The organism is Bacillus gaemokensis (assembly GCF_001590835.1).
GTDB classification, from domain to species: domain Bacteria; phylum Bacillota; class Bacilli; order Bacillales; family Bacillaceae_G; genus Bacillus_A; species Bacillus_A gaemokensis.
Genome location: NZ_LTAQ01000005.1, coordinates 57,672 through 115,342, shown reverse-complemented (window position 1 = coordinate 115,342; position 57,671 = coordinate 57,672). Strand labels below are relative to the sequence as shown.

The following is a 57,671-nucleotide window of genomic DNA, read 5'->3' as shown; positions in this document are numbered from 1 at the left end:
TCTAAATGGATTCAACGGATGTGCCGGACTTGAAAAATCAGCAGCAGAATTTAAAATCGGTGATGTTAATCCCGCTGTATAAATTAACGCCGCTGCCTCACCAAATATACGACCTGCCGCTAAAATAATTCCCGTGATAATTTGTGGCAATGATGTTGGAATAATAATCCGTACAATCGTTTGCCATTTTGTTGCGCCCAGTCCAAGACTCGCTTCTTTTACGTTGGCAGGAACTTCTATAATTGCATTTTCACAAACACGTGTTAGACCTGGTAAATTCAAAATCGTTAAAGCAAGTGCACCACCCATTACCGTATAGCCCCATCCTGTCATTGTAACAAATACTAACAAACCAAATAACCCAACAACGATAGAAGGCAATGATGCCATCGTTTCAATACACAAACGAACGAAACCTAGAAACCGCCCTTGTTTCGCATACTCCGCTAGATAGATTCCAGCCCCTAATCCAAGTGGAATTGAAATAATAAGTGTGATAACAAGCATATAGAAAGAATTAAATAATTGCGGACCAATTCCTCCCCCAGCTCTTGTATTACTTGGTTCCCCAAATAAGAAACTCGGATCCCAAAATCCCCAGCCCTTTTGCAAGATTTCATACATTAAGAAAACAAGCAATGCCACTACAAGCGCTGCAACTCCATATAAAATACCTGTCCAAATTTTATTTACCGTTCTTGCATTCATCGTCATCGTTCACCTCTTTGTCCAATCGCTCGAATTACTAAAATAAATAGGAATGAAATAACAAGTAATATCATTGCCAATGTCCATAAAGCATTGTTCCAAGCTGTTCCATTTAATGTATTTGTCATATCCATCGTTAAAATACCTGTCAATGTCGCCGTTGGACTATATATTCCTTCAGGCAATTTAACCGTATTCCCAATTACCATTTGAACAGCTAACGCTTCCCCAAAAGCACGCGCTAATCCTAAAACAATTCCCGTTAAAATACCTTTTTTAGCAGCAGGAACAATGACACGGCTAATCGCTTGCCATTTCGTCGAACCTAAACCATATGAGGCTTCCAAATAATCGAACGGAACAGAACGTATTGCGTCAGAAGCAATACTAGCAATAGTAGGTAAAATCATAATACTTAATACAACAATACCTGCAATTAAACTAAAACCAACTCCACCGAATGAATCACGTAACAGAGGAACTAAAATAGTAACCCCTAACAATCCATATACTACCGAAGGAATTCCAACCAACAATTCCAAAACAGGCTTTAATACTTTATTTCCAAACTTTGGTGAAATTAAATTCATAAATATCGCAAGAGCTAGCGCGATTGGCGCACTAATAACAACTGCACCTAACGACACAAGCGTCGAACCTACAATAAAGATTAGGGCACCAAACGACCCTTTATCAGCATTCGGATTCCATTTCGTTGATGTCAGTACTTCAGAAAATGAAATGCCACTTTGCGTAAAAGATTGAATTCCTTTCCCACAAATAAATGCAATGATTGCCAATGTAACAAGAACAATAAATATACCGCAAAACGTAACAAGCGATCTTCCTATATATTCACTTTTTACGTAGTTAATTTGTTTTTTCCCCTTCATCACAGGACATAACCCCACTTTATAGATTGAAATGAACAAGACTGGCCTCGCAGCCAGCCCTGTTGAATGTTTTATTTATTCAGTTTAGACATTGGGATATATCCCATGTCTTCAACTTGTTTTTCAAAGTCTTTGCCTTTTACATAATCGATATAAGCTTTTGTAGCTTCTTTCGCTTCCCCTTTAGTTACCATGTATTCGTAAGACCAGAATGGATATTTACCAGAAGAAATATTTTCAACTTTTGGCTCTGCACCATCAATTTTCACAGTTTGTAACGAGCCTTTTTTGTCTCCTACCATATAAGACATTGCAAGATAACTGATTGAACCTGGAGTAGAGTTAATCGCTTGTTCTACCGCACCGTTAGAATCTTGCGTTGTACCTGTTCCATCATTAATCTTCGCATCTTTCATAATTGTTTTTTCAAATGTAGCACGTGTACCAGAAGATGCCGGACGGTTTACTACATTAATTTTCTCATCTTTGCCGCCTACTTCTTTCCAGTTTGTAACTTTTCCAGTGAAGATATCTTGTACTTGTTTAACAGTTAAGTTATCAACTTTCACATCTTTATTTATAACAAGTGCAAATGCAATACCTGCAACTTTGTTATCTACTAATTCTTTCGCTTTTTCTGGATCTTTTATTTTATCTGCAGCTGGAACATCAGAGTTACCAATTTGAACCGCACCAGAAGCTACTTGGTTAATCCCTGTTCCACTACCGCCACCTTGAACTTGAATAGAAACTTTAGAATTCTTTTCCATAAATTTCTTACCAGCTTCTTCAGCAAGAGGTTGAAGAGCTGTAGAACCAGCAGCTGCAATGGTACCCGATAATTCTTGCTTTGTATCATTACTACCTTTAGCAGTTTCTTTACTATTCGTGCTTTCTGATTTACCGCACCCAACTAAAGCACCAGCAACTACTAATGCCGCTAACGAAAACTTCAAACCTTTTTTCATGACCATGTCTTGTACCCCCATTTGGATTATCACTTTTTCAAATTCATCTACTTCTTTCGAATACAAATTCATTGTAGGACAGTAATATTGTGTTAGTGTTAAGCAATTTTTAATTTTAAGTAAATAGGGGTAATATACCTCAAAACCCATGCATTCCAACTCTTTTTATTAGAAAAACCAAAAGAATCCACACAAAATAGATCATATTGTAAATTTACTTTTAATAATGTAAATTTATCGTAAATAAAATTCTACGTTTCACACCTTATATTACAGATATATTTACAAACCCCTTTCATTTTTAAAGTTTTATAATCCTACTTCCACATTTATCCCACATAATTTCAGTAATATTTTTCGGTACAACTAAATAAATTGGAACAATTCTAAAAATAATTGAATATTTTTAAAGTACCAATTGACAACATCGTCCAATGTAGTCTACTATATTAATAGCAAAAAGTTTCCCTAGGTAAACTTTTTAAACTAAAACTAAAAATATAGAGAAGAGGTAACTTTTATGGTATCGGCTAATACCAAACCCCTTTCCGCATTCCGAACAGGCGAGTTTGTACAAATCGAGAAGATACAATTAGAAGGAACTATGAAACGTCGTTTATTAGATTTAGGCTTTATCCCTGGGGCTACCATTAAAGTATTGCAAAGAAGTCCGCTTGGAGATCCAACTGCATATCAAGTGAGCAATACTACTATAGCACTGCGTAGTGAAGAAAGTTCCCTTATTTTCGGGATATTAATAGGAGATGATTTAGAATGAAAAACCATCGCATTGCACTAGCAGGAAACCCTAACACTGGGAAAAGTACATTATTTAATACATTAACAGGATTAAAACAACATACAGGGAACTGGACCGGCAAAACTGTATTAAAAGCAGAAGGCGAATATGAACATAATGGAAGTACGTATACCATAATTGATTTACCTGGAACATACTCCCTATACTCAAACTCTACAGATGAAGAAGTAGCACGAGATTATATTATTTTCGAAAAACCTGAGGTAACTGTAGTAGTTATAGATGCAACTGCAATGGAAAGAAATTTAAACTTGGCACTGCAAGTTATGGAAATGACAAAAGACGTTGTCGTGTGCATTAACTTAATAGATGAAGCAGAAAAAAAAGGTATTGTCATTGATGAGAAGAAATTAGCAAAGTCACTCGGCGTGCCTGTAGTTAAAATTTCAGCTCGAAATCGGGTTGGAATCAGTCATTTATTAAATGTTATTGCTAAAGTAGCTAATAAAAAATTAATTCCTACACCAGTTCAAGTTACTTATAATGAACAAATTGAAAATATGATTCAAGAATTAGAACCACAAATTTATAAAGTATTCGGCGATACATACCCTGCACGCTGGGTTGCACTACGAATACTAGATGGGGATAAAAATTTTCTAGCCACACTTCAAAAACATCATAAAGAACCACTTGTAAGGGAGGTCGTAATAAATGGAATCTCACTCAGCCAGTAAGGCTCTGCCGTTAGATTATATCGTTCAGCACGCTCAAACACTTACAAAAGAGGATATACGAGATGATATCGTGGGTGATATTTATCGAACTTCCGCAAGTATATGTAAAGAAGCAGTTCAATACACGAATACCGATAAATTATATCGTTCAGAGAAACTAGATAAAATTTTCACTTCTCCCATTTTTGGATTTCCAATTATGCTCGGAATTTTATCTGTTATTTTTTATCTTACAATCGCCGGAGCTAACGTTCCATCTGATATGATTGCTGAATTTTTCGGATGGGCGGAAGGTTATTTAACCTCTTGGTTCCAAGCGATGCACGCACCAGAATGGGTACATGGCATCTTAATTCTTGGCTTATTCCGCGGTACTGGAGCTGTTATTAGTGTTATGTTACCGCCTATGGCGATTTTCTTCCCAATGTTTGCATTATTAGAAAACTACGGATACTTACCACGTGTTGCATTTAACATGGATCGTTTATTCAAACGCAGTGGTGCACACGGAAAACAATCCTTAACAATGGCAATGGGATTCGGCTGTAACGCTGCAGCTATTATGTCAACACGTATTATCGAATCACCACGCGAGCGTATGCTAGCAATTTTAACAAACAACTTTGTTCCATGTAACGGACGCTGGCCTACATTAATCTTAATGGCATCATTATTTATGGCCGCTGGATATACAGGTAGTATGCAAACCCTTGTCACAGCAGGTGTTGTAGTTGGAATGGTTGTAATTGGAGTTATTGTAACGTTAAGCGTATCTTGGATATTATCAAAAACTGCTCTAAAGGGCGTTCCAACCCACTATACGTTAGAATTGCCACCATACCGTAAGCCTAAAATTTTGAACACAATTGTACGTTCAACACTTGATAAGTCATTATATGTTTTAAAACGCGCAGTGATTGTAGCTGCACCTGCCGCTATATTAACTTGGGTGTTAGCAAATATTTTTGTTGGCGACACAAGCCTACTGATGTATTTTGTGAATTTCTTGGATCCATTCGCTAAACTACTAGGTCTTGACGGTTTTATTCTAGCCGCATTTATTCTCGGACTACCCGCCAATGAAATTGTTATACCAATTTTATTAATGTCTTATTTATCAACTGGTTCCTTGACTGAAATAGATGATTTAAATCAAATTAAAAATCTTTTCTTGGAGAATGGTTGGACTTGGTTAACTGCGTTAAACACAATGTTATTCTCACTTCTTCATTTCCCATGTGGAACAACATTGGTTAACATATATAAAGAAACAAAAAGCACAAAATGGACATTTCTATCGTTTGCAATCCCTACCGTTATCGCCATTGTTGTTACATTCCTCACCGCGCAATTGGTACATTGGTTAGGGCTTGTATAAAGTGAAACTTCCATCAGCAGGAGCTCTTATTCTCTCCTACTGATGGTTGCCTTTCACCAACTAAACTCTTACGGAATATTATTCACTCGATTCCGCTAAAATTTATAATGATATATAAAAGGAAACCTGAGCTACAGGTTTCCTTTTTCATCTTCATTTGGATTTTCCCACGGTTGTGCACCATATTTTTTAATTTTCTTATTCAAAAAATAAGCAGCGTATGGGATAGTACCCATCAAAATGGTATTTATAACCGTAAGAGTAGATGGCATTTTCATATTATCCCTCCTCTTAACATTAAAAAAGATGAACTTACCCTCTACATCACTGACCACCTTTGGGCACCAAAGACCCTGAATGTTCTACTATCGGATGAACCCGAACAACGATGTCACTCTTAGAAAAATAGTTCTCTCCCCTATCCCAATTTTTTTCTACCTTCTTCCACTCTTTATAATTATGCCGCTTATAATACTCTCCTAACTCCAAAACATCTGTTTTAAAACCTTTTTGCACCTTTTTTATCGTTCTCATTGCTATACTTTTCATCTCTTTAGAGATGTATGTATTCATTTGCTTTTCACTCCATACCTTCCCTTCCCCACCTAAATATACCTCTGCTAGTACACCTTCAGGATAAATATCAACTGTAAACTTCGGATGACGTGGTTCTGCGAAAGAAGCATGTATTTTTCGTCTTAATTTGTGGATTTCATACGTGATTGTTTCTTTCTCTTTTCGAATGGTTACAAAACCACTCGCTTTCTTTCCAATTATATAATTTAATCCTTGCGTATCTTTTCCGGTTAAAAGACCAATCAGTTTATTATCCCTCCCTTTAAATACAGCGGCACCTTCCATTTTCACAACTTGTTTTGTTAATTGTAAAACTGGAAGCACAAAACTTTTTTTAGCATTCATCATTTCTTGTACATCACCAATACGAACTGCTTCTAACATATACGCATTAACTTCTGCATGATCTGCTAACAAATCAATATATTTCGCTGGTAAATTTTCTGGTTTCGATCTTTGCTGTAAAATCTTTTCAGCTCGACCTTTAGAGACAAAAATCCTAATATTCCTCCTCATTTCATGATCACGAAAAAAAACATCTAACGTTTGTTCTAAAAGGTTTTGTTGCTTTAATAAGTCTTTTGAAAAAACAACAACTTGAATATGTGGAAAAAACAAAGAACGACTAATTTTTTTTGATATCTCGCGAATTTGTGCAAAAACACTATCAGCAGTTGCATTAATATTGATATAACTATCTCCACCTTCACTTTTTCCTCCCTGTTGTGCTAACGAACTCGGCAAAACAAGTTGGTATGTTCCTTTCATACGAGGTGGTTTCTTTGAATCACTTTCTCCTTCATCCTCTTTCGCAACATCAAAAGCTGCTCCTACAACAAAGCCCCTCTCTTCAATTTCTTTTCGTTCTGAGCAACCACTTATACATAAAAACAGAATAATACAACAAATACATTTATGAAGACGATTCATTATTCTTGCCCCCTCTTATTTTATAAATAATGAAGACAAGCACAGGGACACTGATAATGCATGCCATATCAACCCAAGCTAAGTAGACACCATATTGAGTTAACTTCGTAACATTTTCAGGAAGCATATTAAATAGATAAATAATTGGTGCACTTACAAAAATAAATGTTTTCTTTTTAATAGAAGGAAACATCGAACAAAAGCCCATCACAGCGATATCATAATACATAGCAGTCGTATTAAAAATTGTAATAATCCAAGTCGTAAAGAAAATGGCATCAAAACGTTCTAGAAACCCTCCAGCAATTTCAATCTCCTTTCCTAACTCAATAACAGGATATGTTAAACTTTTCGTTGTAGAATACGAAAAGACAGTAATACAAGTGAGGTAAATGAGGATATATAATAAATTGGTAATCATCACTCCCTTTGCAGCAGCTAAAGGGGCTTTGTCTTTTTGCTTCACAATTGAAGAATAAAATAAAACTACCTCAAATCCAATAAATGTAAATATCGATTCCTTCATCCCGAGAGCATATTGGCTCCATTTCGTTTTGAAAAGCGGGAGCAAATTATCAGTATCCATTAAATTTATATTTAATAACGATAAAGCAAAAATAGCACTCGCTACAATTGGCAAAAATAACAGGTTAAGACGGAGTAATGCTGCTCTAGAACCGCTTATACCATAAATAACAACAAGTAAGTAAAAAAATGATAACAATTCAATAGGTGTTTTACTAAATAAATATGTTTGTGAAATAATTGAAATTGCTCGCGCTTGATACGCAGTAATCCCAGAAAATGTTAACACCAAAACAATTGTGACACTAAAGGCTACCGGCTTCGATAAGTATACGCTTGTATATTGAAAAAACGTTTGTTTTGGGAATAAATTTGCTATTTTAGTAATAGCCCAAGCAAAAAACGCACAAATTAACCCACCCAGAAATAGTATTATCCAGCCGTCTGTAAAAAGCGTCTTTTCTGCAATTACACGAGGCATCGAAAGTGCTCCTGTACCTATAATGACCGAAATCACTGCAAATGTTAGCTCGCGAGATCCAATTTCTTCATCTCCGTATTCAAACGGTTTCAATTTATTTTCTCTCCTTTGAACGTAATGTTTCATCTTTTGTTTGCAAATATTCAGGTCTCTTCTTTAACATTGACTTCGGCAACAATGCCACTTCATCTTTCCAATCTTTATAAAAAGCCGGAGCTAATGGAGTAAAATACGGGACTCCAACACTTTTTAAATTGACAAGATGGATCGCTAATGCAATTAGCGCCAGAATAATCCCATATAGTCCAAACATAGTAGCTGCTAAAATAAACCCAAATAACAAAAAACGAAATGTAATTGTTATGCTATACACAGGTAAGGAAAAGGTAGCGATAGCTGTAACAGCAATAACAATAACCATAAAAGGATTGACAATCCCAGCACTTACCGCAGCTTCCCCAATAACAAGCCCCCCTACAATCCCAACGGTTTGTCCGATTTGTTTAGGTAACCGAAGTCCCGCCTCTCGAATTAACTCCATCGTTAACGTCATAATAATCGTTTCAATATAAGCAGGAAAAGGAACGCCTTCCCTCGCTCCAGCAATCGAATACGCGAGATTAGATGGGATGAGGCCTTGATGATAAGAAACAAGTGCAACATATACTGCGGGGAGTAAGATTGCCATAAGTCCAGCTACCATACGAAGCCCTCTTAGCAAGGTGCCAATAATCCACCTTTCATAATGATCTTCTGGCGATTGAAAAATATCAACAATAACCATAGGTGCAATAACCGCAAACGGCGATCCATCTACTAAAATAACTGCTTTTCCTTTCGCTAAAGAGGCTACCGCTCTATCTGGCCTTTCTGTATTTAAAAATTGTGGAAAAGGAGACAGATTATTATCCTCAAGTAGCTGCTCAATCTTTCCAGAGTCTAATATCATATCTGTTTTAATTGACTGTAATCGCCGCTTTAATTCTGCTACAATATACGGATTAATAATATCTTCAATATAAATTAATGTAACTTCTTTTTGAGAACGCTTCCCCATAATATAAGATTGAAATCGGAGTTTCGGATCACGTAAATCACGCCTGATTAACATTTTATTCGTTGCAATATCCTCAGTGAATCCTACTTTAGGACCTCGAATAATATTTTCCGTTATCGGCGGCTCCAAACTTCTTCTTTCCCACGCTCGACTATTGATCACTAATGCATGAGGTATTCCATCGATTAAGATAATGGTATCCCCTACTAAAACGGAATTAATAACATCTGACAACATCTTTACTGTATTTACTTCACCTATAGAAATAAACCTGTCTAATAAAGTCTGGATGATTGGGGCTTTATTCGGAATCTCTTCTTGTTGTAAAGTCCGGATAACAAATCGATAAACTAAATCTTTGTCTGTAAGCCCACATAGAAAAATAACCGCACATCGAGTAGATGAACAAGAAAGTGCAAACTCTCGTACTGTTAAATCATTAGGAGACTGTAGTGTCTCTCGAATAGATTTTGTAATTGCAGATAAGTTTGCCTCTAAATTCGTCATCTTCCTCACCTAACTTTCCTCTCAAGATGTTACCGTTATATTTCTCCATCTCGGGAAAATGTATGCAACGAAAAAAGCTATCTCACTAAAGTAAGATAGCTTTTTTCGTTGCATGCCACTCCTATTTCTCTAACACAGTAGAATTGCGCTTCACTTCAATATCTCTAGTCACAATACTCACTACTAACATAACGATAATATTTACGCCTAACGCAACAATCCCCACATTTAAATCCTTAATATATTGCGGAAAGGATGGAAACATGTTCGCTATCGTGGAGCCAGATAACGTAATATAAGCAACAATTAAAAGCCCCATACCCATCCCAGCAATAGCTCCTTGTTTTGTGACAACCTGACGACGAAATAAACTACATACAAGTGCAGGAAAAAGCTGTGTTACAATGCTATACCCCATTAAAAGAAGTGCACCAATTGTTTCCCCGCCTTTAAATGTAAAAAAGACAGCTACAAGTGTCACAACAGGAACAAATAGCTTAGCAGCTCTTGTTACCTGCTTATCTGAAACAGATGGCGCAAGAACCTGATAAATATTCTTTGCAAGCAATGTCGAAGCTGCCATAACGAGCATAGATCCTGGTACAAGGGCAGTTAATAATCCAGCGCTACCGATAATACCAATAAACCACGGGTCAAATGTTTGAATAGCAAGGCGAAATAGAGATAAATCTGCGTCAGCTCCCTGTAATCCTGGCACTTGTAAAATGGCTGCGAACCCAGCAAAAAAGACAAAAAGTAAAACAAGTGAATAAAGTGGCATAATTGCCGCATTTTTCCGAAAAACCTTTTCACTTTTCGCCGAAAAAGCTGAAGCAAACGTATGTGGCCACATATAAAATCCGAGTGCTGTTAATATAATAGTAGAAACAAACCAAGAAATACTCATTCCCTGTTCAGGTAAAGTTAAAAATCCTGGCTTCGCTGCTTCTACCGCTTCAAACATTGGCTGAAATCCTCCGTAATAATGATACGGTAAATATATTCCTAAAAACAGAACGATAACTAAAATCATAATATCCTTTAGCGCAGCAGTCCAGGCCGAACCGTGTATACCAGAAATCATCACATATATTGTAATCGTAATTGCACCGATCCATACTGCAAAAACTGGTGATACTTTTCCATATGATGCTTCAGAAACAATAATCCCTAATCCCTTTAGCTGGAGAACAAGATACGGAATAATGGACACCACTCCAATAATCGAGACAATGATTCCTAACGTCTTACTATTATATTTTTTTGTAAAGAAATCAGATTGCGAGACAAGTCCATGCTGTTTTGCATACTTCCAAACCGGTGGCAATAAGAAGTAAGATAAAATATATGCTAATGCCCCGTATCCTAAAATATAAAAAGTAGGTGCCCCCTTGCTATATGCCCAGCCGCTGCCACCTAAAAATGTAAAAGTCGTGTAAATCTCTCCTGCCATAAGAAGAAAAACGAAAATGGTTCCAAATCCTCTTCCACCGACTGACCATTGCTCTAAGTTCATATCTTTTCCACGTTGTGCACGAATTCCTAAAAATAAAGAAAAACATAAAAACAAAGTAATAATGATAAGTGCTGTCATTCCGTCCCCCCCTTATTCGCAGGGTCTAACCAATACAGAAGTCCCATACAAAAAGAAGTAATGAATACAGATAATAAAATCCAAAACAACAGAAATGGCATCCCTAATACGTAAGGAGTGACTGAATTTGTAAATACAGGTCCAATAACTAAACAAAGAACTGGAATAAGCGCTAATACGTGTATTTTTTTCATCTCATTCTCCTTCGTTCATAAAGTTCAAAACAGATGAAACAAAAACTTCTACTCCAATCGGCAATGCATCCTCATCAATTGTAAAACGGGGATGATGATGTGGATATACGATACCCTTCTTCGTGTTTCCAGCGCCAATGAAGAAAAAAGTCCCCGGTGCTTCTTGTAAAAAAGCTGAGAAATCTTCTCCTGCCATCGTTGGCTGTAAACGAACTACCCGGTCCCTTCCGTAAAGTTGTAATGCTGTATTTTCCACAAGTTGTGTAACCTTCTCATCGTTTACAACTGGGCGGTATCCATACTCATATGAAAATTTGTAATTTGCACCATAAGATTCTGTAATATATTTAACAATCCTTTCAATCTTCCGAGCTGTGTCTTCTCGTAATTCATGCTTTAAACTTCTCACGGTCCCTTCGATTTCTGCATGTTCTGGGATTACATTATGCGCTGTACCAGCATGAAATTGTGTAACTGATAAAACGAGAGAATCCAATGGGTTTGTAAGACGCGATACAATTTGTTGCAGTTGTACAACTACTTGTGTACCGATTGCAATACTATCAACTGTTTCATGTGGAATACCTGCATGCCCTCCTTTTCCTTCTATTGTAATTTTAAACACATCAGGTGCCGCCATTGCTGGACCATAAATCACCCCGATTTTCCCGACTTCTAGCGAAGCCCAAAGGTGTGCTCCAATAATATAATCAACATTTTCCATCACGCCTGCTGCAACCATCTCCCCAGCACCACCTGGAAAATTCTCTTCGGCATGTTGAAACAAAAAGCGAATTTCACCTTTAATTTTTTCCCTTTGCTCTACAAGTGCATATACCGTACCAAGCAACATTGCAATATGACCATCATGTCCACATGCGTGCATCACACCTGGATAGGTAGAAATAAATTCAAACTGATTTTCTTCTTGAATAGGAAGCGCGTCCATGTCAGCACGAATGGCAATAGTTTTTCCAGGTTGTTTACCAGTTAGTTTTGCCATGATGCTATACTTTGTCGGTCGTGAGATTTCTAGATGAGGAATTGTTTGAAGTATGTCAAATACGAATTGCGATGTTTGTTCTTCTTGAAATGACAGTTCTGGATACTTATGAAAATGCCTTCTCCATGCTATTAATTGATTTTTCGAAAGAACAACCTCTTTTGCCAGATCCATTTATCCTCTTCCTTTCTTCACCAAGTTAAATGTTATTATAACTTGAATCTCACTTTAAATAAATAATATTCTGAATAATTAATTATTTAAGATAGGATTTTTACTTACAAAATATAAAAAAGGCACCTTATAAAAGATGCCTTTTTTATTTTTATAGAATAGTGATTGCTTGTTTGCCCATTTGCTCCCAAGCTTTTTCAAATTGCGTACGTGAGATTTTTTTATTCGAGTTACCAGCAAGTGGATCGTTAATGTATACAAAATTTTGGTCGTATCCAACGACAACTGCACTATGTTCATAATATGTGATTTTCACATCTCCATCATTCGTATTCCATGTTTCAAAACTATCTTCATCTAACGGCTTAAATGTCGTATTAGCAATTATCCATACTGGCGAACCTGAACTAATTACCTTATATATATCCTCTATATCTCTTCCTGTTAAATTCACCACTTTTTCAGGAACATACTTTTCTGCAAGTTTAAAAATCGGTTGATGGTATACACCATATCCCGGCTCAGCTTTTGTATAAATATTCCCCACAAATCCTTCGTGCGGATTACCACGAAGATTATTTTCTTTAAAGGGAACCTGATTTATTTCATTCGCAAGCTTCATCTTATCAACTTGTACACCTTTATATTGTAATAACATTGCTAAACTAGTAACCTCGCACCCTCTTTGCAATTCCGGAAGTTGTTTAATAAATGGAACCTGTTCAATCATAGCCGTTTCTTTCTTCTCAAACAAAAAATCCACACGTAACTCTTGAACCTTTTGGAAAATTTTATTTTTCCCTACGAATACTGCAGCGATAAGTATAAGCCCTAAAATACATATGTATTTGAATTTCTTTAACATATTCAAAACTCCATTACTTCATTATTTTCTTCTTGTTATTAAACATTACTCTTTTAATTGTACCTTTCTTCCTCTCAGTTTTCCAGAAAGATTGTATGAATTATTATTCAGTTTACATGTTTTAAAATTCTGATTTTTTGTAATAAAAAGAAAAATAAATATACATTTTCAGAATATTTTGCTAGAATTAAAAATGTTTACATGGTGAAAGAAAACTATATTTCTTTCAATCACAAAACAAGTGCTCAAAGAACACTAATCGTTGTTGTTTTTTATTACTACTCACGCACCTAGAAAATATACGTAATTAACTCGTATAGAAACATAAAGAAAAACTACAATTAGTATGTTTTTCATCCCCCACTGATGATTAGTGAAGCGAAGTAAGCTCAAGTATGAAGCGAGCAAAACAAACAAGGGAAAATATGGGGTGAAGGGAATATGCATCAAACAACTACAGAGCAAACAGGCTTAAAACGTACAATGAAAAGCAGACACTTATTTATGATTGCACTTGGTGGCGTCATTGGTACCGGATTGTTTATGGGATCTGGACAAATTGTCCATAATGCCGGACCGGGTGGGGCTATCCTTGCATTTTTAGTTGGTGGTTTCGTAATGTATTTAACGATGCTCTGCCTTGGCGAATTATCTGTTGCCATGCCAGAAGCAGGTTCATTTCAAAGTTATGCAAGCAAATTTATTTCACCAGGTTTTGGATTTGTCGTCGGTTGGATGTATTGGTTAAACTGGGCTGTTACGGTTGGTGTAGAGCTTACAACGGTTAGCATTTTAATGAAGCGTTGGTTTCCAGATGTATCTTCATGGATTTGGTGCGTTACATTTGCAGCAATCCTCTTCGTTGTAAACGCTTTATCTGCGAAAGCATATGCAGAGGCGGAATTTTGGTTTGCCAGTGTAAAAGTCTCCACAATTGTTGTCTTCATCATCCTTGGAGGCGCTGTTATATTTGGATTCTTAGATTTCAGCGGAAAGCCAGCACCAATGCTACATAACTTCACAGAAAATGGCGGACTATTTCCAAATGGTGTTCTAGCCGTTCTTTTTACAATGATTACAGTAAATTTTTCATTCCAAGGAACGGAATTAATCGGAATCGCTTCCGGTGAAAGTGAAAATCCTGAAAAAACAATTCCAAAAGCAATTAAAAATACAATTTGGCGTACTTTATTCTTTTTCGTATTAGCAATTGCAGTTGTTGTCGGCTTACTCCCATGGCAAGAAGCAAACCTTGTAGAAAGTCCATTCGTACTTGTCTTTGATACAGTCGGAATTCCATACGCAGCTGATATTATGAACTTTGTTATTATTACGGCTGTACTATCAGTAGCAAACTCAGGATTATACGCTAATTCTCGTATGCTTTGGGCTATGTCAAAACAAGGAATAGCAAGTCCTATATTTACAAAATTGACAAGTAAAGGTGTACCACTAAACGCTTTAATTTTCAGCCTGATTTTTGCAAGCCTTTCTCTACTAACAAGCGTGTTTGCAGCAGATACTGTCTTTTTAGTATTAACGTCAATTGCAGCAATGGCAGCCGTTGTCGTTTGGATGTCCATCGCAGCTTCACAATTTTTCTTTCGCAAGGAATTTATTAAAAATGGTGGAAATATAAACGATTTAAAATATCGTACACCGCTTTATCCAATTGTTCCAATCCTAGCTTTTTCTCTAAATTTTATTACATTTATTAGCTTAGCTTTTATTCCCGAACAAAGAATCGCCTTTTACTGTGGAATCCCATTTATGATTATTTGCTACATCTTGTACCAAATTAAATATAAAAAAGTTGACACATTTGAACAGCAACGAAATATTACACAGAGAATAAACTAAATATATAAAATATTCAACTATCTTACCTTATGATAAGATAGTTTTTTTCTATTTCTTGGATATCTTGGTATAACTTTATTTATCTTAAAATTTTTACAATCGCATTTCCCCACCAAAAATAGTTTACAATGTTATCAAGTTACAAATGATATTCACCTTAAAAAGTGTGCATTTGTGTCTATTTTTTAACAATCTAACAAAAACTATTGCCTTCTATAAATTAATAGGTTTATATTATTTTATTGGCATAGTTTCAATCCAAGGAGAAAGGAGATTTTCAATCGTGCAACTAAAGAAATCGTTTTGGAAGTTGGCTTCACTTCTTCCGTTATCACTACTCTTGTTCCTCGGTGGCTGTGAGAAAAAACTTGCAGTATTAAATCCTCAGGGACCTGTTGCAAAAGCACAGTATGATTTGATCGTTTGGTCATTCGTACTTATGTTATTGATTATTGCAATTGTATTCATCTTGTTTACAGTCATCTTAATTCGTTATCGTGAAAAACCAGAAAATATGGGCTATGAACCACCTGATCAACACGGTAACACGTTATTAGAAATCATTTGGACGATTTTCCCAGTTATTATCGTTATTGCGTTATCAATTCCAACGGTAAAAGCTACTTATGCTACTGAAGAGGTGCCAAAAGAGTCCAAACATATTAAACCAGTTGAAATTTATGTTACATCTGCCAACTGGAAATGGTTATTCAGTTATCCAGAGGAAAAAATTGAAACCGTTAACTATTTAAATGTACCAGCTGGTACACCAATCCAATTTAAATTAACATCTGTTGGTCCAATGAACGCCTTCTGGGTTCCAGAACTTGGTGGTATGAAGTACACAATGGATGGCATGATTATGGATTTATATTTACAAGCTGATAAGCCAGGTTCTTACCTAGGTCGTAGCTCGAACTTCTCTGGTGAAGGATTCACTCACATGGAATTTGAGCTTGAAGCAAAAACAAAAGAAAAGTATGACAAGTGGGTAAAAGAAGTACAAGAAACTGCCCCTAAATTAACAGAAGACAAATATAATGAAATTATTAAACCTGGTGTAGTAGGGCGTATGACATTCTCTAGTCACCACTTAAGTTACGTAGATCCAAAATCACTTGAGTATTGTGATTACAACTACTACAAAAACAAAAAGTAAAAGATACTATTCCAACAGATTGGAGTGAACACAGTGAAGCTTGATGAATTTTTTGTCACAGGTGATCCGATTATTTACGGTGCTGACGCCTCTATTGTTCTTGTGACATTAGCGATCCTTTTCGTACTAACAAAGTACAAAAAATGGAGATGGCTTTGGGATGAATGGTTAACAACTGTTGACCATAAGAAAATTGGGACCATGTATATTATTTCTGCCGTTATCATGTTATTCCGTGGTGGTATGGACGGGTTAATGATTCGTGCACAGTTAACATTCCCAGAAACAACTTATTTAAACGCTGAACACTATAATGGAATCTTTACAACGCATGGTACAGTTATGATTCTTTTCATGGCGATGCCATTCGTTCTAGGATTAATGAACGTCGTTGTGCCATTACAAATTGGTGCTCGTGACGTTGCATATCCATTCTTAAACGCACTAAGTTTTTGGTTATTCTTTATCGGAGCAATGTTATTTAACATCGCTTTCGTTATCGGAGGTTCTCCAGACGCAGGGTGGACATCTTACTTCCCAATGGCGGGTACAGAATTCACTTCTGGTGTAGGTAATAACTACTACGCAATTGCCCTGCAGATTTCAGGTCTTGGTACGTTAATGACAGGTATTAACTTCCTAGTTACAATCCTAAAAATGCGTACACCTGGCATGAAATTAATGCACATGCCAATGTTTACATGGTCTATTTTAATTACATGTGTAATCATTATTTTCGCTTTCCCAGTATTAACAGTTGCTCTTGCATTAATGACATTTGACCGTCTATTTGATGCTCACTTCTTTACGATGGCGAGCGGCGGTATGCCGATGCTCTGGGCCAACCTGTTCTGGGTATGGGGTCACCCTGAAGTATATATTGTTATCTTACCGGCATTCGGTATTTTCTCTGAAATCATTAGTACATTCTCACGTAAACGTCTATTCGGTTACAGTGCAATGGTGTACTCAATGGTTGCAATTTCGTTACTAAGTTTCGTCGTATGGCTTCACCACTTCTTTACGATGGGGTCAGGTCCAGCGGTTAACTCATTCTTCTCGATTTCGACAATGGCGATTTCGATTCCAACCGGGGTTAAAATCTTTAACTGGTTGTTTACACTGTATAAAGGACGTATTCGTTTTACAGTTCCAATGCTTTGGTCATTGGCATTTATTCCAAACTTTGTAATCGGTGGAGTTACAGGGGTTATGCTTGGAATGGCAGCAGCTGACTATCAATACCATAACAGCTACTTCCTAATTGCTCACTTCCACTACGTATTAATCGCAGGTACAGTATTTGCAATGCTTGCTGGATTCACATTCTGGTATCCAAAAATGACTGGTCATATGCTAAATGAACGCCTTGGTAAATGGACATTCTGGATCTTTATGATTGGATTTAACATCTGTTTCTTCCCAATGTACTTCTTAGGTTTAGATGGTATGACTCGTCGTATGTACACTTATTCAGAAAGTCTTGGATGGGGATGGATGAACCAAATCGCATCTGTCGGTGCAGTCATGATGGGTATCGGCTTCTTAATCCTTTGCTACAACGTAATTTGGAGCGCACGTCATGGCGAGCGCGATGTAACTGGAGATCCATGGGATGGCCGTACGCTTGAGTGGGCAACTCACTCTCCTGTACAGCATTATAACTTTGCAAAACTTCCTGAAATTAAAGAAGCTGATGCTTACTGGTTCATGAAGAAACGCGGAGAAACAATTACACCAAAAGCAGATGAATTAAAACCAATTCACATGCCAAGTAACTCTGGTGTGCCAATTATTATGTCTACATTCTTTGGTCTTGCAGGTTTTGCATTAGTATTTAGCTGGTTCTGGATTGCAGCAATCGGTGGCATTGGTATTTTAGCTTGTTTAATCTACCGTTCATTTGATTATGACGATGGTTACTACGTAAGCGTTGATGAAATTAAAAAAACAGAACATGTAGCATGAGAGGTGAAACGAAATGGCTGCTTTAGATAAAAGCTTACCTTTAGAATATCAATCTGAACAAAGCAGATTGAATATCCTAGGATTCTGGATTTTTCTTGGGGCTGAAATTATGCTGTTCGCAACACTTTTCGCCTCTTATCTAGTACTTGCTGGTCGTACGGCAGATGGTCCAACGCCAGCACAATTGTTTGAAGTTAAAACACTTTTAATTCAAACACTCCTACTTTTAACAAGTAGTTTTACATGTGGGATCGCAATTCATGAAATGCGTAAGCATAACCAAAAAGCTATGTTAGGATGGTTCCTTTTCACATTACTTTTAGGTGCAGGCTTCCTATTCTTTGAAATTGAAGAATTCATCATGTATATCGGTGAAGGCGCTACTATCCAAACAAGCGCATTCTTATCTGGATTCTTCGTTCTTCTTGGAACGCACGGTGCCCACGTAACGGGTGGTATCATCTGGGCAACTTGTGTAATCATCCAAATTTTAAAACGAGGATTAACACCAGTTACAGCTCGTAAAGTATTCATTATCAGCTTATACTGGCATTTCCTTGACCTTGTTTGGATCTTTATTTACACACTAGTTTACTTGAACGGGATGGTGGCGTAATAATGGGACAAAACAATACACAAGCGAATGGACATGCGCATAGCGGGTTTCCATGGTCACACGTTTTTGGATTTATTTTATCGCTTGCACTAACGTTTCTTGCTTTATACGTTGCGCTTTACACAGACTTGCCACTTTCAACGATATTAACAACTATTATCGTAATGGCACTTGCGCAAGGTTTATTACAATTAATTATGTTCATGCACTTAAAAGAAGGAGAAGGTAGAATTCAAATTCTTACAATGATATACAGTTTCTTCGTTGCAATTGCAACAGTTGGTCTTACTGTATGGATTTTCTTCTCTATGTAATAGACATAGAAAAGACTGCTGAGGTAATCTCAGCAGTCTTTTTATTTGTTCTCTTCCCCTCTTCAACCACATTACAGAAATTACAACATTATCATGTAAAGTATACTTATTATGACAAATGTTAAGAAAAATCTTTCTTTATGGAATCGAGTTCACATGCATTGCTTTTCTTCCTATAATATGGCTAAAATAAGTACTATATTATTTGAAGGGAGAGAACGCAGTGGAACATCATTCTTCAGTCCTATCACTCATGATTGTTGTCGCAATCGCGTTTTTCATTCCCCTTTTGTTACAACGCTTTAAATTAAAAGCACTTCCTGTCGTCGTTGCAGAAATTATCGCAGGAATTTTTGTAGGAAAAAGTGGATTTAACGTTATTGAGCCCGACATGTGGCTCCAAGTCTTATCAACACTAGGATTCATCTTCTTAATGTTCTTAAGCGGTTTAGAAATTGACTTTTCTATCTTTAAACAAAAAGGGAAAAAGAATAAGACAAATGAACCAAATACGTTCCAAGCAGCAAGCATTATCTTCTTATTCATCTTCATCTTATCCTATGCCCTGTCTCTTATATTCGTATGGCTTGGATTTGTAGATAATGCAATGTTCATGACTTTAATTATTTCAACCATTTCTTTAGGTGTTGTTGTACCGACATTGAAAGAAAATAATTTAGGAAAAACAGCAATCGGTCAAATCATTTTATTAGTCGCTGTTATCGCTGACTTAGTTACAATGATTTTACTCGCTGTATTCGTTGGATTAAATTCCGAAAGCGGCCAAAGCATGTGGCTTCTTCTCGTTCTATTTGGCGCAGGTATTGTAATTTACTTTGTCGCAAGACGCTTTAAAAATATTCCATATCTAGAAAACCTAAAGGCTGGTAGCGTACAAATCGACACGCGTGCTGTTTTCGCACTTATTTTAATACTAGTCGGATTATCTGAATCTGTTGGTGCAGAAAATATTTTAGGTGCCTTTTTAGCAGGAGTACTCGTATCCTTATTATCACCAAATGAAGATATGGTCGAAAAACTTGATTCCATCGGATACGGCTTCTTCATTCCAATTTTCTTCGTAATGGTTGGTGTTAATTTAGAAGTATGGTCTATTTTTAAAGAGCCTTCTAGTATGCTAATGATTCCAATTTTAATTGTTGGACTCTTTATTTCAAAATTATTACCATCACTTGTACTGCGTAAATGGTACCCACGTAATATCGTATTAGGAAGTGCTATTTTATTAACATCTACACTTTCATTAGTTATTGCAGCAGCACAAATTGGTGAAAAGCTAAGTATCATTAGTCCAAGTCTATCTGCTTCACTTATCTTGAGTGCAGTTATTACATGTATTTTTGCACCTGTACTATTTAAAAAGATGTTTCCAAGGGTGGAAACACCAAAACCAAGAGTTTCTATTATCGGTGCAAGCCGAATTACACTTCCGTTATCACTCGATTTAAAACGTGAAGATTATGATGTAACACTGTACATGATGCGTCAAAATAAAGTAAATGCAGAGGAAGTGAAGTCCCACGACTTCCCAATCGTAAAATTAAATACAATTAGCATTGAATTATTAGATGAGCAAAACGCTTTCGATGCAGATCGTGTTGTCGTCGCCACAAGTGATGATGAGCATAACTTATTATTAGCAGAACACGCAAAAGAAGTAGGCGTTGAACATGTCATTGCAAGTGTAGAGGATCCTCTTCTACAGGAAAAAGCAACGCAAGAACATATTGCAGTATTCTCAACTATTAACTCCACACGTATTTTATTACGAGCACTTATTGATAAACCGAGTCTCGTTCGTTTAATTACAACTGCAAATGAAACCGTTCGTGAAGTTGAATTACGTAGCAATAAATATAACGGTTTACCACTTCGTCGCTTACCGTTCCTAGGTGACGTGCTGATCATTCAAATTTACCGTGGTAATAAAGCATTGGTACCACATGGTGATACAAAATTACAAAATGGTGATACACTTCTTGTAACAGGCTCAAAAGAGCATATTGATACAATGAAAGGCATATTAGAATAGTAAAAAGTTCCCTCTCGATTTAAAATGTACCCTTTGTAAAGGACATTAAAAAAAGCCTAGGCAGCTTGAAGAAGATGATCTCTATATTGTGGTCTTACCCCTGTCAAGTAGACAGGAAAAGAATAGGTGTCTGCCTTTAAGCAGCCTTAGTTCGAAATTCAACAGGACTAAGGTTGTTTAATTTCTTTTTTAATTCATCTAGAGTTGTACATGCTTGAATAGAGGCTTCATCTTTAGGATGACCAAAGAAAGATTCTTGGGGAGCGTTATCCCAACAGTTTCCTCTTCTTGACATGGATTGTTGCAAGCCTAGTTTCTTAACTGCTTTTTGAAAATTAGGGTGCGTATACTGAATTCCTTGATCTGAGTGAATCAAGGCATCTTTGGCTTTCTGAAAGTTTTTGTTCCTTTTTAACTTTAGAAGGGTGTCTGTAGCTAATTCTACAGTCATACGTTCTGATATATGATGAGCTAAAATTTCACTAGTCTTTATGTTTTTCTTAATTATATACAAAAACCCTATAGGGAGACTTTTTTAGTGTCTACTCTATAGGGTACATTTTACAATACGCCGAATTTTTTTTCTTAATATTCTTATTTTATCATGGTAAAATATTACTATCATATATTATGGGGATGAATTACAATATGTCTATTTCAACTTTAGCTCTTTTATTATTAGGAGAAGTACTCGTCGCCATTATTCTCATTGGCATTAGCATTGAAATTTGCAGTTACGGATGGAAGAAGTCAACTGGAACGAAATACTTTTGCCTCTGCCTCTCTCTATTTCTCGGTACATGCAGCATATTAGGTCTTTGTGTTGCACCAGCATATTTCTTTCTACAACTTATAGAGAAATCATCATAAGAAAGGATGATTGTGTGTTTACGATTAAACGTATTGATGCCTCTGAAACATACGTCTTGCGTCAAAAGATTTTGCGACCAAGTCAAGCACTGGATGATTGCCAATATCCTTTTGATTACGAATTACATACCTTTCATCTAGGTGCATTTCTAAATAACGAACTCATCAGCATCGCCTCTTTTTCACATGAAACTCAAGCTAATTTACAAGGTAGCAATCACTATCGTTTAAGAGGTATGGCTACAGTACCCTCTTTTCGAAAACAAAACGCTGGAAGCTCATTAATCCATCAAGCTGAAATAACCCTAAAAGAACGCCAAGCAGAGGTACTTTGGTGTAATGCTCGTATTACGGTTACAGATTACTACAAACGATTAGGATTCCATGAACATGGTGAGATATTTGATATCCATCCGATTGGACTTCATAGCTTGATGTATAAAGCATTATGAAAGAACAGCTTTTGTATGATCTACGAAACACGCTTCATACTTTCTCTAAAAAACACCAAAAAGCCTTTCATATATGCGGAAGGCTTTTTGGTGCTTTAGTCATTCTACTCCTATAGTTGTTTTATCCTGTATTAATGGACAATAAGCCCCTCACAATGATAGAAGTTTCACTTTATGTCTTCAATCATTAACTGCTCGTCTTCTACTATTCTCATTCCTATTTGTTACACTTGCTCCTCCCAAAATAAATCATTTAACGTTTGGTTTAGCGCATAACAAATTTTCAAACACAAATCTAAAGAAGGATTATACTTTCCCTTCTCAATTAAACTTATTGTTTGCCTTGTAACTCCTACTTTTTCTGCTAATTGTTGCTGTGTTAAATCCGACTGAACACGAGCAATCTTTATTCTACTTACAGCCAATCTACGCCCTCCTTCACCATTAATCGTAGCGTATATATTACATCATGCAATTTATAAATTGCATGATGATTAAATCTTTCTATAGTAAGTTTCACTTTATTATACACGAAAAAAGGTACTTCCTATGAGAAGTACCTTTTTCTATCACATTATAAGAACAAATGACATCCAAACAAAATTGCAAAGAAATACAGCAGTGGATGAACTTCCAGCCCTTTCCCTTTCACAATCTTTAAGATTGGATAGATTAAAAATCCAAGTGCAATCCCATTTGCAATACTAGATGTTAACGGAATACCTACGAAAATTAAAAATGCTGGCAATGCATCTTCAAATTCATTCCAATTAATATCACGAATACTTTGCGCCATTAGGCTTCCGACTATAATTAATGATGGAGCTGTAATAGCTGCTACACTCGATAACGAGGAAATAACAGGGCTGAAAAATGCTGTCACGATGGTTAAGCAGATTACTACAATACCTGTTAATCCTGTTTTACCACCTGCTGCGATTCCTGCTGATGATTCAATCGTTGCTGCTGTTGGGCTTGTCCCGAACACTGCTCCTGTGGTACCACCGATTGCATCAGCGATAAATGCTTTCCCGAAACGTTTTTCGGTATTATCTGTATTTAAACCAGCTTGTTTAATTAGTCCAAGTAGAGCTCCTGTTGTATCAAATAAAAGTACGAGTAGGAATGAAAAAACAACACCATATAACCCGTATTCAATTACATCAGAAAATGCAGTTATAGGATTTGAAACAATAACGCCTTTTGGTAAATGAGGAATCGCTGCAATTTTATCCTCAAATTTTAATTGTCCCGTAAAAAAGGCAATGATACCTGTCACAATCATACTAATAAAGAGCGCACCACTTACACGTAATGCCATTAACACTGCCGCTAAAACCAAACCAATTAACGTTAAAATAACAGCAGGTGAATGAAAATCTCCGATTGTAACTAAATTAGATGGATGATCAACTATAATTCCAGAAAGACGTAGTCCAATAAAAGCAATAAATAATCCAATCCCACCTGCAATTGCGTGCTTTAAACTATCAGGAATTGCTACAATAAGCTTTTGACGGAATGAGGTGAAAGATAATAAAAGAAAAATAATACCTGTTACAAATACCGCTGAAAACGCAATAACATATGTAATACCTTCTGCTTTTTGCACAACAGAATAGGCAAAATACGCATTCATCCCCATAGCCGGAGCAATAATAATTGGATAGTTTGCTAAAAACGCCATACATAGCGTTCCGACAACTGTCGCAATAATCGTTGCCGTAAATGCTTGATCAAATGGTACACCTGCATCAGCTAATATTTTGGGATTGATGACAAGAATGTACGCAAATGTAAAAAAAGTTGTGATGCCGGCTAAAATCTCCTGCTTCACAGAAGTATTATACTTTTGTAATTGAAACATACTTAGGTACCTTCCTACACAATGGATTATTATCACACACTCTTTTCTTACTATTATGCGAGAAAATGTAATACTTAATCTTACCAATCAATAAAAAGAAGAGTCAATATATTCACTAATAGTTCGAATTTTAAGTTTAAGTCTGACAAATTGAAAAACGTTTCTTTTTAGGCGGTAGAGAGCATCTGTTCATGCATAGAAGCGGTCAGATCCTTTTTCTGCCCCATGCCAAGTGAAAACAAAGAGAGAAATGAGTGCAGGTCATCTTTTGTTCTTCATAGCCGCAATTTAAATGGGTTTATATATCAGCAAATCATTCTTCACTCACTACTAAACAAAGATATTATTTTACAAGAACATAGATATAGTACAGTTAAATACCATTTGTTTTTGTAGCACAACAGAAGGAAATGTTTTATAATTTAAAATAGTTGAATATCACGTAAACGCATTCAAACTTTTTCATCCTACAAGGAGGCTTCTTATGCAAAACACAAACAAATCAGGCACTTTAAACCGAGGTTTAAAACAAAGACATATTACATTAATGTCCCTTGGATCAGCTATTGGAGTTGGATTATTTTTAGGGTCTGCTTCAGCTATTAAGTTAGCTGGACCTTCTATTTTACTAGCTTACCTGATTGCTGGGCTTGTTATTTTCTTCATTATGCGTGCTCTTGGTGAAATGGCAATTGAGCAACCAGTCGCTGGTTCCTTTAGTAAATATGCCTATGATTACCTAGGGCCATTAGCAGGTTATATTACTGGATGGAACTACTGGTTTTTATGGGTTGTTACTTGTATGGCGGAAATCACTGCAGCTGGGATTTATATGGAATTTTGGTTTCCAGATATCCCGCGCTGGATTTGGGCATTGATGGCTCTTGTATTAATGAGCGCCTTCAACTTTTTATCTGTAAAAGTATTTGGAGAACTTGAATTTTGGTTTGCTTTAATCAAAATTGTCACAATAATCAGTATGATTGTAATTGGGACTGGCATTATTTTATTCGGTTTCGGAAATGACGGTATCGCAACTGGAATTTCAAATCTTTGGTCACACGGCGGATGGTTTCCAAATGGGGTTTCTGGATTACTCCTTTCCTTACAAATGGTTTTATTCGCGTATCTAGGAGTAGAACTTATCGGTGTCACAGCTGGTGAAGCGCAAAATCCAAAGAAAACACTTGCCAAAGCGATTGATAACGTATTTTGGCGTATTTTACTATTCTACGTTGGAGCCTTATTTGTTATGATGGCGATTTATCCATGGAATGAACTTGGAGAGAAAGGTAGTCCCTTTGTATTAACATTCCAGCAAATTGGGATAGCAAAAGCAGCAGGAATCATCAACTTCGTTGTCTTAACGGCAGCTCTTTCTTCTTGCAACGGTGGTTTATTTAGTACAGGACGTATGCTATTTACATTGGCACAGCAAAAAAAAGCACCTGAACAGTTTGGTCGTTTAAATAAAAATGGCATTCCAAGTAAAGGAATTTTAGCAACTTCTTTCGTCCTACTCGTTGGTGTTATATTAAACTACCTCGTTCCTGCAAAAGTATTTACATGGCTTACTAGTATTTCAACGTTCGGCGCAATTTGGACATGGGGAATCATATTAGTTTCCCAAATTCAATTCCGCAAAGGATTACCAGCACAAAACAAACAAAACTTAACGTACAAGATGCCTTTATATCCATTAAGTTCTTATTTTTCACTTGGTTTCCTTGTACTTGTATTAGGAATTATGGCTTATTCAGAAGATACACGAATTGCATTAATTGTTGGTCCAATCTGGTTGATTGCACTAGTCGTTGTGTATTATTTGAAAGGGTTTCATAAGATAGATAAGGTACCGAATTCAAAAATTAGTTAAATATATTTCCCCTTCCTTATCACAAGGAAGGGGTTTTCTTATTTTCACACAAATATTTCTCAACAAAATTCACTCTACTTTTACAAATTTTTTGCGAATTCTACATTTTCCATCTTTATTTTCATGAAAAAATCTATTACATTATTAAGGCGAGTATATTTATTATTAGGGGGGATTCTTCTATGAAGAACAAAAAATGGCTTAAATTTTCGTTAGCAACAGCAATTACATTCAGTATAGGAAGCGCTTATATTCCACCCGCTTTCGCTGAAAGCTCCGTAGATCCAGCACCTGAAATTGCTGCAAAAGTAGTCAATCAAAACAGTGGGAAGAAAGTATTATTTGATAACACACATGGTCAAACAGCAGGTACAGCTGATTGGGTCATTGATGGGGGTTTTTCTGATTTTGGAAACGGCATTGCCAAAAATGGATATTTTGTCAAAGAACTTCGCCAATCTACACCTATTACATATGAGAATTTAAAAGATTATAACGTATTTATCGTTCCTGAAGCAAACATTCCTTATAAAAAATCCGAGCAAGACGCTATGCTACAATATGTTAAAAATGGCGGCAGCATCTTCTTTATTGCAGATCATTATAATGCAGATCGTAATAAGAACCGCTGGGATTCTTCAGAAGTATTTAATGGATATAGACGCGGGGCATGGAACAATCCTGCAAAAGGAATGTCTAATGAAGAAATAAACTCTGTCGCGATGCAAGGAATAGAGAGCTCTGATTGGCTAGCACAAAACTTCGGTATTCGTTTCCGCTATAATGCACTAGGTGATACTTCTGCCAAAAACATTGTCTCGCCTGAACAGTCATTTGGTATTACAACAGGCGTTTCGTCCGTAGCAATGCATGCTGGTTCTACCCTTGCTATTACTAACCCTAAACTAGCCAAAGGACTCGTATATCTTCCAGAAAACCCACCAAAGTGGAATAATGCTGTTGATAGCGGTGTTTATAATGGTGGTGGTATTGCAGAAGGTCCTTATGCTGCAATTGCCAAAGTCGGACTTGGAAAAGCGGCCTTTATTGGTGATTCTTCTCCTGTTGAAGATGCATCGCCAAAATATGTTCGTGAAGACACGGGACAATCTAAGAAAACATACGACGGATATAAAGAAGAAAATGATGCTATCTTGTTGGAAAATATCGTAAATTGGTTATCCAAACAAGAAACCTATACAAGCTTAGATCAAGTAAATGGTTTACAACTGGATAAACCAACACCTTTACAAACATTTGAACAACCAAATTTATCAACCGAACCACAACCAGAACCTTGGAGTGCCCCAAATCAAGGCTATCAATGGTTTAATACTAATACATTTAAACCTGGTTCATATGGATATAGCGGTACAATAACTACACCTGTAAGTAATTACGTAGTTACTCATCCTAGCATTCTACCAAACAATGAAATGTTTCAAATAAAAATTCAAGTAAATAACTTATTACCTAATACAACGTATAACAATTATTCTTTAGGGATTTTCACAACTGGTGGAACACAAGTTGCAAAAGTTCAAAATGAAAATGGCACTTGGCCGTCCACTTTTGGATATAGCGACGCTTTCTCGTTCACAACAAATAGCCAAGGTTTTGCTGAAAAAATCGTAAATGTACAACTGGTACCAAATACAAACGGACAAGCAACACTGCGCCTTCGTCAAAATACAACTGCAAAATATAATGAAACTGTTACGATTAATAAGAAGTAAACAAAGAGCAATCCGTATGGGATTGCTCTTTGTTACTCACCTTTTTCTTTTGAAAAAAACATTCTAGAAATAACGATTCCAAGTCCACCAACAATTAGGAATAGTACCGCTCTAATCATCATTGAAACTTCTGGTAAATCAAGGAAAAAACTTCCCTACTGTCACAACTAAAACAACTAAAACAGCGTACAATATTTCATCCATTTTCCTCTTCCTTCCAAACCAAACTGCAAATAATGCATATACCATCCACAATAACGATACAGACACACTAATAATTCCAATTACTTATATCATACTCTTATTCTATTTGTTTTTTTAGAATGTTTTTCCTAATAATATCCAATCTCTGCTATTATAATAACAAATAGAAAATATCATTTATGAGGTGTTGCTTTGAAACAAGGTATCAGGAATAATCGTCCGAAAAAGAAAATACGTAGTTTAAGACGTGCTTGCCGTAATTTCTTAACGTATACCAACAAGCATACAAGCTCTTTACCAAATGCTAATGAACAGTCTGCTTTAGGCTGCTGGTCTATTCATCTTCCCTTCCATCCTTCTTATATGAATTCACAACGTAAATCAAACTCGATTAAACGATTTTATTTACAGACTGCAATCAATCGATTAGAGCATTTAATCGATATAAAAACGACAGCTGAAAAAGAGTATCGCATTTATTTTGTTGTCTCTTTTCCTAATTTGCACACCTCAAATATCTTAATTGTATTTAGTAAACAAGGAATAGAACGTTTTTTTGAAGGATTTCTAGGTAGATACATGGATGGACCTCAGTGGATTTCATTACCACAAGAACGCGATATTGAAAAAGAATTTGGCTTGCTTATACCTAAAGGATTACAAGTAAAAGGATATACAGAAATTTTTACTGATGCTGATTACAATGACAAAGAAATATGGTTTATCGGGGAATTAGACTAAATCTCTTCCAATGATGTAAAAAAGGTGTTTTCCATTACAGAAAACACCCTTTTCGTCTAATTTTTTTATTTATACAAACACTTACAAGCGTTCCAAGACACCCACCTACAATAGCTGGAATCAACCACCCTACTCCTTCTGTATAAAAAGGAAGATTTTCTAAGAAAGGTGTCCACTTTTCCATTAATACATTACGATTTAAAATATCTATCCCACTAAATACCGCTACTATTCCAATCGTTATAGGATATATATAAACATACCGGCTGATATGTTTATGGCACAACCCTAAAATAATAAGCGTTAAAGCAATTGGATATATAAATCCAAGAATCGGAACTGATACTTTTAAAATCTGCGTTAACCCTAAGTTAGCAAGAATCATACTAACAGCACTTAATATAAAAGCCCAAACTTTATATGAGACTTTTGGAAATACTTCTGCAAAAAACTGACTGCAAGATGTAACAAGTCCAATGGAGACACATAAACAAGCAACAGTGAAAATAGTACCTAGCAATATCAGACCACCTTGTCCAAATAATGTAGTCATAACTTGCGCTAATACGTTTGCCCCATTATCAAATTCTCCAATTGAACCACTTACTGATCCGACATATCCAAGAATGATATAAATAAGAGACAACAATAGACCTGCCCCAATACCAGCCATGCTCATATATTTCGCTAAGCCCTTTTCATCTTGTACACCTTTTGCACGTAAAGCATTTGCAATAACAATCCCAAAGATTAAAGCTGCTAAAGCATCCATCGTTAAATAGCCATCTAAAAAACCTTGAAACATAGGAACTTTAACATAATTCCCCACTGGTGCTTTAACATCTCCTACCGATGTAAACATACTCTTTATAAAAATAAGAGCAATCATACATAATAATAAAGGTGTTAATACCTTTCCAAACAATCCCATCAATTTCGATGGCGATAAACTTAACCAATACACAATACTAAAGAAGATTACCGTATAAAGCAGTAACACTATACTACCTGACTCTGGAAACAACTGACCTGGTCCCATTTCAAAAGCTAAACTTCCCGCACGCGGTATTCCAAGGCCAGGGCCTATAAACAAGTAAACTACACAAGGGAAAATAATTGCAAAAGAGGGATGGACCCGGCTTGCTAAATCTTGAAAGCTTCCTGCTTTAGCGATGGCAATTACACCTAATATCGGAAGCCCTGTTGCTGATATGATAAAGCCTAACAACGCAATCCACACATGCTCTCCTGCTTCATATCCAAGGAAAGGTGGGAATATAAGATTTCCAGCCCCAAAAAACATGGAGAACAACATTAGGCTAATAAGTAAAATTTCTTTTTTCTGTAACAATTTCATCTCTTTCTCCTTCTCATTCTATATATATACATTTTGATTTTCCAATATCTAAATTACGGCTATGAAAACAAAAGGAACTGACCGCTTCTATGCATGGACGGATTCTCTCTTTCCTCTAAAAAGAAATGGTTTCTTGCACTTATATGCTAGAACAAACATAGTCCATAGTCTACCACAAAAGAAATCCCCATTCTATATCTATCCTGTTTTCCAATTTCTTCTGAAAAATCGACCTTTATTGACTTTCAATAGTTAATTAAGTAAAATATTAAATATACAAAACTATTAACTTTGTTTTCGTTTGTGTCAGGAGGAAACTTATATGGAATCAACGATACAACTTGAGAAAAAACAACAAAGAAACAAGAAACATCCTCCAGGTTTATACTTACTCTTCTTTACAGAAATGTGGGAAAGGTTTAGTTACTATGGGTTACGAGGATTATTAACACTATACTTAACAACAACTTTAGTAAGCGGTGGTCTTGGGTTTAGTCCAGGATGGGCACTTTCTATCTACGGTTTTTACACTGGAGCGTGCTATTTCACTCCATTAATTGGTGGCTTCTTAACAGACCGTTTTCTAGGTAGACGCTTAGCCATCACTATGGGTGGCGTGACAATGGCAATTGGTAACCTTATACTTTTTGCCTTACAAAATCAAGTCGGCCTATACCTTGGACTCGCGCTTATTATTATCGGTAACGGTTTCTTTAAACCAAATATTTCTACGCTTGTAGGCGAACTATATGAAGAGCATGATCCAAAACGTGATAGTGCATTTACAATTTTCTATATGGGCATTAACGTAGGTTCATTTTTAGCACCACTCGTTTGCGGATTTTTATCAGAAAATTTATTCAAAACAACAATCGATGGTGTTGTTCATTTCGGTTTCCGTTACGGCTTCTTAGCTGCTTCAATCGGTATGATTATAGGTCAAATCTTATTTACAACATTGTCTAACCGTTTCCTTGGTGATATCGGAAAAAAACCAACTAGAGATTTACAAACAACATCAGGTAAACAAACAGCTGGGAATACTCCACTGACAAAAAAAGAAAAACAACATACAGCAGTTATCGTGATTCTAACTTGCTTCGTTGTCTTCTTCTGGGCTGGTTTTGAACAAGCCGGTAGTTCATTAACATTATATACAAACAAATTTGTGGACCGCTCGGTATTCGGATGGGAAGTTCCAACATCTTGGTTCCAATCAGTCAATCCATTGTTCATTATTTTACTTGCCCCAGTTATCTCAGCTTTATGGGCTAAACTTGCGACTAGAAAACGTGGCGATTTAAAAATCCCAGCCAAAATGGGACTCGGTATGATTTTGCTCGGAATTGGTTATATAGTTCTTGTTATCGCTACATTAAAAACAGGTAGTGACGAACATACTATGACAGAAAAAGCAAATCTACTCTTTATTGTCTTTACGTATCTGTTCCATACATTAGGTGAATTATTCCTATCACCTGTTGGCCTATCAATGGTGAGCGCCCTAGCACCAGTAAAACTTGCTTCATTACTTATGGGTGTCTGGTTAGCAAGTTCAGGAATTGCTAATGTTTTAGGTGGACAACTCGCTAGCTTCACAACTTCACTTGGATATTCCGAAGTATTTGCTGTCATTGGAGCAGTAGCTATTGTTCTAGGGTGCGTCTTATTATCACTTTCTAAAAAGCTCGTAAAGTGGATGGATTAAAAAAGATGAGGGATTTCCCTCATCTTTTTTATGCATTCTCACCTTTTTCAATTGCTTGTTCATATAATTCTTTATAATCCTTGTATTCACTTGGTACAAATCTTTTATAAAAGAAAGAAAGCCAGCTTTCCCCTTTTCTATATCCTTCTTCACGGATTTCCGTTGCCTTTTTATTCGATTTAAATCCTTCTGTAAACCATTTCTTTAATGGTTCATTTTTTTCATACTTAGATGGAACTTTTAAATCATAATTCTCAAATGCATATGTATAGCCTTCTTTACTTACCATTTTTTTCTTAGCTTGATATCCCTTGTCATAAGCTACTTCATATGCCTTTATATATTCTTCCTTTTCAACATTTCCAGGTTTCTTTTCTGCTAACTCTTTTCCAGCCTTTTCACCTAAATGAGATTGCTCTTGTTTTACTTTTTCAGTTCTTTCTTTATTTCCTGACTGAAAACCTTCTGCAAAGTTTATTTTATATCCTGGAGCAACTTGGCTATCATCCATTGTCTCTTGAGCTAATCCTTGCTCTTTTCCTTTTTCAAACTGACCTTTTTTTTGCTCTAATAATACCCACGCTGTAGAATAAGTTCCTGTAAATGCTTGCTTATACGTTTCTGACTTTCCATTCAAATGCCCTTCTACATTGTTTTTCCCTGCTTGAAAATCAGTTTCTCCAGCTTTCTGTCCTTCAACCTGACCTTTTTCAGTATCTACTTTACGCTGCGCTTCCTCACGTTGACGTACCTCTTCGGCTTTTCGTTGTTCTTCAGCTTTTCTTTGCTCTTCCGCCGCACGCTGTTTTTCTTCTGTAGCTTTACGATTTGCTTCAGCTTGCTTTTCCGCTTCTACAGCACTATTATCTTGGCTAGGCGCTTGCTGTGTTGTACCGCTATTCGAAGCAGGTGTTTCTTTTTTATTATGATAGTGATATTCTCCATCTTGTAACCCCCACTTCGCACAATTTGTACGACATGTATGTCCACCATTAGCATCTGTACGCCCTGGATGTGCATAAGCTGAAATTGGAGCTACTAATAATGCCATACCTGCTGTTAAAATAAATGCTTTTGCTTGTTTTTTCACTCTTTTTCCTCCCAAAATCTATCATTATAATTTCATTATACAACAATAGAGTAATATTTAAATATATACTAAAATATTCTTTTATTTCCTAATATTAGTTAAACAAAAAAGGTTCACTCTTAATCAGAGTAAACCTTTTTGTTTAACTATTTATTTTTTTCGTTTGTACAAAATCTCCAGTAATAACAAAGCGCTTTGAATTATCTGATACAGATACACACGTAATAAGCGTTACTTCCGTTTTCTCATGATCTTCTACAACTTCCCACTTATCAGGAGTTACTTCCGATACACCTGTAACGGCATACTCATATTCATTTTCATTATCATATAAATAAATTTTATCGTTCTTTTTTAATGAAGATACATCACTAAATAAAACACCTTTTTTTGACATATTATGCCCAGCAAGCGCATAGTTTCCTTTTCCCATCTCTTGCTTATCTTTTACAGTTGTCGCTCCTGATAATAAGTTTTTCTCAGTCGAACCATTTAAAACTGGAAGTTCTAATGAAATACTCGGAATAGAAATACGTCCAATTACTTGTTTTTTATCTAACGATGCATTTGCTACTTCCGCTAAATCTGGTTGCTGAATCTTTGAAGCATCTACAAATTTCGTTTCTTGCTTTTGATATTCCATTTTTTGAACAGCTTGCACATTCGCTGTTTGCTTCTCCTCTGCCTTATATCCATCATAAAATGGCTTTCCGATTAACACACCACCTATAACAAATAAAAGGATCGCTAGTACACTATAGATTCTTCGCTTATTCATATAAAATTCCTTTCCCCTACAAAATATTACTCTATATAAAATGATAAAATAATATCTATTTATACACAAGTATAAGAAAAAAGAAACCTTCCATTTATTATGAAAAGTTTCTTTATATATCATTTTTCTATGTGATCAGTATACCTTTAAGCAATTTTATTTCGATAGAGCGAAATATGAAACACAGTCATTTGGACAAATAAAATAAGAAATACTATATACATAGGATAAGCAGGAATATACAAATTTATAACTGGAGATAAAATTAGCAGTCCAGCCGCAAACGGTAAAACAAACCAAAGCGAAATAAAAGTAGTACGGCAGGCTTTTTGGGTAATCATTTTCTCACGCTCATCTTCTCCTGGAAACAACAAAGGAAACATCCAAAAGGATAATTTTTCATATTTTTTCTTTTGCACTTTATACATAATAAAGAATACTACTCCCAAGATTGCTAAATAGAAAATAGGCTTAAGATTTATGAATACCTCAAAAGTCTCTCGCTTTGTACGAAGAATAGTAGCGAACTCCATATACGCATAAAACAACTCAATAAACGCCCAAGCAGCTAAACATGTATACACGACACTCATCACATAAGAAAGAACAACCCTATTCATCTCCTTTTCCCTCCTTATCTAGTACAAAGACATCCTCCATCTTCAAATCAAACACATCACAAATCGTCAGCGCTAATAATAGTGAGGGAACGTAATCGCCCTTTTCAATTGCCGCAATGGTTTGCCTCGTTACTCCAACTTTTTCAGCCAATATACTTTGTGTGAAGTTAAAGCGAGCTCTTAGCTCCTTCACTCGATTCAAAATGGTCATTTTTACCACCTCTTACCATTATTATATGATAGACTTTACAAAATGTAAACTCAACTTAACATCAGATTCAAAAAAATCCAACTTTACATGCTGTAAAGTTGGATTTCACTTTAATTTAAAATTGTAACTTTAACGTTTTTTCTACCCCAAGCGCTTGATTTAGCTTTATCTGGCATTAATACATCAATTCTATGGCCTTTAATCGCACCACCTGTATCTGCTGCAATTGCTGTTCCATACCCTTCAACGTATACAGTGGATCCTAATCGAATAACCGCTGGATCTACGGCAATTAATTTCATTCCCGGATTTGCAGTTAAATTATAATGTCCCCATGCTGAATATACCTGTTCTCCTGGTTTATAACCATTCTCAGATGGATCCGCTGTATAAGCAGTAGCTTCTACATAAATCTCACGACCGTTAGCTGGTTTTGAATCCGGCTGAGTGTTTGGTTTTGACGCCGGATTAGTTGCTGGCGTTGTCGCCGGTTTATCATTAGTACTTACAGTTTCAACTGTTTTTGGTGCTGAAGCTTCTTCTTTTTTCTTAGCAGCTGCTCTTTCTGCTTCTGCATCTGCTTGTGCTTTTGCGATAGCTTCCCTTTCAGCTTTTGCCTCTGCTTCTGCTTTTGCACGAGCTTCTGCTGCTAATCTTGCTGCTTCTTGCTCACGAGCGATTGTTTCTTGTACTGCTTTCATATTTGATTCAATTTTCGATTTTTCTTGTTCAGCTAAATTGAGTTGACCTGCAATTTGATTGTATTTCGCTTGCACAGCTTGTAAATTTTCTTGACGTTTTTTCAAATTATCTTGTAAGTCAGCTTGTACCTTTGCTAATTTTTGTTTGTCTATCCCTAAAGATGCCTCTTTTTCATCAATTGCTTTTTTATCTTCTTCAATTTGACGAAGATCTTGTTCTTGCAATCGTAAAATTTCTTTATCCGCATCTAAGATTGTAGATACTGCATTCATACGTTGTAAGAAATCAGCAAAATTCTTTGATTCCACAACAACTTCAACTACTAAACTCGTATTTGAGCTATTTTGAACAGAAACCATACGTTTCTTCATAATGTCTTTACGAGAAAGTACTTTATCTTCTAAAACAATAATTTCTTTCTTTTTTTGCTCAATTTGCTTATGCGTTTCATCGATTTTCCGTTGAATAGCAGCTTGCTCTTCTTTATTTTTTGTAATTGTATTATTTAAATTATGTAGTTCACTTTCGATACCTTTAATTTCTTTATTAACAGCTTGCTTCTCTTCTTCTTTTTTCTGAATATCATCGTTATTCTGCTGCAATTGCTGTTGCATGTTGTTTAATTTCTCGTCGTTTGACTCAGCTTTGACAGCGACTGTACTAGAAAGAACAATCATTCCTGCTAATACTAGACTACTGATTCGCTTAAAATAGTTCATAATCCGACTCCCTTCTCTTACAGTTATACATGATTTATTTTACAGTTTGTTTACAAACTCATTAAATACAGTTTATTTTTCATGACAAAAAAATAAACAAAACCTGTAAAATGTAACAAATTCTTAACTTTTTAATAATCTATATCCACATAAATCTTACAAAAAGTAGATTCGAATATTAGAAGACAAAGATTACACGAGATTAAAAACATTGTCAAATCTTGCACAACTATTATTTATGTTAAACTCCTTCCCGACACAATGTACCAAACAGATATAACCGGATTTAAAATTATATTTTCTAGCTATATTGAAAAGTGAATTTTTTAATTTTTTCGATTTTCTCTAAATTTCAAAGTCCTCTTTTGCTATAATGGAGAAGTTGTCTTTTTAAAGAATGATAACAAGGAGGATGTTATGGAACAGTTTTATTATATTTTAAAGTATTTAGTTCTTGGTCTATTTCAAGGACTAACAGAACCAATCCCAATTTCTTCAAGCGGTCATCTCGTTTTAGCACAACATTTGCTAGGATTAAAAATAGAAGGCTTTAGCTTTGAACTGCTTGTTAACGCAGCTTCTTTATTAGCTGTATTACTTATTTATAGAAATGACTTAATTCGCCTTACAAAAAATGGTCTATCCTATATATTTACAAGAGCAGAAGAAACAAAATCAGATTTCTTCTTTATCATTTATCTTATCATTGCTACTATTCCAGCTGGCGTAATTGGTGTGTTATTTAAAGATTATATTGAATACTACTTAAAAGGTATTAAAATGGTTGGAATTTCTCTTATCATTACCGCCATTGGCCTTTGGATTATTCGCAATTTACGCGGCCGAAAAAATGATGGCGATCTATCTATGAAAGATGCTATTATTGTTGGTCTTGCTCAGGCTTGCGCACTTATTCCTGGTATTAGCCGTTCTGGTGCTACAATTGTTGCTGCGATGTTACTTGGTATGAAGCAAGAAACTGCTCTTCGCTTTTCATTCTTATTATATATTCCTGTTAGTTTAGGTGGATTATTACTAAGTATTACAGACATTGCTAAAGATCCAAATTTAAATACTTTATTTGTACCCTACCTCGTTGCATTCATCGCGACGTTTATCATGACCTATATTTCATTGAAGTGGTTTATGAACATTATGGCTAAAGGGAATTTAAAATACTTTTCATTCTATTGTATTATCGTAGGTGTACTAACTATTGTTTTCTTATAAAGTAAAATCTAAAGGGTGTCCCGTTCAATCGGACACCCTTTTATGTAGCTAAGATTAAATATATCCACTCATTATTAGTCCTCACCCATCTCTTTTTATACATGCGGTACTAACGTAATGAAAAATTTGTCGTCTTCCTTTTATTTACTCGTAGTTTTCAGAATAGTATAATATTTACTATGATACACTATTTTGCGGATAAGAGAATTCTCGATTACAAACTTTCTCATTCTCGTAAGTACTACCGGAGGGATTGCACATGTTATGAATAAAACAGGATATCCACTCTAATTTCTTATACTACATATAAAAGGAGTGCAATCATGTTTATTGTTACAAAGCTCATTCATATTAAATCAGGTTATGAAACTGAAATTATACATTCTTTACAGCAACACTATCCATCATCTGGAAGTCATGGGTTTATTAACTTAGAATTCTCCCGTATGAAACATACCCAGCATGGGACCGAATACATGATTCGTATATTATGGAAAACCCAAGAAGATTATCAAGAATGGATTTCTCAAAAAAAGCAAACTGCAATCACAACATGGCAAAATAAATTTCAAAGCTATATTCTGTCTTCAAAATCCAATGCTACCCATGTTAAATATCTTTACTAAAAAAGAGTCTTCTGCCATTCGCAGTAAGGCTTTTCTTCATTTATCCCACTATTTCTAGACAGTAATACTATAGCTCTACTACCTACTAAGCCTTTACCTTTAACTTTCAAAATGATATCCTCTCCTAAAAGTGAGATTTGTTTTAATAGTTTTTAAGAGCTATAATGAAAAACGAATTCTTTTCGAAAGGAGCAATATTTTGACATCTTATTTATTTCCAATTAAAACAGCATTTATCTTATTTCCTATTTTAGCAATGCTTCTTTTAATTCCCTTTTTAATATTTAATTACAGAAAATATGGCTATTTAAATAAATGGCGATCATTTATTTTATATTCTTTATTCCTTTATCTATTAAATGCCTATTTCCTTGTTATTCTACCGTTACCACAAACCTATGATACTTGTAGCTTACAGCCAGCTAATACGCAGCATATGCAACTCGTACCATTCTATTTCATTCAAGAAATTACCAATCACACAGTAGCTATTCTAACAAAGCCAGTTACCTATTTTCATCTATTAAAAGAATCTGCCTTTTTACAAGTTGCATTTAATGCCCTGTTAACGATTCCATTCGGCATGTATTTACGATATTACTTCCGCCGTAGTTTCTTACAAACTATAGTCTTTTCACTTTGTCTTTCATTATTCTTTGAAATAACACAAGTAACTGGATTATATGGCATATACAATTGCGCGTATCGTTTGTTTGATGTGGATGATTTATTTCTAAATACACTTGGCGGAGCAATTGGATATTTCATTGCACCAATATTTATGTATTTCCTTCCTAAATCAAGCGAATTAGATGCACATATTGATTTAGCAACGAAACCAGTTGGATTTATTCGCCGTCTCATTGCCATGCAAATTGATTGGATTTTCTTATCTATTGTTGTACCGGTTATTAAAAATAAGGGTAATCATCTTTTTATTTCTAGTATCCAATCTTATACGAACTTATATGAACTTATTTTCGTTACAGGGGCAGTCTTTACCTATTTCATTATCATTCCATACTTTACGAATGGAAAAACAGTTGGAAAAGCATTGCTTCGTATTCATATTAAAGGACAAAATGAACGGATTACACTAAAAGAATTATTCATTCGTTACGGTCTGTTCTATTTTGTTTTAGGCGGAATTAACTATATACTCTCTAGTAGTTCCATTTTAAACCGTACAGATACTCTAGTTCTGATCGTTATATTATTATTTACATTTGTGATTAATGGTCTTTTTATTATCCATGTTCTATTACATATATTTAGTCGTGATAAATTACTATTTTATGAACGTATCAGTCATACAAGAAATGCTATTACACTCAAAAGAGCTGACAAATAATTGTCAGCTCTTTTTTACGATAGAAAACATCTTTGCTACATATGGATTTAAAAACATACCCGTTTCATCTAGTAACTTTCTTACTTGTAAAAAGGAATGGAATTCTGGATACAGATGTTGCAATTGTTCATATTTCATTGTGTGCATTTTTCCCCAATGTGGACGTCCTTGGTATTTTTGAAAAATATGTTCTACCGCCCCAAAATAAGCAGCATATTTCATTCCCTTATACATGTGAACAGCAATATAAGCCGAATCCCTTCCATACGCAGGACTTAACCATATATCATCCCCTCGCACATAACGACATTCAATAGGAAAATGCACTCGGAACTTTTTTTCTTGAATAAGATGATGAATCTCTTCTACAACATCTTTCATATACTGAGCAGGAATGCTATACTCCATTTCATAAAAGCGCACATTACGGGATGTTGCAAATACTTGATAACTTGGACCAATTGTTTTTGTATTCGGTACTACCTTGGCTGATAGCTGACTAACTCCTTTACTTATCGCAGGAATAAACTTACACCCTTTAGATAATAAAGAAAAAGCCATATTTTCAAGAAACTCTGTTTTTAACTTATGCCACCTCAGATCATTCCCCTTAACTTTTGTTTCGTTTGTTATTTTCACTTGAACATCATCGGAATATGGAAAAATAAAAAATTCAAAATGGCGATGTTGTTTATACTCTTCTAGTCTATCCATCACAGTAGAAAAAGATTGCTTTTCACTACAATACATAAGGGAATAAGCGGGTATTACTTTAAGTTTTACTTTTACAATAATTCCAAGCATACCAAGTGATAACTGAAATGCCTTCCAATACTCATGGTGTTCTTTCTCAGAACAAACTATCATTTCTCCTGAAGCAAGAATAGCCGTAACTTCTACTACCTGTGTCGATAAACTTCCCAATGTAATGCCTGTCCCATGCGTTCCTGTACTAATTGCTCCTGCAATAGATTGCGAATCGATATCTCCTAAATTTTCTTGTGCATAACCTTTTTCTTGCAGCAATCGTCCTAAATCATACAGCTTTGTTCCCGCCCATACTTCTACTGTCAATGATTTAGAATCTATATTTACGATTCCTTGTAGTTCATCTAAAGAGAGAAGAATTTCTTCAGTTTGAACAAGCGGTGTAAAAGAGTGACCTGAACCAACAACACGAACTCTCTTTCCCTTCTCTTTTGCAAAGTTCACTACTTCCATCACATCTTGTATACTTTTAGGGGACAACATATATTGCGGATTTGCTTCTACATTCCCCGTCCAATTCCTCCACTTTTCTCCTTTTACAGAAAGCATTGGCCATCCCCCCGATATGTTGCATATTCTCCAACAACCTTTCCATCTACTATACGATGTAACGTTGAAAAGCGCTCACATAATTCCCCAGCTTTACTATGGCGAAACAACATAACATCTCCAATTGTTATATGCTCTGATCCCTCATAATAAACAGGAGTTTGCACCTCACCTGCCCCTTCTAAAGATAACAATTTAGCTCCACTTGGCTTCCAAACTTCTGGTTGCTTATCTCTCCCAACTGATCCTGAAGCAATATACCCACCACCTAAGCAAGTATAAATATGAGAATCCGGCTGCCGAACAATCGGTAACGCAAATCCAATAGCTGGTGTAAATCTAACATCTTTGTAATAATCAAAGAGTTTAGGAGAATAAAAAGCTGATCCTATTGTAATCTCTGTGACTGATTTATCTTGCACAGTCGTTTTTATACTTCCTGTACCACCTCCATTTACTAAACGGAGGTCAATTCCTTGCTCTTGTATCGCTCTTACAATGTCCTGCCTTCTCGTCATTGCTTCAATTACTGATTTTTTCTTTATATAAGAGACAACCTTATTCTTCACCCCCTGTTTTGGGACATTATCTCCTACCCCTGCAATTTGTGCTTCATATCCCATTACACCCTCTATTTGTAGAACTGACGAGTCCATAGCCTTTTTTAACACTTGTAACACCTCATGTGCAGACCGTAACGGTGAACGTCTTACACCAAAATGAAAATGAAAAAAGCGGCTACTCATATCAATATCAATACATATTTGAAATTCCCCGCCTGTTTGCACCGCAAGTTTCTCTAAATACGTAATATGTTCCTCGCAATCTACCATACAGGTAATTGTAAATCCTTGTTTTGTAAGCAAACTAATTTCCTTCAGTGCTTGCTCATCATAGGCAGGATACCCAAGCAATAAATCATCAAATCCTTGTTCTATTAAAAATAATACCTCCCGTGGTGAAAAGCACATAATTCCTTGAAAACAGCTATCATAAGCTAATATTCGCTTCATCACTGACACAGATCGTAACGATTTACTTGCTATACGAATTTTCTTTCCTCCACTTAATTGAACAATAGATTCAATATTTTTCTCTAACGCGTCTTCATCAAGAAATGCACATGGTAATGGAACCTTTTGAAATATGTTACGTTCCACACTTTTCTCTCCCCTTCTATATATGTCTTATATATATTGGAAAGAAACGATTATTTTCCTGTCTATAAATACAAAAAGTTTCTTCTTTACGAAGAAACTTTTTTAACTATTTCATAGTAATGGTCGCCTCTACTGGATAATGATCTGAATAATCATTATACTTATATGTTTTCAGCCATGAAGTAACAGACCACTCGGGAGACTTTGGTTGTAATACTTTATTCTCTACATGTACTGGCCTTGCATGATCGTTATCCGCAATTACATAATCTAAATATTCTGCTGCCGCAGTTGGAAAATTATATTTTGCAATACTGTTCGTCGTAGCATCCCAAGTTGCAGTATATCCTGTATAAGAAGGAACGGTAGCATGCAACGTTTTAAACATAGACGCATATTCCGATGTATTATTAGCATCCTTAGGATCACCACCATTTATTTTATTGACATTCATATCACCACCAATTAATACATACTCATTACTTGGAATGTTTTTATTTTGAATAAACCCCTGAATCTCTTTCAATTGTTCAGTACGTACAGATGATGATGAAGTCTTCCCACACATATTATCTTCTGCTTGTAGATGTGTCCCAATGACGTGAATGAAACGATCATTCTTCTTGATTTTTGTATATACGAACCCTTTATTTGATAAATTATCTGGTCCACAACCCTTTTCGAATACATATTGAATTTTTTCGACGATAGGCCATTTACTGACAATCGCAACTCCTCCATCTTCAGGAGTTGTTGATGAATAATTTCCTAATGTCTGATCCCATTCCTTTCCGCTATTACGCCCTAACACCGCTGTTTGATTTGGATATTCTTTTCCTAAGTTTTTTAATAGGCGATCTGATGTCCCATTATCAAAAATCTCATTTAATATAACAACATCCTGATTTTTAATATAATCAGCCGTCCCAATTAAATCAGCTCGCTGATTTTGTCCCCAGTTTGGATATAAATTCGTTGATAACATATATACATTATGTGTCATTACTTTTATTTGATTAGTAGACGTTTCAGCTTGTACTGAGGAACTACTATATAAAGCTGCAAAACCAATTCCAAAACTAAGTACACCTTTTAGTAATTTACCTTTCATCATTCTATTCCTCCATTGATCCCGCATTAACTGGCAGTAAAAGCTCGATTAGTTTAACTAATAATCAGTGAGGATAAAGCCCCACTAATTAAAGTTCCACTTTATTTTACAGTTGTAAAAAAAGACCAAACACTCTAAGAGAAATTTGGTCTTTTTAATGCCATTTACCGATTTACATATGTATCAAACCAAAGCTGAATATATCCAGCTGTTACACGTTGTGCCTCTATTAAACGCTTTCCTGCTGTTGGTGTAACTTCTGCACGCCATTTATCTGCGTATTCTTGTGAAACCGCAGCTCTTACGAACCAATCCTTTGTAGTATCATTTACAATGCCAGCATAGTCTTGCTTAGCAGCTACAGCCGCTCCATGAATCCAATCTGCAGGGTTCGTACCTTTCCAATTCCAATATCCGTCCCCATCATTTACCTTATAATTATCTTTCACTGTATCAACAAAGTTTTCAAATTTGGAATGGAAACCTTGTGGATAAGATAGATTTGTAAAATTTGCTGCATGCATCGGCTGATTCACATCTCCTAAATAATGAAGAGACAATCCTAAATAAAAGAATGCTTGTTTTCTATCATTCTTTTGATAAGATTCACCAGCAAGTTTAAAATATTTAGCTCCCGTTTCTTTTGCTTGCTTTGCAAATGGAATATATGTCTTCCCAGTATCAGGATCATAGAAATGAGAGGCGAATGTACTATTATCATAGTAAGGGTTTTCATAATCTGCTGCATAAATACCGTTTTCTAACTCTGTACGCCATTCATTTAATACCGCTACGTGATCTTGCTTCACAAGTGTCGTATTGCGAGACATTATGTCAATTGCACGATTAACAATCCATAAATGTGAATTCATACCTTCTTTATGTTTATCTTCAGCAGACCATCGTTGAATGATACCCACCTTTTGTATCTCATCATTTTCATGCGCAAACGCCACACTTTGTAATGGCGCTACTAATGTAATTGCTGCTGCTAAAGCTAATACTTTCTTTTTCATATAACACCCTCCGTTTAGATTTCATTTAATTAAGGTCATACAATTCATATAGTTAACCTACGCTAAGCATATCCCACCTCTCTATCAATTTCTATTGATAAAATTCATTATGCAAACCTTCATATCGCTATCATCCTATATATCTTATAGATATCAATATGGTTCATTTGAATTGTAATAAACAAATATTAATTCTCTGCAAAGAAATCACTAAAATATTGTAAAAAAATAAAAGCAATCAGATCTACTCCTGATTGCTTTTACTCTTTCTTTTTCCCCGACAATACACTTGGCAATTGCACGTTTACAGCTAGCTTATGAATAAACCCAAACACTAAACCAATTCCAATGCAAATATAAAATATCGTGAAGATTTTTCCAAAATCAGTTTGTGGGCTAAAATCCCCATAACCAACTGTCGTTAATGTCACAACGCTAAAATATAATGCGTCAATAATACGTAAACCTTCCACCGTACTATGAAAACTCCCGCCACTTATCTCCTTCGGCTCTTGAAGTGGGGGGTTCTCATGTATCTTCTCTAGCAGATGCTTAACACGAGTGGAGCTTTTTTCTCGATTTTTTGATAAAAAAAGTAGCCTTCTTCCATTTCTAGAAAAAGACTACTTCTTTATATATATATTATTTAGGTGAAACAAGAATTTTCACTTGTGTTTTATCTTTTACAAGCGCTTCGAATCCTTCTTCTACAACTTGATCCACTGTAATTTTTTTCGTAATTAATTTCTCTGCTTGAATTTGACCAGAGCTAATTAATTTAATAACGGCTGGGAAGATGTGACGATATCCAAGAATACCAATAACTTCTTTTTCTTTTAATACTAAGTTATTTGGAGTAATTTTCGCATCGTTTTCCCATACACTAACAATAACAGTTTGTCCTTCAAAGCTTGTGCTTTCAATCGCTTGACGAAGTACAACTTCAACACCTGTTACTTCAAAGCTAACATTTACACCTAAACCATTTGTTAAGTTACGGATTTCTGCTAATACATCTTGTGTTGCTGGATTTAATACGTAATCAGCACCTGCTAATTTCGCTAATTCTTGACGTTCTTTAGAAAGTTCAACTGCAATAACAGGAGTTGCTCCTGCTGCTTTTGCTGCCTGGATAACAAGCAGTCCGATTGGTCCACAACCAAATACAGCTATAGCTTCGCCTTCTTTTAATTTACTTTGACGTACTGCATGAACTGCAACTGCTGCTGGCTCTACAAGTGCGCCTTGTTCATAGGTCATTTCATCTGGGATATGGTGAACCATATCTGCTGGTACTACTGTATATTCAGAGAAGCCACCGCCATCTCCACCAAGACCGTGGAAAACAAGTTGTTCACAAACGTTATAATGGCCATGTTTACAAGCTTCACATTTACCACAAGAATAAATAGGTTCCACAACAACGCGGTCTCCTACTTTATGATTCGTAACACCTTCACCGACTTCAACAACTTCACCACTAAACTCATGACCTAAAATAACAGGTGCTTTCACATGTGTTAGTGGATGTTCTTCTGTTGGAATAAAAATAGGTCCTGCTAAATATTCATGTAAATCTGTTCCACAGATACCACACCATTTAATTTTGATTTTTACTGCTCCTGATCGGACAGTTGGTTCTGGAACTTCTTCTACTCGTACATCACGTTGATTATGCCAAAGTAATGCTTTCATTTTATACATCCCTCTCTATGTATATACTTAACCTGGTGAAGTTTACAAATCTATTATAGTACTTTTATCCATATATTTCAAAACAACAATCCGAATTAAACCAATTTTTAACAATAAATGTTCATTATTTTGTCACTTTGTACTTTTTTCCACATCTGTTAATTCAATTTCATTGCAGGTGAAATTCGCATTGTGCCATAATAGCATAGGAGAGGTGAATATCGCTTGAAATATTTTATTTATTTTATTGTTATCGTAGCTTTTTTAGATACATTCTCACAATTACCTATTATGAGTACTTACGCACAAAGCCTTGGAGGAACGCCTCTTATTATTGGGCTTGTTGTAGGTATGTACTCATTCGCCAATATGATTGGTAATATTATTGCCGGTGGAGCTGTTGATAAATTTGGAGCAAAGAAAGTACTTTATATAAGTATGGGAATTACAAGTTTCATAGTCTTATTATATACCGTCGTCCAAAATGGTGAACAATTACTGATCGTTCGCTTTCTGCACGGATTTAGTGATGGATTTTTAATCCCTGCTGCCTTTACTTTCTTATCTAAACAAACAAAATCAACAAAACAAGGAAAGGCAATGGCACTATCCGGTGCAGCAGTTGGAACAGCAGCAATCGTCGGTCCTGCTTTCAGTGGAATTATGAAAGCGACCGCAGGTATACAATGGGTATTTATTACAATATCCGTTTTAATGGTACTCGGTACAATCGTATCTCTGTTCTTATTACCAAACCATGTGACAAGAACAGATGCATCACGTACACAAATGATGAACAAAGAAGATATGATTGGTCTGTTAAAATCTGAACCATTATTGCAAGCATACCTTGGCGCATTTACATTAATGTTTTCACAAGGAATTGTCACTTATATGTTACCGATGAAAGTAGAAGCATTGACACTAAAAGCGTCTACAACAGGTATGATGATGAGTGTCTTTGGTATTACAGCAATCCTTTTCTTCTTATTGCCGACAAATCGCATTTTCGATCGCTTTAACCGTTCGAAAATGATGATCATTGGCATTGGGGTCATGGCACTTGCATTATCATTACTTGGTCTATTCACTACAAAAGGGATGCTCTTTATTGTCATGATGATCTACGGAATTGGATTCGCTATCCTCTTTCCTTCTATTAACGCTTTACTTGTTGAAAATACAGCCGAAGACCAGCGCGGTAAGGCATTTGGGTTATTTTATGCGTTCTTCTCATTAGGAGTAGTTGCTGGTTCATTTACGGTGGGCGCAATTGGGGCGTCACCGAGCTTAAGCTTTGTAATTGGCACAGCATTCTTACTAACATTTGCTGGCATGATTTATATAAGAGGAAGATTAAAAAAGACAATGATGGGTTAACTCATCATTGTCTTTTTCAAATCGAACCTTTACTGTACAACCTCAACATATGAAGGATTAGCAGTTATATAGTTTCCTGATTTTAGCTTATACATTTTTGCACCATTTACGGTTAACGTTTCCACAACAGTGAATACATCACCTTTTTTCACAGTACCAGCTCTTGCATTCCAATCAGGTTGATTATAATAATATAACTCTACTGGTTTTACACGAATTAGGAACGTTTTCTTTTGTAAACCAAAGGCTTTCACTAAACCGTTTACATGTCCTCTTGCAAGTTGTTCTCTAAATGTTGCATTACCTAATTTTTGAGCGTCTTCTACCTGATCAATAAACCCATTTTCAGTTAATACTGCTGGCATATTTGTCTCTCTTAACACATGGAAGTTATTTGTCTTTATTCCTCTATCATCAAAATCAATTGTCTTCATTATTTCTTGATGAATTAAATTTTGATAAGTCGTAGTTGGTGCTCCTGCATTTGGATAACTATAATCTTCATAACCAGAGCCACCACCACTATTAATATGTACAGATAAGAAGAAATTCGCTCCCCAATTATTTGCATCGGTTGTTCGCTGTGTTAGCGTAGGATACACATCACTTGTACGACTCATTCTAATTTCATGACCCGTATACTCTGCATTTAAAATGTTACGAATACGCAATGCGATATCTAATGTTAAATCCTTTTCTCGCAAACCATTTCCAATAGCTCCTGTATCCGTTCCACCATGACCTGGATCAAGGTAAATTTTAACTGTCTCCGCACTTGCATGTGCAGTTGGTATAACAAAATACATACATGCTAAACATAATAAAACAATACTACCCTTTACAAAAGCTGATAAATTTCTCAATGTTGTCACTTACTTTACTCTCCCTTTACATACAAATTTTTAAATATTCCCTACACTCTAAATCTACTAGACATTACATTTGCTCTCTTTAAAACTTATTTAAATCAAGCTACTAAACTACTACTATCCTTATTAATTCTTTTGAATTTTACTCAAAATAAAAAACAAAATCAATATATAATTTTGTTTTTCTTTAATAATTATTTTTTAAAACTCAAAATTAGTAAAACCTTGAAATATATGTATTCATATATAAGTAAAGTGGTAGTTTCATTCTTTTATCTTTTTCAAAAGTGTATTTTTTTATATTTTATAAGCTCATTACTTCCTATTTTTATTCAATAACCTTAGAAATCTCTCTTGTTCCTTTTTACTTTTTATTAATAACCGTACCCGAATACCACTTTGCAGATAAGAACGCACCTTATTGTAACGTCCCTCTCAAAATTTCACCTTCAATTTCCCTCTCTTAATAATCCACATTGCATTGTACTTTTCATATAAATAATACAACGGATAACAAAACATAAAGAAAATAAGTACGGTTGGTACATGCTCTATGATAGAAAAATAATTAACTAATAACTCTTTTATACTCGCACCAATAAAGATAAAGAGTGGAATAATAACAATCCCTATGCCCATTAAAAATGGTGTTACATTCGTTTCTTTTAACTTTACCTTACAATGAGGGTATCTTATTGCAAACGAATGTGGAATATCATAATATTCTCCAGAGTAATATTACCTGTACATTGCGGACATACAATCATTTCTTTCATTTTCAATTCCCCCTTTCTATTTACTAAAAAGAGTCCTATCAAATAGAACTCTTTTTAGTATCCCTATTCTACTCATCCGATACATCTATTACTTGTGTTCCAGCAATGAAATCATGAATTGCCCTTTTATCCTCACGTAACCCAACCATAAAGGCACTTACAATAATGCCAATTCCTAATGTAAGCGTATATACAATTCCACCTAACACATAACGTTTACATGTAGTCCAAATTGTTACCTTATTTCCATCTAAACGAGTAATTTGAGCTCCTAATACCTTTTTCCCTACTGTAAACCCCATCCAAACAGCAGGCACAATGAGGAAATATAAAAAGTTTAAAATATTTACTGTCGTTTCCGTATTGGAATCCGATACTTTTAGAATCGCTAAAATAATATAAACAGGAACAAATACTAATCCATCAACAATACAAGCTAAAAATCTCCTCCAAAACCCCGCTGGTTCTCTTTCATACATGTTGCTTCCACTCCTTTGATGTAATAATTCTCTCTTTGTATGTATTTTTTCAAACAAGCATTTGATTTATGCTTCTAATTAGAAATGTAAATAATCTTACATATAAAAGCAATATTCCCTAACTAATTTCAAATAAAAAGTTTACACACACCGACAATATATCGACAATTTCCTTGGAAATATTTCTTTTCCTTACACCATTTGATACACTATAAATAAGAAAACCATGCATTACACAAAGTAAATTAATAACTTAATGTATAAAAAATAAAAAGCACGTGCTACATATGTAGCACGTGCTTTTTATTTTTTACTACTAATCTATTAACGGCGAACCCAAACAGCTCCTGCCGATTTATCATCTGCTTGTCCGACAACTTGGAATTTCAGTCCTAATTGTGGAACTTTACGTCCCGCATCAGGAATTTGAGTATTACTATATACTTTAGAATCATCAAATGTTGTAACACCTTGTAAACCTGGGTAATTAAATTGACCACGTGTAAATGAATTTACACTCCAAGCCGGTGTTTGATCAAATGAAAATGCTGCATCCGCAATTTGATAACCTGTGTTTCCGAATACTGGTTTTCCATTTAAAGTTCCAGCAACTGCTTCTGGATGGGAGTCAACAACACCAAGGAATCCTTCACCAGGGTGCTGACCAACCCAATTATCTTTAAAGCTATCATCAGCATACCAGACAACAAGACCTGTATTATAAGCTGGACCTCTACCTGCTTTTAAACCATTATCTGAGCCAGCGTAGTTTCTCCACTCTAAGTAATAATAATGTGGTTTCTTTTCTGTTCCATCAGAAACAACAAAACCATTTAATTTCATTTCCCCTTGGCCTTCTGCATCATCTGAGAACACTATTTTGCCATCGACTGTAACATTCACATCATCCATCGCAAATCCTTTATACGCCACGGCAGGGTCTGTAATATATTCAAATTGCAATTTCACTTTCTTTCCTTTAAATTGACTTAAATCATATGATTTATCAATCCATTTTCCTTCTGTTGTATCTTGATCACCTTTTATTACTTTATCACCTAATGTATCAATTAATGTTTTTGTTCCATCTTCTGTCACAGCGTGCACTTCTACAAAATCACATTCTGCTTCAAGTTCATAATTTGCTTTATAAGCATATTTCGCGTTTGTTGCCTTTGTTAAATCAAATAATGGTGTTTCTAATGTTGTATGGAGATCATCGCCTCTTGTACTATAGTATGCTTGTTTTCCAGACGCTGGTTTAATGGTTTCGATACTTTTTTCAGGTAAATTTACACGTACGAGACCTGGACGACTCGATTTTGTAACACTCTGATCAATATATGTAGGGAAACCTACACCACGTTTTATTTTATCGTAATCTATTTCTACAATATTTGCCCAGTTCCCATCCATATTTTTTTGTAAGAAATCTTTATTTTGCGGTGAAAAACTTGTTGGCTCTGTACCTGCGATTCTTCCTGTCCAGCTACCACCACTCATTAATGACCAAGCTTCAACAGGTGATCCCTTCCCTGTGTAGTTCGTATCATATTCATCTGGCAATCCAAGGTCATGACCAAATTCATGAGCAAACACACCAACTGCACCATCTTCAGGCTCAATTGTGTAATCATGTGCCGCCACTTTTCCATCCCAATATGAAACTTTTGATTTTGTCCCTTCAATTGCAACTGGGTCTTTTGCTAATTTAGAACGATGTGACCAAATAGCATCGTCTCCTAATTTACCTCCACCAGCTTCTTGACCAACCCCAGCATGAATGACCATTAAATGATCAATTACACCGTCTGACTCATTTTGATTACCATCTCCATTTGTATCATAGCGATCAAACTGGTCAAACTGAGATAAATCTAATCCTTTCTCAGCTGCTGCTTTTAATGCTTCTTTCACAAGATCACGCGCCCCTTTTGGCCCTTTATTATCATGACCAGTCTTACCATCAGCTCCGTAATCTGCTGCTTTCCCAGGAACAGTTAGCCATTCTGTTACATATCCATCCGTCGTATAACTCCCACCAGACTGTTCCTCATAATACTTTTTAAATGTTTTTACTTGTGAACCATCAAACAATGTAAATGGTTCATTACCAAATAACATTTTTTGATAATGTTCTCTACTAAAATCTTTCGAATACATATAACCAGGTGTTTGTTCGATATTATTATGTTTATAATCACTAAACTCAACAAGCAGTACAAGTACTTTATCTGTTCGAACAGCTCCGTTATATGGCGCTTGCTTTGCTGGAGAAGTTGGTACTTTTCCATTTAACTGTTTTTGCTTTGGTAAAGTTGCTTGTTCTGCGTTAGCATCTTGTACAGATTTCTTCACAGTTTCCTTTTCTTCCATCTTTTTTTCTTTTACTTTTTTCACAAAATCAGACGCTTCTTTAGCAGGATCACCTGGAAGAATTTCTTTATTTGGCTGATCCCCTTTCTTTTTTTCAATATATTTCTCTACAGCCTTTTGTGTCTCTTCTTTGGATGCGGATGAATCAATTGTTCCACGTTCTTTTAAAGCTTCGGCCAAGCGCTCTTCTTGAATTAAATTATTATCAATTAGCGTTTTTGAAAAATCCCCTTTTGATTCAGATGGTGTTTCCGCATAAGCTGATGATGTACCAATTGCAAATGTGCAACCAAGCATTGTTGTGATTACCAAAGATGAAAGCACTTTAAATGGTGTTTTTCTTTTCATTGCTAGTTCCTCCCTTATCACTTTTACTAAAACTTAAAATTCAGATAATTAATTATACGGGATACATAAAAATATATAAGTTCCATAACATGGCCGTGAAACAGCAGTTCTCTTGTCCTCCCCCTCTATATAAACTAGAAAAAAGACATAGTTCTATAAGCGATGAAATAATGATTATCCCTTTATAGAATCATGCCCTCCAGTCTTCTGGTCAGACTCCGTACTGGTTATTCATCTCATGTCAAAAAAACTCAAAAAAGAATTATGTATTACATATTAAATAACTTAGATAGAAAATTTAAAAGGCAATATGCATAATTGCATGAAAATTCTTTTATTCATTGTTTTCCAAATAAAAAAACCCTAGAATTAACATAATGTTAACCCTAGGATTTATTTATTTATTTATTTATTTATTTATTTATTTCTCTTGTGTTTTCTCCCAGTCCGCTAAGAACTTCTCAATTCCTTGGTCTGTTAATGGATGTTTCACTAATGCACCAATTACATTCGCTGGGATTGTTGCAATATGCGCACCGTTTAACGCTGCTTCAGTTACGTGAACACTATGACGTACAGATGCTGCAATAATTTCTGTTTCGATACCATGAATTGCAAAGATGTCAGCAATTTGGCGAATTAAGTCCATACCATTATGACCGATATCATCTAAACGTCCTAAGAATGGAGATACATATGTTGCACCAGCGCGAGCTGCAAGTAATGCTTGTACTGCAGAGAATACTAATGTAACGTTCGTACGAATTCCTAAATCTGAGAATGCTTTTACTGCTTTTAAGCCTTCTTTTGTCATTGGTACCTTTACAACAACGTTTGGAGCGATTTTTGCTAATTCTTTTCCTTCTTCAATCATCTTATCTGCTTCTAAGCTAATTACTTCTGCACTTACAGGTCCTTCTACAACACTGCAAATTTCACGAATACGCTCGTGAAAATCTACGCCTTCTTTTGCTACAAGTGATGGATTTGTTGTTACTCCTGCTAATATACCTAATTCATTTGCCTCTTTAATTTCGTTAACGTTTGCTGTATCAATAAAGAATTTCATTTGTTTTTCTCCCTTTCTAAATGTAAATTTATATTTTATTTTTTCTTAATAAGCTCTAATTCAATCGGAATGAATTTTTCCACTTTTTTACCTTGGTTCACTTGTTTTGCTGTTTCCATCGCCTTCTCTCCGATTAATTCTGGTTTTTGTGCAACAGTTGCTGTCATACGCCCATCATTAACCGCTTTCACAGCGTCGTCTGTTGCATCAAATCCAACAACAATCACATCTGTTTTCCCAGCAGATTTTAACGCTTCAAGTGCACCTAATGCCATTTCATCGTTATGAGCAAATACTGCTTTTATTTCACCATTTGCTTGCAAAATATTTTCCATAACCGATAAGCCTTTAGCACGATCAAAATCGGCTGCTTGCTTGGCAGCGATTTTTAACCCTTTGTCAGCGATTTTATGGAATCCTTTCCCACGCTCGCGAGCAGCAGAAGATCCTGGAATTCCTTCTAGCTCAGCAACATTCATTCCTTCTCCAACAAGTTCACGAATGTATTCACCTGCCATTTTTCCACCCTCTACATTATCTGAAGCAATATGAGAAACGACTTTCCCTGAATTCGCAACACGGTCTACTGTAATAACAGGAATATTTGCCGCATTTGCTGCACTTACTGCTGAGGCAACAGCATCTGAATCTGTTGGGTTAATAACAACTACATCAACGCCTTTTTGAATTAAATCTTCGACATCGTTTGTTTGCTTTGCTGCATCATTTTGTGCATCGACGGCAATTAATTCAATGCCACTATCTTTTGCTTTCTTTTCTGCACCTTTTTTCAACGTGACGAAAAATGGATTATTTAAAGTGGACACAGAAAACCCAACTTTAATAGTTTTATTTCGACCTTTATCGCTAGAATCCTTTGCCCATTCCGGTGGTTCCATTGAACAACCAACAGTGATTACCATGATAAACGCAACGAGTATAAGCAACCATTTTTTCATATAATGTCCCCTCCATTATGCTTCTTTTCGACGATCAATTAATACAGCAAGTAAGATAACAAGCCCTTTTACAACTTGTTGGAAGAAAGAAGATACTCCTAATAAATTTAGGCCATTATTTAACACACCGATAATGAGTACGCCAATGAATGTACCAACAATCCAACCTCTTCCGCCAGAAAGACTTGTTCCTCCTAACACAACCGCAGCAATTGCATCTAATTCGTAAGAAGAACCGGCAGTTGGCTGTGCAGAATCTAAACGTGATGTTAATACAATACCTGCAAGCGCTGCCAAAATTCCGGAAAGACCATAAATCATTACTTTTATTCTCGTTACATTAATACCTGATAGTGCCGCTGCTTCTTCATTTCCACCAATTGCAAAAGTACGGCGACCAAACGTTGTTTTCTTTAAAATAAAGTACAATGCAGCAAAAGCAATCATCATCGTTACAGCTGGTACAGGAATACCAAGGAAGTAACCACGGCCGAACATTTGAAACATTAAGTGATCACCAAGGCCAGTGATCGGACGTCCGTCCATGTAAACAAGCGTAAGCCCGCGAAAAATAGTCATTGTTGCTAATGTCGCAATAAATGGTGCTACTTTTCCTTTCGCAATGATGATACCGTTTACAATTCCCATTACAAGACCTGCAAGTAATCCAACAGCCATTGCAAGGAACGGATCCATGCCACTTGCCATCATTCCAGCAACAAGTGCACTTGATAATGCTAAAATAGAACCTACCGATAAGTCAATACCCCCTGTTAAAATAACGAAGGTCATTCCAAATGCAATAAGTGCATTAATCGATACTTGGCGCAAGATATTAAATAAATTTGGAATTTCAATAAACGATGGATTTAATGCTGTAATGACTACAATAATTAGCACCAATCCAATTAAAGAACCCAGTTGTTGCAATACATTCCCCTTTTTAGCCATAACTTATTCTCCCCCTGTAGCTAATGCCATAATGGACTCTTGCGTTGCTTCATCTTTTTCTAAGATACCGCCCACTTTTCCTTCATGAATAACAAGAATACGATCGCTCATCCCTAATACTTCAGGTAGTTCAGATGAAACCATTATAACGGCATCCCCTTGATTTGTGAGCTTGTTCATAATAGAATAGATTTCTTTTTTCGCACCAACATCTACGCCCCTTGTTGGCTCATCTAAAATTAATAGCTGCGGATGGATCCCAAGCCATTTTGCAATCACAATCTTTTGCTGGTTCCCACCAGAAAGTGATTTGACTGCTTGTTCTCCATTTGCCGCTTTTACATTAAGAAGCTTCATCATATCAGCTGTAAACTGCTCTTCCGTTCCTTTATCCATTACACTACCTTTTGAAAGACTTTCTAAGTTTGGCAATGCTAAATTTTCACGAATAGAAAAATCTAATACAAGCCCTTCTGATTTTCTATCCTCAGTGATAAAAGCAATTCGTTGCCGTATTGCATCAATTGGACTATCAATCTTTACCTCGCGTCCATTTATAAATATTTGCCCTGAATCTAGCGGTTCATATCCAAAAATCGCTTTCATAATATCTGTGCGACCGGCTCCCATTAATCCAGCGACACCAAGAATTTCACCTTTTCTAACTTGAAACGAAATATTTTCAAACTTCCCCTTCTTCGTTCCGTTTCGCATTTCAAAAATAACTTCACCAATTTTCGCATTTCGCTCTGGATAACGTTCACCAATACTACGACCAACCATCATACTTACTACTTCATCAAATGACGTTTCAGGAATTAACCTCGTTCCGACATATTCACCATCACGTAAAATGGTAATAGCATCACAGATTGAAAAGATTTCTTCCATACGGTGTGAAATATAAACAAATGATACTCCTTCTTTACGTAATTTGTTAATAACCGTAAAGAGCGTTTCAATTTCCCGATCAGTTAACGCTGCTGTAGGCTCATCCATAATGATAACGCTCGCATTTGTCATTAAAGCTTTACCTATCTCAATAATTTGCTGTTGCCCAACCGATAGCTCTCCCGCGAGCATAGCTCCTTTTACATGGAGCCCTAGATTTGCTAATTGTTGCTGCGCGGTAGCATTCATTTGGCGAGTACGCAGGATACCTGTTTTCCCATACATCAGTTCTTTTCCAAGAAACATATTTTCAGCAACTGTTAAATTTGGCAGTATGTTCAATTCTTGATGGATAAAAGCAATCCCGTACTCTTCTGCTTCTTTCGCATTTTTAAAAGTTTGTTCTTGTCCATCAATGGTGACTTGACCACCATCTTTCGTATACACACCTGTTAAAATTTTCATGAGCGTCGATTTGCCCGCTCCATTTTCCCCCATTAATGCATGGACTTCTCCTGTTTCAATACAAAACTGTGCGTTTTTCAAAACAGGATTGCCATTGAACGCCTTTGAAATATTTTTCATTTCAATACGCATTCTCACCACATCCCTTTATTAAAAAATCACGCCTGCGTGTAAAATGATATTCGCATATGGCGTTGCTTCTCCCGTGCGAATGATTACTTTCGCCATTTTTGTACGCTCTTTAAACTCTTCATGAGATACATATTCAAAAGCAACTTCTTTCAAGCACAACTCTATTTCTTTAATTACCTCTATGTTATACGTATTGATTTCTTCTGCTAATGTTAATTTTTCAATTGCCATATCTGCTATCACAACTTGTAATACATCTAAAAAAGACGGTTTCCCAAGTTCTAGTGCTAAATCAATTCGTTTCACTCCATCTGGAATTGGCAAACCACAATCGGCAATGACAATTGTATCCGTATGCCCAAGTGAAGCAAGTACTGCTGCGATTTCACTATTTAATACACCATGTTTCTTCATCCGACAATCACCTGTACTTCTCGTAATCTTTTCCTTGTTGGCATACCACCTTGTGCCCCAAGCTTCGTTACGGAAAGGCCACCAGCGATGTTTGCAAAACGAATTGCCTTTTGCAATGTTTCTCCTTCAGAAAGCGCTACTGCTAACGCACCGTTAAATGTGTCACCAGCTCCTGTCGTATCCACTACTTCTACAGAAATACTTGGAACATGAACAATCTCTGTACCATTATGGAAGCGAACCCCTTTGTCACCTTCTGTCATCAGCAACTTATTTGGATATTTCGCAAGCAACTCTTCAATTGGTGATGTAAAATCATCTAATACAATGCGGCACTCGTGTTCATTCGGTGTAATGTATGTCGCCTTTTCCAAAATACCAGCTGACAACAATTGTGCCGGAGCTGGATTTAGCATAACGGGAATTTTGTGTTCCACACAAATATCAAGAACGTATTCCACTGTTTCTAACGGAATTTCCAACTGAAGAATGACCATATCAGCTTTTACAAGAAGATTTTTTGCACGACCCACAATTTGCTGATTCACAAGACGATTTGCACCTTGTACAACGACGATACTGTTATCTTCTTCTGCTAAAACAATATGAGCAATCCCTGTCGTCTCATCTGTAACCGGTACCACATAATCAATAAAAATACGCTCATTCTCTAAATTATTTCTAACCACTTTACCATAATCATCATTTCCTACAGCTCCAACCATTGCTACATTTGCACCTAGTCTAGCCGCGGCAACAGCCTGATTAGCTCCTTTTCCTCCAGGAACTGTGTGAAACGCTTCCC

The 57,671-nt window shown here is 35.8% G+C and carries 52 protein-coding genes and 4 pseudogenes (2 of these 56 cut by a window edge); 19 read left to right on the top strand and 37 right to left on the bottom strand.

Translation table 11 applies throughout. The features are described from left to right. From pstA to AZF08_RS08470, 3 genes are all read right to left on the bottom strand, one after another. Positions 1–708, bottom strand: the 5' portion of a protein-coding gene (gene pstA, locus AZF08_RS08480) for a phosphate ABC transporter permease PstA (RefSeq protein ID WP_033675196.1). 210 nt of this gene lie to the left of the window's left edge; 708 of the gene's 918 nt are visible here — the first part of the coding sequence; it begins with the start codon at positions 706–708; its stop codon lies off the left edge, out of view. 2 nt (positions 709–710) lie between these two features. After that, entirely contained in the window at positions 711–1,601 is an 891-nt protein-coding gene (gene pstC / locus AZF08_RS08475) for a phosphate ABC transporter permease subunit PstC (RefSeq protein WP_033675197.1), read from the bottom strand. Between the two features lie 71 nt (positions 1,602–1,672). Then, the gene (locus AZF08_RS08470) at positions 1,673–2,575 is read right to left on the bottom strand and encodes a phosphate ABC transporter substrate-binding protein PstS family protein (protein WP_033675198.1); all 903 of its coding nucleotides are present in this window, start codon (positions 2,573–2,575) and stop codon (positions 1,673–1,675) included. A gap of 514 nt (positions 2,576–3,089) precedes the next feature. Here AZF08_RS08470 and AZF08_RS08465 point away from each other — a divergent pair. Genes AZF08_RS08465 through AZF08_RS08455 form a run of 3 tightly spaced genes read left to right on the top strand, consistent with a single transcriptional unit; the run spans position 3,090 to position 5,444 of the window. Next, positions 3,090–3,347: a FeoA family protein gene (locus AZF08_RS08465; protein WP_033675102.1), complete on the top strand. Its 258-nt coding sequence runs from the start codon at positions 3,090–3,092 to the stop codon at positions 3,345–3,347. Continuing rightward, positions 3,344–4,066 carry a FeoB small GTPase domain-containing protein gene (locus AZF08_RS08460; protein ID WP_033675103.1) on the top strand — a complete coding sequence of 241 codons (723 nt, stop codon included), beginning with the start codon at positions 3,344–3,346 and terminating at the stop codon, positions 4,064–4,066. Before AZF08_RS08465 ends, AZF08_RS08460 begins: the two co-directional genes overlap by 4 nt. Next, positions 4,044–5,444, top strand: coding sequence for a nucleoside recognition domain-containing protein (locus tag AZF08_RS08455; RefSeq protein ID WP_033675104.1), 1,401 nt, complete (start codon positions 4,044–4,046; stop codon positions 5,442–5,444). The genes AZF08_RS08460 and AZF08_RS08455 overlap by 23 nt, the downstream gene beginning before the upstream one ends. Before the next feature lie 131 nt (positions 5,445–5,575). On the opposite strand, the gene AZF08_RS30445 is transcribed toward AZF08_RS08455, so the two are convergent. From AZF08_RS30445 to AZF08_RS08420, 8 genes are all read right to left on the bottom strand, one after another. Continuing rightward, positions 5,576–5,722, bottom strand: coding sequence for a hypothetical protein (locus AZF08_RS30445; protein ID WP_156029120.1), 147 nt, complete (start codon positions 5,720–5,722; stop codon positions 5,576–5,578). 46 nt (positions 5,723–5,768) lie between these two features. Further along, positions 5,769–6,950, bottom strand: a complete 1,182-nt coding sequence (locus tag AZF08_RS08450; RefSeq protein ID WP_033675105.1) for a Ger(x)C family spore germination protein — start codon at positions 6,948–6,950, stop codon at positions 5,769–5,771. Then, on the bottom strand, positions 6,934–8,049 hold the full coding sequence (locus AZF08_RS08445) for a GerAB/ArcD/ProY family transporter (protein WP_033675106.1): 1,116 nt from the start codon (positions 8,047–8,049) through the stop codon (positions 6,934–6,936). The genes AZF08_RS08450 and AZF08_RS08445 overlap by 17 nt, the downstream gene beginning before the upstream one ends. 1 nt (position 8,050) lies before the next feature. Next, a complete protein-coding gene (locus tag AZF08_RS08440) occupies positions 8,051–9,520 on the bottom strand; it encodes a spore germination protein (protein ID WP_033675107.1) in 1,470 nt (489 codons plus the stop codon). Between the two features lie 121 nt (positions 9,521–9,641). After that, the gene (locus tag AZF08_RS08435; RefSeq protein WP_033675108.1) at positions 9,642–11,114 is read right to left on the bottom strand and encodes a sodium:solute symporter family protein; all 1,473 of its coding nucleotides are present in this window, start codon (positions 11,112–11,114) and stop codon (positions 9,642–9,644) included. After that, on the bottom strand, positions 11,111–11,308 hold the full coding sequence (locus tag AZF08_RS08430) for a DUF3311 domain-containing protein (protein WP_033675109.1): 198 nt from the start codon (positions 11,306–11,308) through the stop codon (positions 11,111–11,113). The genes AZF08_RS08435 and AZF08_RS08430 overlap by 4 nt, the downstream gene beginning before the upstream one ends. 1 nt (position 11,309) lies before the next feature. Then, complete coding sequence (locus AZF08_RS08425; protein ID WP_033675110.1) at positions 11,310–12,485, bottom strand: amidohydrolase; 1,176 nt, start codon at positions 12,483–12,485, stop codon at positions 11,310–11,312. 151 nt (positions 12,486–12,636) lie between these two features. Further along, entirely contained in the window at positions 12,637–13,350 is a 714-nt protein-coding gene (locus tag AZF08_RS08420; protein ID WP_033675111.1) for a C39 family peptidase, read from the bottom strand. Between the two features lie 441 nt (positions 13,351–13,791). Here AZF08_RS08420 and AZF08_RS08415 point away from each other — a divergent pair, with 441 nt between their 5' ends. The 6 genes from AZF08_RS08415 (at position 13,792) to AZF08_RS08390 (ending at position 21,320) form a co-directional block, all read left to right on the top strand. After that, the gene (locus AZF08_RS08415) at positions 13,792–15,210 is read left to right on the top strand and encodes an amino acid permease (RefSeq protein ID WP_033675112.1); all 1,419 of its coding nucleotides are present in this window, start codon (positions 13,792–13,794) and stop codon (positions 15,208–15,210) included. A 283-nt stretch (positions 15,211–15,493) separates the two neighbouring features. Next, the gene (locus AZF08_RS08410; protein ID WP_033675114.1) at positions 15,494–16,369 is read left to right on the top strand and encodes a cytochrome aa3 quinol oxidase subunit II; all 876 of its coding nucleotides are present in this window, start codon (positions 15,494–15,496) and stop codon (positions 16,367–16,369) included. Between the two features lie 33 nt (positions 16,370–16,402). Next, positions 16,403–18,337 carry a cytochrome aa3 quinol oxidase subunit I gene (gene qoxB, locus AZF08_RS08405; RefSeq protein WP_033675115.1) on the top strand — a complete coding sequence of 645 codons (1,935 nt, stop codon included), beginning with the start codon at positions 16,403–16,405 and terminating at the stop codon, positions 18,335–18,337. A gap of 13 nt (positions 18,338–18,350) precedes the next feature. Further along, positions 18,351–18,953 (top strand): cytochrome aa3 quinol oxidase subunit III, encoded by a 603-nt coding sequence (gene qoxC / locus AZF08_RS08400; protein WP_033675116.1) that lies wholly within the window; start codon positions 18,351–18,353, stop codon positions 18,951–18,953. A 2-nt stretch (positions 18,954–18,955) separates the two neighbouring features. Next, entirely contained in the window at positions 18,956–19,267 is a 312-nt protein-coding gene (gene qoxD, locus AZF08_RS08395) for a cytochrome aa3 quinol oxidase subunit IV (RefSeq protein WP_033675117.1), read from the top strand. Between the two features lie 223 nt (positions 19,268–19,490). After that, a complete protein-coding gene (locus AZF08_RS08390) occupies positions 19,491–21,320 on the top strand; it encodes a monovalent cation:proton antiporter family protein (RefSeq protein WP_033675118.1) in 1,830 nt (609 codons plus the stop codon). 178 nt (positions 21,321–21,498) lie between these two features. On the opposite strand, the pseudogene AZF08_RS08385 reads toward AZF08_RS08390, so the two are convergent. Next, positions 21,499–21,807, bottom strand: a pseudogene (locus AZF08_RS08385) (DDE-type integrase/transposase/recombinase); the annotation flags it as partial. A gap of 149 nt (positions 21,808–21,956) precedes the next feature. On the opposite strand from AZF08_RS08385, the gene AZF08_RS08380 reads away from it, so the two are divergent. Both AZF08_RS08380 and AZF08_RS08375 read left to right on the top strand, forming a co-directional pair. Further along, positions 21,957–22,190, top strand: coding sequence for a DUF4022 family protein (locus AZF08_RS08380; RefSeq protein ID WP_082246080.1), 234 nt, complete (start codon positions 21,957–21,959; stop codon positions 22,188–22,190). Positions 22,191–22,204: 14 nt separating this feature from the next. Next, complete coding sequence (locus tag AZF08_RS08375) at positions 22,205–22,642, top strand: GNAT family N-acetyltransferase (protein WP_033675119.1); 438 nt, start codon at positions 22,205–22,207, stop codon at positions 22,640–22,642. A gap of 224 nt (positions 22,643–22,866) precedes the next feature. Here the strand turns inward: AZF08_RS08375 and AZF08_RS08370 are convergent, their stop codons facing one another. Then, on the bottom strand, positions 22,867–23,067 hold the full coding sequence (locus tag AZF08_RS08370) for a helix-turn-helix transcriptional regulator (RefSeq protein WP_033675120.1): 201 nt from the start codon (positions 23,065–23,067) through the stop codon (positions 22,867–22,869). Positions 23,068–23,216: 149 nt separating this feature from the next. Continuing rightward, the gene (locus tag AZF08_RS08365; RefSeq protein ID WP_033675121.1) at positions 23,217–24,509 is read right to left on the bottom strand and encodes an NCS2 family permease; all 1,293 of its coding nucleotides are present in this window, start codon (positions 24,507–24,509) and stop codon (positions 23,217–23,219) included. Between the two features lie 484 nt (positions 24,510–24,993). Between AZF08_RS08365 and AZF08_RS08360 the strand changes: the two genes are divergently transcribed. Next, the gene (locus AZF08_RS08360; protein WP_033675122.1) at positions 24,994–26,385 is read left to right on the top strand and encodes an amino acid permease; all 1,392 of its coding nucleotides are present in this window, start codon (positions 24,994–24,996) and stop codon (positions 26,383–26,385) included. Between the two features lie 182 nt (positions 26,386–26,567). After that, positions 26,568–28,121 carry a DNA-binding protein gene (locus AZF08_RS08355; RefSeq protein ID WP_033675123.1) on the top strand — a complete coding sequence of 518 codons (1,554 nt, stop codon included), beginning with the start codon at positions 26,568–26,570 and terminating at the stop codon, positions 28,119–28,121. Between the two features lie 32 nt (positions 28,122–28,153). On the opposite strand, the pseudogene AZF08_RS28495 reads toward AZF08_RS08355, so the two are convergent. Beyond that, positions 28,154–28,400, bottom strand: a pseudogene (locus AZF08_RS28495) (DUF2339 domain-containing protein); the annotation flags it as partial. A 117-nt stretch (positions 28,401–28,517) separates the two neighbouring features. On the opposite strand from AZF08_RS28495, the gene AZF08_RS08350 reads away from it, so the two are divergent. Further along, positions 28,518–29,066 (top strand): DUF3916 domain-containing protein, encoded by a 549-nt coding sequence (locus tag AZF08_RS08350; RefSeq protein WP_033675124.1) that lies wholly within the window; start codon positions 28,518–28,520, stop codon positions 29,064–29,066. A gap of 34 nt (positions 29,067–29,100) precedes the next feature. Here AZF08_RS08350 and brnQ1 read toward each other — a convergent pair whose 3' ends face one another. Continuing rightward, the gene (gene brnQ1, locus AZF08_RS08345; RefSeq protein WP_033675125.1) at positions 29,101–30,423 is read right to left on the bottom strand and encodes a branched-chain amino acid transport system II carrier protein BrnQ1; all 1,323 of its coding nucleotides are present in this window, start codon (positions 30,421–30,423) and stop codon (positions 29,101–29,103) included. Between the two features lie 322 nt (positions 30,424–30,745). Here brnQ1 and AZF08_RS08340 point away from each other — a divergent pair, with 322 nt between their 5' ends. After that, positions 30,746–32,131 (top strand): peptide MFS transporter, encoded by a 1,386-nt coding sequence (locus tag AZF08_RS08340; protein WP_033675126.1) that lies wholly within the window; start codon positions 30,746–30,748, stop codon positions 32,129–32,131. A gap of 28 nt (positions 32,132–32,159) precedes the next feature. Here AZF08_RS08340 and AZF08_RS08335 read toward each other — a convergent pair whose 3' ends face one another. From AZF08_RS08335 to AZF08_RS08315, 5 genes are all read right to left on the bottom strand, one after another. Beyond that, the gene (locus AZF08_RS08335) at positions 32,160–33,221 is read right to left on the bottom strand and encodes a YHYH domain-containing protein (RefSeq protein ID WP_033675127.1); all 1,062 of its coding nucleotides are present in this window, start codon (positions 33,219–33,221) and stop codon (positions 32,160–32,162) included. Between the two features lie 142 nt (positions 33,222–33,363). After that, a complete protein-coding gene (locus AZF08_RS08330) occupies positions 33,364–33,999 on the bottom strand; it encodes a class A sortase (protein ID WP_033675128.1) in 636 nt (211 codons plus the stop codon). A gap of 146 nt (positions 34,000–34,145) precedes the next feature. After that, the gene (locus tag AZF08_RS08325; RefSeq protein ID WP_033675129.1) at positions 34,146–34,619 is read right to left on the bottom strand and encodes a hypothetical protein; all 474 of its coding nucleotides are present in this window, start codon (positions 34,617–34,619) and stop codon (positions 34,146–34,148) included. Continuing rightward, positions 34,612–34,830, bottom strand: coding sequence for a helix-turn-helix transcriptional regulator (locus tag AZF08_RS08320; RefSeq protein ID WP_033675130.1), 219 nt, complete (start codon positions 34,828–34,830; stop codon positions 34,612–34,614). The genes AZF08_RS08325 and AZF08_RS08320 overlap by 8 nt, the downstream gene beginning before the upstream one ends. Before the next feature lie 110 nt (positions 34,831–34,940). Further along, positions 34,941–36,251 carry a 3D domain-containing protein gene (locus tag AZF08_RS08315; protein WP_033675131.1) on the bottom strand — a complete coding sequence of 437 codons (1,311 nt, stop codon included), beginning with the start codon at positions 36,249–36,251 and terminating at the stop codon, positions 34,941–34,943. A 417-nt stretch (positions 36,252–36,668) separates the two neighbouring features. Here AZF08_RS08315 and AZF08_RS08310 point away from each other — a divergent pair, with 417 nt between their 5' ends. The 3 genes from AZF08_RS08310 to AZF08_RS08300 all read left to right on the top strand — a co-directional run bounded on the left by AZF08_RS08310 (position 36,669) and on the right by AZF08_RS08300 (position 39,458). Continuing rightward, positions 36,669–37,481, top strand: coding sequence for an undecaprenyl-diphosphate phosphatase (locus AZF08_RS08310; RefSeq protein WP_033675132.1), 813 nt, complete (start codon positions 36,669–36,671; stop codon positions 37,479–37,481). Between the two features lie 323 nt (positions 37,482–37,804). Then, positions 37,805–38,107, top strand: coding sequence for an antibiotic biosynthesis monooxygenase family protein (locus AZF08_RS08305; protein ID WP_033675133.1), 303 nt, complete (start codon positions 37,805–37,807; stop codon positions 38,105–38,107). 199 nt (positions 38,108–38,306) lie between these two features. Further along, the gene (locus tag AZF08_RS08300) at positions 38,307–39,458 is read left to right on the top strand and encodes a VanZ family protein (protein ID WP_033675134.1); all 1,152 of its coding nucleotides are present in this window, start codon (positions 38,307–38,309) and stop codon (positions 39,456–39,458) included. 3 nt (positions 39,459–39,461) lie between these two features. Here AZF08_RS08300 and AZF08_RS08295 read toward each other — a convergent pair whose 3' ends face one another. The 6 genes and pseudogenes from AZF08_RS08295 to bdhA all read right to left on the bottom strand — a co-directional run bounded on the left by AZF08_RS08295 (position 39,462) and on the right by bdhA (position 45,757). Next, on the bottom strand, positions 39,462–40,775 hold the full coding sequence (locus AZF08_RS08295; RefSeq protein WP_033675135.1) for a D-arabinono-1,4-lactone oxidase: 1,314 nt from the start codon (positions 40,773–40,775) through the stop codon (positions 39,462–39,464). Beyond that, the gene (locus AZF08_RS08290; protein WP_033675136.1) at positions 40,763–41,935 is read right to left on the bottom strand and encodes an amino acid deaminase/aldolase; all 1,173 of its coding nucleotides are present in this window, start codon (positions 41,933–41,935) and stop codon (positions 40,763–40,765) included. Before AZF08_RS08290 ends, AZF08_RS08295 begins: the two co-directional genes overlap by 13 nt. Before the next feature lie 106 nt (positions 41,936–42,041). Next, a complete protein-coding gene (sph, locus tag AZF08_RS08285; protein ID WP_033675200.1) occupies positions 42,042–43,046 on the bottom strand; it encodes a sphingomyelin phosphodiesterase in 1,005 nt (334 codons plus the stop codon). Positions 43,047–43,210: 164 nt separating this feature from the next. Then, positions 43,211–44,062: a phospholipase CerA gene (gene cerA / locus AZF08_RS08280; RefSeq protein ID WP_033675137.1), complete on the bottom strand. Its 852-nt coding sequence runs from the start codon at positions 44,060–44,062 to the stop codon at positions 43,211–43,213. A gap of 260 nt (positions 44,063–44,322) precedes the next feature. Further along, a pseudogene (locus AZF08_RS08275) lies at positions 44,323–44,562 on the bottom strand (potassium channel family protein); the annotation flags it as partial. A gap of 142 nt (positions 44,563–44,704) precedes the next feature. Further along, the gene (gene bdhA, locus AZF08_RS08270) at positions 44,705–45,757 is read right to left on the bottom strand and encodes a (R,R)-butanediol dehydrogenase (protein ID WP_033675138.1); all 1,053 of its coding nucleotides are present in this window, start codon (positions 45,755–45,757) and stop codon (positions 44,705–44,707) included. 225 nt (positions 45,758–45,982) lie between these two features. Between bdhA and AZF08_RS08265 the strand changes: the two genes are divergently transcribed. After that, positions 45,983–47,137, top strand: coding sequence for an MFS transporter (locus AZF08_RS08265; RefSeq protein WP_033675139.1), 1,155 nt, complete (start codon positions 45,983–45,985; stop codon positions 47,135–47,137). Positions 47,138–47,166: 29 nt separating this feature from the next. On the opposite strand, the gene AZF08_RS08260 is transcribed toward AZF08_RS08265, so the two are convergent. The 10 genes and pseudogenes from AZF08_RS08260 to rbsK form a co-directional block, all read right to left on the bottom strand. Beyond that, complete coding sequence (locus tag AZF08_RS08260; RefSeq protein WP_051725791.1) at positions 47,167–48,009, bottom strand: N-acetylmuramoyl-L-alanine amidase; 843 nt, start codon at positions 48,007–48,009, stop codon at positions 47,167–47,169. Positions 48,010–48,441: 432 nt separating this feature from the next. Next, positions 48,442–48,782 (bottom strand): annotated as a pseudogene (locus AZF08_RS31170) (hypothetical protein). Positions 48,783–48,850: 68 nt separating this feature from the next. Continuing rightward, entirely contained in the window at positions 48,851–49,261 is a 411-nt protein-coding gene (locus AZF08_RS08255) for an RDD family protein (RefSeq protein WP_033675140.1), read from the bottom strand. A 324-nt stretch (positions 49,262–49,585) separates the two neighbouring features. Continuing rightward, the gene (locus tag AZF08_RS08250) at positions 49,586–51,985 is read right to left on the bottom strand and encodes an immune inhibitor A (protein WP_033675141.1); all 2,400 of its coding nucleotides are present in this window, start codon (positions 51,983–51,985) and stop codon (positions 49,586–49,588) included. A 421-nt stretch (positions 51,986–52,406) separates the two neighbouring features. Then, complete coding sequence (gene fsa, locus AZF08_RS08245; RefSeq protein WP_033675142.1) at positions 52,407–53,054, bottom strand: fructose-6-phosphate aldolase; 648 nt, start codon at positions 53,052–53,054, stop codon at positions 52,407–52,409. Positions 53,055–53,089: 35 nt separating this feature from the next. Further along, positions 53,090–54,013 (bottom strand): ribose ABC transporter substrate-binding protein RbsB, encoded by a 924-nt coding sequence (rbsB, locus tag AZF08_RS08240; protein WP_033675143.1) that lies wholly within the window; start codon positions 54,011–54,013, stop codon positions 53,090–53,092. A gap of 15 nt (positions 54,014–54,028) precedes the next feature. After that, complete coding sequence (locus tag AZF08_RS08235) at positions 54,029–54,964, bottom strand: ABC transporter permease subunit (protein ID WP_033675144.1); 936 nt, start codon at positions 54,962–54,964, stop codon at positions 54,029–54,031. 3 nt (positions 54,965–54,967) lie between these two features. Beyond that, complete coding sequence (gene rbsA / locus AZF08_RS08230) at positions 54,968–56,452, bottom strand: ribose ABC transporter ATP-binding protein RbsA (RefSeq protein WP_033675146.1); 1,485 nt, start codon at positions 56,450–56,452, stop codon at positions 54,968–54,970. 18 nt (positions 56,453–56,470) lie between these two features. Beyond that, a complete protein-coding gene (gene rbsD / locus AZF08_RS08225; RefSeq protein WP_033675147.1) occupies positions 56,471–56,866 on the bottom strand; it encodes a D-ribose pyranase in 396 nt (131 codons plus the stop codon). Beyond that, a protein-coding gene (gene rbsK, locus AZF08_RS08220) for a ribokinase (RefSeq protein ID WP_033675148.1) crosses the window boundary here: on the bottom strand, positions 56,863–57,671 show its 3' portion. The gene runs 88 nt beyond the window's last position; only the last 809 of its 897 coding nucleotides appear in the window; its start codon lies beyond the right edge, outside the window; it ends in the stop codon at positions 56,863–56,865. The genes rbsD and rbsK overlap by 4 nt, the downstream gene beginning before the upstream one ends.

Excerpts from the sequence above, each read along its gene's own strand:
- AZF08_RS08420 (WP_033675111.1), bottom strand. The coding sequence starts at position 13,350 with ATGTTAAAGAAATTCAAATACATATGTATTTTAGGGCTTATACTTATC.
- AZF08_RS08330 (WP_033675128.1), bottom strand. The coding sequence starts at position 33,999 with ATGAATAAGCGAAGAATCTATAGTGTACTAGCGATCCTTTTATTTGTT.
- rbsB (WP_033675143.1), bottom strand. The coding sequence starts at position 54,013 with ATGAAAAAATGGTTGCTTATACTCGTTGCGTTTATCATGGTAATCACT.
- AZF08_RS08425 (WP_033675110.1), bottom strand. The coding sequence starts at position 12,485 with ATGGATCTGGCAAAAGAGGTTGTTCTTTCGAAAAATCAATTAATAGCA.
- brnQ1 (WP_033675125.1), bottom strand. The coding sequence starts at position 30,423 with ATGAAATTGTTACAGAAAAAAGAAATTTTACTTATTAGCCTAATGTTG.
- AZF08_RS08440 (WP_033675107.1), bottom strand. The coding sequence starts at position 9,520 with ATGACGAATTTAGAGGCAAACTTATCTGCAATTACAAAATCTATTCGA.
- AZF08_RS08295 (WP_033675135.1), bottom strand. The coding sequence starts at position 40,775 with ATGCTTTCTGTAAAAGGAGAAAAGTGGAGGAATTGGACGGGGAATGTA.
- AZF08_RS08430 (WP_033675109.1), bottom strand. The coding sequence starts at position 11,308 with ATGAAAAAAATACACGTATTAGCGCTTATTCCAGTTCTTTGTTTAGTT.
- AZF08_RS08355 (WP_033675123.1), top strand. The coding sequence starts at position 26,568 with ATGAAGAACAAAAAATGGCTTAAATTTTCGTTAGCAACAGCAATTACA.
- AZF08_RS08455 (WP_033675104.1), top strand. The coding sequence starts at position 4,044 with ATGGAATCTCACTCAGCCAGTAAGGCTCTGCCGTTAGATTATATCGTT.
- AZF08_RS08315 (WP_033675131.1), bottom strand. The coding sequence starts at position 36,251 with ATGAACTATTTTAAGCGAATCAGTAGTCTAGTATTAGCAGGAATGATT.
- cerA (WP_033675137.1), bottom strand. The coding sequence starts at position 44,062 with ATGAAAAAGAAAGTATTAGCTTTAGCAGCAGCAATTACATTAGTAGCG.
- sph (WP_033675200.1), bottom strand. The coding sequence starts at position 43,046 with ATGAAAGGTAAATTACTAAAAGGTGTACTTAGTTTTGGAATTGGTTTT.
- AZF08_RS08235 (WP_033675144.1), bottom strand. The coding sequence starts at position 54,964 with ATGGCTAAAAAGGGGAATGTATTGCAACAACTGGGTTCTTTAATTGGA.
- AZF08_RS30445 (WP_156029120.1), bottom strand. The coding sequence starts at position 5,722 with ATGAAAATGCCATCTACTCTTACGGTTATAAATACCATTTTGATGGGT.
- AZF08_RS08435 (WP_033675108.1), bottom strand. The coding sequence starts at position 11,114 with ATGACAGCACTTATCATTATTACTTTGTTTTTATGTTTTTCTTTATTT.
- rbsA (WP_033675146.1), bottom strand. The coding sequence starts at position 56,452 with ATGCGTATTGAAATGAAAAATATTTCAAAGGCGTTCAATGGCAATCCT.
- qoxC (WP_033675116.1), top strand. The coding sequence starts at position 18,351 with ATGGCTGCTTTAGATAAAAGCTTACCTTTAGAATATCAATCTGAACAA.
- pstC (WP_033675197.1), bottom strand. The coding sequence starts at position 1,601 with ATGAAGGGGAAAAAACAAATTAACTACGTAAAAAGTGAATATATAGGA.
- AZF08_RS08380 (WP_082246080.1), top strand. The coding sequence starts at position 21,957 with ATGAATTACAATATGTCTATTTCAACTTTAGCTCTTTTATTATTAGGA.
- AZF08_RS08310 (WP_033675132.1), top strand. The coding sequence starts at position 36,669 with ATGGAACAGTTTTATTATATTTTAAAGTATTTAGTTCTTGGTCTATTT.
- AZF08_RS08460 (WP_033675103.1), top strand. The coding sequence starts at position 3,344 with ATGAAAAACCATCGCATTGCACTAGCAGGAAACCCTAACACTGGGAAA.
- AZF08_RS08470 (WP_033675198.1), bottom strand. The coding sequence starts at position 2,575 with ATGGTCATGAAAAAAGGTTTGAAGTTTTCGTTAGCGGCATTAGTAGTT.
- AZF08_RS08325 (WP_033675129.1), bottom strand. The coding sequence starts at position 34,619 with ATGAATAGGGTTGTTCTTTCTTATGTGATGAGTGTCGTGTATACATGT.
- AZF08_RS08365 (WP_033675121.1), bottom strand. The coding sequence starts at position 24,509 with ATGTTTCAATTACAAAAGTATAATACTTCTGTGAAGCAGGAGATTTTA.
- AZF08_RS08255 (WP_033675140.1), bottom strand. The coding sequence starts at position 49,261 with ATGTATGAAAGAGAACCAGCGGGGTTTTGGAGGAGATTTTTAGCTTGT.
- AZF08_RS08250 (WP_033675141.1), bottom strand. The coding sequence starts at position 51,985 with ATGAAAAGAAAAACACCATTTAAAGTGCTTTCATCTTTGGTAATCACA.
- AZF08_RS08360 (WP_033675122.1), top strand. The coding sequence starts at position 24,994 with ATGCAAAACACAAACAAATCAGGCACTTTAAACCGAGGTTTAAAACAA.
- AZF08_RS08320 (WP_033675130.1), bottom strand. The coding sequence starts at position 34,830 with ATGACCATTTTGAATCGAGTGAAGGAGCTAAGAGCTCGCTTTAACTTC.
- AZF08_RS08340 (WP_033675126.1), top strand. The coding sequence starts at position 30,746 with ATGGAATCAACGATACAACTTGAGAAAAAACAACAAAGAAACAAGAAA.
- fsa (WP_033675142.1), bottom strand. The coding sequence starts at position 53,054 with ATGAAATTCTTTATTGATACAGCAAACGTTAACGAAATTAAAGAGGCA.
- AZF08_RS08415 (WP_033675112.1), top strand. The coding sequence starts at position 13,792 with ATGCATCAAACAACTACAGAGCAAACAGGCTTAAAACGTACAATGAAA.
- qoxD (WP_033675117.1), top strand. The coding sequence starts at position 18,956 with ATGGGACAAAACAATACACAAGCGAATGGACATGCGCATAGCGGGTTT.
- AZF08_RS08465 (WP_033675102.1), top strand. The coding sequence starts at position 3,090 with ATGGTATCGGCTAATACCAAACCCCTTTCCGCATTCCGAACAGGCGAG.
- AZF08_RS08450 (WP_033675105.1), bottom strand. The coding sequence starts at position 6,950 with ATGAATCGTCTTCATAAATGTATTTGTTGTATTATTCTGTTTTTATGT.
- AZF08_RS08305 (WP_033675133.1), top strand. The coding sequence starts at position 37,805 with ATGTTTATTGTTACAAAGCTCATTCATATTAAATCAGGTTATGAAACT.
- rbsD (WP_033675147.1), bottom strand. The coding sequence starts at position 56,866 with ATGAAGAAACATGGTGTATTAAATAGTGAAATCGCAGCAGTACTTGCT.
- bdhA (WP_033675138.1), bottom strand. The coding sequence starts at position 45,757 with ATGAAAGCATTACTTTGGCATAATCAACGTGATGTACGAGTAGAAGAA.